This is a genomic window from Neisseria sicca, assembly GCF_014054945.1.
Classification (GTDB): Bacteria; Pseudomonadota; Gammaproteobacteria; order Burkholderiales; family Neisseriaceae; genus Neisseria; species Neisseria sicca.
This window is the reverse complement of record NZ_CP059566.1, coordinates 1,549,845-1,607,515: the sequence shown is the minus strand read 5'-3', so window position 1 is coordinate 1,607,515 and position 57,671 is coordinate 1,549,845. Positions and strand designations below refer to the sequence as shown.

The 57,671-nt window shown below is 52.0% G+C and carries 50 protein-coding genes (2 of these 50 cut by a window edge); 32 read left to right on the top strand and 18 right to left on the bottom strand.

Annotated elements, in window-relative coordinates; all coding sequences use genetic code 11:
- Positions 1-538, top strand: the 3' portion of a protein-coding gene (gene pip / locus H3L95_RS07770; protein WP_040668457.1) for a prolyl aminopeptidase. Its footprint begins 398 nt before the window's first position; 538 of the gene's 936 nt are visible here — the last part of the coding sequence; its start codon lies off the left edge, out of view; it ends in the stop codon at positions 536-538.
- Between the two features lie 24 nt (positions 539-562).
- Positions 563-1,096: a DUF4189 domain-containing protein gene (locus H3L95_RS07765; protein ID WP_003758197.1), complete on the top strand. Its 534-nt coding sequence runs from the start codon at positions 563-565 to the stop codon at positions 1,094-1,096.
- A 104-nt stretch (positions 1,097-1,200) separates the two neighbouring features.
- Here the strand turns inward: H3L95_RS07765 and H3L95_RS07760 are convergent, their stop codons facing one another.
- From H3L95_RS07760 to H3L95_RS07750, 3 genes are all read right to left on the bottom strand, one after another.
- The gene (locus tag H3L95_RS07760) at positions 1,201-2,004 is read right to left on the bottom strand and encodes a glycosyltransferase family 2 protein (RefSeq protein ID WP_003758199.1); all 804 of its coding nucleotides are present in this window, start codon (positions 2,002-2,004) and stop codon (positions 1,201-1,203) included.
- A gap of 103 nt (positions 2,005-2,107) precedes the next feature.
- Positions 2,108-3,301: an amino acid aminotransferase gene (locus tag H3L95_RS07755; RefSeq protein WP_003758200.1), complete on the bottom strand. Its 1,194-nt coding sequence runs from the start codon at positions 3,299-3,301 to the stop codon at positions 2,108-2,110.
- 105 nt (positions 3,302-3,406) lie between these two features.
- Entirely contained in the window at positions 3,407-3,817 is a 411-nt protein-coding gene (locus H3L95_RS07750; protein ID WP_003758204.1) for a YqaA family protein, read from the bottom strand.
- Positions 3,818-4,068: 251 nt separating this feature from the next.
- Between H3L95_RS07750 and H3L95_RS07745 the strand changes: the two genes are divergently transcribed.
- The 7 genes from H3L95_RS07745 (at position 4,069) to nagZ (ending at position 13,061) form a co-directional block, all read left to right on the top strand.
- Positions 4,069-5,292: a sugar MFS transporter gene (locus H3L95_RS07745; protein ID WP_003758206.1), complete on the top strand. Its 1,224-nt coding sequence runs from the start codon at positions 4,069-4,071 to the stop codon at positions 5,290-5,292.
- 230 nt (positions 5,293-5,522) lie between these two features.
- Entirely contained in the window at positions 5,523-6,155 is a 633-nt protein-coding gene (locus H3L95_RS07740; protein WP_040668459.1) for a serine aminopeptidase domain-containing protein, read from the top strand.
- 180 nt (positions 6,156-6,335) lie between these two features.
- Complete coding sequence (nhaC, locus tag H3L95_RS07735) at positions 6,336-7,724, top strand: Na+/H+ antiporter NhaC (protein ID WP_003758210.1); 1,389 nt, start codon at positions 6,336-6,338, stop codon at positions 7,722-7,724.
- A 112-nt stretch (positions 7,725-7,836) separates the two neighbouring features.
- Positions 7,837-8,469 carry an endonuclease III gene (gene nth / locus H3L95_RS07730; protein ID WP_003758214.1) on the top strand — a complete coding sequence of 211 codons (633 nt, stop codon included), beginning with the start codon at positions 7,837-7,839 and terminating at the stop codon, positions 8,467-8,469.
- Positions 8,470-8,639: 170 nt separating this feature from the next.
- Positions 8,640-10,193: a DegQ family serine endoprotease gene (locus H3L95_RS07725; RefSeq protein ID WP_003741735.1), complete on the top strand. Its 1,554-nt coding sequence runs from the start codon at positions 8,640-8,642 to the stop codon at positions 10,191-10,193.
- Positions 10,194-10,382: 189 nt separating this feature from the next.
- A complete protein-coding gene (locus H3L95_RS07720) occupies positions 10,383-11,903 on the top strand; it encodes a Na+/H+ antiporter NhaC family protein (protein ID WP_003758218.1) in 1,521 nt (506 codons plus the stop codon).
- Positions 11,904-11,972: 69 nt separating this feature from the next.
- Positions 11,973-13,061 carry a beta-N-acetylhexosaminidase gene (gene nagZ / locus H3L95_RS07715; protein WP_040668461.1) on the top strand — a complete coding sequence of 363 codons (1,089 nt, stop codon included), beginning with the start codon at positions 11,973-11,975 and terminating at the stop codon, positions 13,059-13,061.
- Positions 13,062-13,370: 309 nt separating this feature from the next.
- Here nagZ and gdhA read toward each other — a convergent pair whose 3' ends face one another.
- Positions 13,371-14,708, bottom strand: coding sequence for an NADP-specific glutamate dehydrogenase (gene gdhA / locus H3L95_RS07710; protein ID WP_040668462.1), 1,338 nt, complete (start codon positions 14,706-14,708; stop codon positions 13,371-13,373).
- A 547-nt stretch (positions 14,709-15,255) separates the two neighbouring features.
- Here gdhA and H3L95_RS07705 point away from each other — a divergent pair.
- The 3 genes from H3L95_RS07705 to H3L95_RS07695 all read left to right on the top strand — a co-directional run bounded on the left by H3L95_RS07705 (position 15,256) and on the right by H3L95_RS07695 (position 17,292).
- Positions 15,256-16,050: a thymidylate synthase gene (locus H3L95_RS07705; RefSeq protein ID WP_003758237.1), complete on the top strand. Its 795-nt coding sequence runs from the start codon at positions 15,256-15,258 to the stop codon at positions 16,048-16,050.
- A 91-nt stretch (positions 16,051-16,141) separates the two neighbouring features.
- A complete protein-coding gene (locus tag H3L95_RS07700; RefSeq protein ID WP_003744124.1) occupies positions 16,142-16,492 on the top strand; it encodes a helix-turn-helix domain-containing protein in 351 nt (116 codons plus the stop codon).
- Complete coding sequence (locus H3L95_RS07695) at positions 16,396-17,292, top strand: IS3 family transposase (protein ID WP_040668464.1); 897 nt, start codon at positions 16,396-16,398, stop codon at positions 17,290-17,292. The genes H3L95_RS07700 and H3L95_RS07695 overlap by 97 nt, the downstream gene beginning before the upstream one ends.
- Before the next feature lie 70 nt (positions 17,293-17,362).
- On the opposite strand, the gene lapB is transcribed toward H3L95_RS07695, so the two are convergent.
- Positions 17,363-18,532: a lipopolysaccharide assembly protein LapB gene (gene lapB, locus H3L95_RS07690; RefSeq protein ID WP_003761889.1), complete on the bottom strand. Its 1,170-nt coding sequence runs from the start codon at positions 18,530-18,532 to the stop codon at positions 17,363-17,365.
- 12 nt (positions 18,533-18,544) lie between these two features.
- On the bottom strand, positions 18,545-18,889 hold the full coding sequence (locus tag H3L95_RS07685) for a LapA family protein (protein WP_003761887.1): 345 nt from the start codon (positions 18,887-18,889) through the stop codon (positions 18,545-18,547).
- Positions 18,890-19,276: 387 nt separating this feature from the next.
- On the opposite strand from H3L95_RS07685, the gene ilvE reads away from it, so the two are divergent.
- The 15 genes from ilvE to H3L95_RS07610 all read left to right on the top strand — a co-directional run bounded on the left by ilvE (position 19,277) and on the right by H3L95_RS07610 (position 37,026).
- Positions 19,277-20,275, top strand: a complete 999-nt coding sequence (gene ilvE, locus H3L95_RS07680) for a branched-chain-amino-acid transaminase (RefSeq protein WP_003761882.1) — start codon at positions 19,277-19,279, stop codon at positions 20,273-20,275.
- Between the two features lie 717 nt (positions 20,276-20,992).
- Entirely contained in the window at positions 20,993-23,728 is a 2,736-nt protein-coding gene (locus H3L95_RS07675) for a right-handed parallel beta-helix repeat-containing protein (protein WP_003761878.1), read from the top strand.
- Between the two features lie 156 nt (positions 23,729-23,884).
- The gene (locus tag H3L95_RS07670; RefSeq protein ID WP_003761876.1) at positions 23,885-25,192 is read left to right on the top strand and encodes a hypothetical protein; all 1,308 of its coding nucleotides are present in this window, start codon (positions 23,885-23,887) and stop codon (positions 25,190-25,192) included.
- A gap of 126 nt (positions 25,193-25,318) precedes the next feature.
- Complete coding sequence (locus tag H3L95_RS07665; protein ID WP_003761873.1) at positions 25,319-25,993, top strand: site-2 protease family protein; 675 nt, start codon at positions 25,319-25,321, stop codon at positions 25,991-25,993.
- Positions 25,994-26,126: 133 nt separating this feature from the next.
- Entirely contained in the window at positions 26,127-27,131 is a 1,005-nt protein-coding gene (gene dusB, locus H3L95_RS07660; RefSeq protein ID WP_003761871.1) for a tRNA dihydrouridine synthase DusB, read from the top strand.
- 306 nt (positions 27,132-27,437) lie between these two features.
- Entirely contained in the window at positions 27,438-27,677 is a 240-nt protein-coding gene (locus H3L95_RS07655; RefSeq protein WP_003761869.1) for a Fis family transcriptional regulator, read from the top strand.
- A 31-nt stretch (positions 27,678-27,708) separates the two neighbouring features.
- Complete coding sequence (locus H3L95_RS07650) at positions 27,709-28,482, top strand: glutamine amidotransferase-related protein (RefSeq protein WP_003761868.1); 774 nt, start codon at positions 27,709-27,711, stop codon at positions 28,480-28,482.
- A 46-nt stretch (positions 28,483-28,528) separates the two neighbouring features.
- Positions 28,529-29,392, top strand: a complete 864-nt coding sequence (locus tag H3L95_RS07645) for a DMT family transporter (protein ID WP_003761865.1) — start codon at positions 28,529-28,531, stop codon at positions 29,390-29,392.
- Positions 29,393-29,492: 100 nt separating this feature from the next.
- Positions 29,493-30,314, top strand: a complete 822-nt coding sequence (locus tag H3L95_RS07640) for a hypothetical protein (protein ID WP_003761863.1) — start codon at positions 29,493-29,495, stop codon at positions 30,312-30,314.
- Positions 30,315-30,369: 55 nt separating this feature from the next.
- The gene (locus H3L95_RS07635) at positions 30,370-31,596 is read left to right on the top strand and encodes a chloride channel protein (RefSeq protein ID WP_003761861.1); all 1,227 of its coding nucleotides are present in this window, start codon (positions 30,370-30,372) and stop codon (positions 31,594-31,596) included.
- Positions 31,597-31,971: 375 nt separating this feature from the next.
- Positions 31,972-32,451: a hypothetical protein gene (locus H3L95_RS07630; RefSeq protein WP_003761855.1), complete on the top strand. Its 480-nt coding sequence runs from the start codon at positions 31,972-31,974 to the stop codon at positions 32,449-32,451.
- A gap of 112 nt (positions 32,452-32,563) precedes the next feature.
- Entirely contained in the window at positions 32,564-34,144 is a 1,581-nt protein-coding gene (purH, locus tag H3L95_RS07625) for a bifunctional phosphoribosylaminoimidazolecarboxamide formyltransferase/IMP cyclohydrolase (RefSeq protein WP_003761852.1), read from the top strand.
- Between the two features lie 266 nt (positions 34,145-34,410).
- Positions 34,411-35,124: a helix-turn-helix transcriptional regulator gene (locus H3L95_RS07620; protein WP_003761850.1), complete on the top strand. Its 714-nt coding sequence runs from the start codon at positions 34,411-34,413 to the stop codon at positions 35,122-35,124.
- Positions 35,125-35,242: 118 nt separating this feature from the next.
- Positions 35,243-35,836, top strand: coding sequence for a glutathione S-transferase family protein (locus tag H3L95_RS07615; RefSeq protein ID WP_040669194.1), 594 nt, complete (start codon positions 35,243-35,245; stop codon positions 35,834-35,836).
- A 536-nt stretch (positions 35,837-36,372) separates the two neighbouring features.
- Positions 36,373-37,026 carry a cysteine hydrolase family protein gene (locus H3L95_RS07610; protein ID WP_003761957.1) on the top strand — a complete coding sequence of 218 codons (654 nt, stop codon included), beginning with the start codon at positions 36,373-36,375 and terminating at the stop codon, positions 37,024-37,026.
- A 325-nt stretch (positions 37,027-37,351) separates the two neighbouring features.
- Here the strand turns inward: H3L95_RS07610 and H3L95_RS07605 are convergent, their stop codons facing one another.
- The 3 genes from H3L95_RS07605 to fnr form a co-directional block, all read right to left on the bottom strand.
- Complete coding sequence (locus H3L95_RS07605) at positions 37,352-38,944, bottom strand: L-lactate permease (protein WP_003761960.1); 1,593 nt, start codon at positions 38,942-38,944, stop codon at positions 37,352-37,354.
- A 455-nt stretch (positions 38,945-39,399) separates the two neighbouring features.
- Positions 39,400-40,473: an MBL fold metallo-hydrolase gene (locus H3L95_RS07600; protein WP_003761965.1), complete on the bottom strand. Its 1,074-nt coding sequence runs from the start codon at positions 40,471-40,473 to the stop codon at positions 39,400-39,402.
- 79 nt (positions 40,474-40,552) lie between these two features.
- Positions 40,553-41,287: a fumarate/nitrate reduction transcriptional regulator Fnr gene (fnr, locus tag H3L95_RS07595; RefSeq protein ID WP_009311137.1), complete on the bottom strand. Its 735-nt coding sequence runs from the start codon at positions 41,285-41,287 to the stop codon at positions 40,553-40,555.
- Between the two features lie 143 nt (positions 41,288-41,430).
- Here fnr and hemN point away from each other — a divergent pair, with 143 nt between their 5' ends.
- The 3 genes from hemN to H3L95_RS07580 all read left to right on the top strand — a co-directional run bounded on the left by hemN (position 41,431) and on the right by H3L95_RS07580 (position 43,946).
- Positions 41,431-42,852 (top strand): oxygen-independent coproporphyrinogen III oxidase, encoded by a 1,422-nt coding sequence (gene hemN / locus H3L95_RS07590; RefSeq protein ID WP_040669206.1) that lies wholly within the window; start codon positions 41,431-41,433, stop codon positions 42,850-42,852.
- Positions 42,853-43,138: 286 nt separating this feature from the next.
- Entirely contained in the window at positions 43,139-43,471 is a 333-nt protein-coding gene (locus H3L95_RS07585; protein WP_003761972.1) for a hypothetical protein, read from the top strand.
- A 211-nt stretch (positions 43,472-43,682) separates the two neighbouring features.
- A complete protein-coding gene (locus tag H3L95_RS07580) occupies positions 43,683-43,946 on the top strand; it encodes a DUF1289 domain-containing protein (protein WP_003761976.1) in 264 nt (87 codons plus the stop codon).
- A gap of 66 nt (positions 43,947-44,012) precedes the next feature.
- On the opposite strand, the gene H3L95_RS07575 is transcribed toward H3L95_RS07580, so the two are convergent.
- The 6 genes from H3L95_RS07575 to H3L95_RS07550 all read right to left on the bottom strand — a co-directional run bounded on the left by H3L95_RS07575 (position 44,013) and on the right by H3L95_RS07550 (position 52,323).
- The gene (locus tag H3L95_RS07575; protein ID WP_036492995.1) at positions 44,013-45,350 is read right to left on the bottom strand and encodes a sodium-dependent transporter; all 1,338 of its coding nucleotides are present in this window, start codon (positions 45,348-45,350) and stop codon (positions 44,013-44,015) included.
- A 365-nt stretch (positions 45,351-45,715) separates the two neighbouring features.
- A complete protein-coding gene (locus H3L95_RS07570) occupies positions 45,716-48,268 on the bottom strand; it encodes a right-handed parallel beta-helix repeat-containing protein (protein WP_040669209.1) in 2,553 nt (850 codons plus the stop codon).
- A gap of 195 nt (positions 48,269-48,463) precedes the next feature.
- Entirely contained in the window at positions 48,464-49,693 is a 1,230-nt protein-coding gene (locus tag H3L95_RS07565) for an MFS transporter (protein WP_003761984.1), read from the bottom strand.
- Between the two features lie 157 nt (positions 49,694-49,850).
- On the bottom strand, positions 49,851-50,477 hold the full coding sequence (locus tag H3L95_RS07560) for an alpha-ketoglutarate-dependent dioxygenase AlkB family protein (protein ID WP_003761987.1): 627 nt from the start codon (positions 50,475-50,477) through the stop codon (positions 49,851-49,853).
- Positions 50,467-51,300, bottom strand: a complete 834-nt coding sequence (locus tag H3L95_RS07555; RefSeq protein ID WP_003761989.1) for a bifunctional transcriptional activator/DNA repair enzyme AdaA — start codon at positions 51,298-51,300, stop codon at positions 50,467-50,469. The genes H3L95_RS07560 and H3L95_RS07555 overlap by 11 nt, the downstream gene beginning before the upstream one ends.
- A 175-nt stretch (positions 51,301-51,475) precedes the next feature.
- A protein-coding gene (locus H3L95_RS07550; protein ID WP_182096132.1) for an IS630 family transposase occupies positions 51,476-52,323 on the bottom strand; the annotation gives its coding sequence in 2 pieces (ribosomal slippage) (positions 51,476-52,008 and positions 52,008-52,323; 849 coding nt in all).
- A 51-nt stretch (positions 52,324-52,374) separates the two neighbouring features.
- Between H3L95_RS07550 and H3L95_RS07545 the strand changes: the two genes are divergently transcribed.
- Positions 52,375-53,136, top strand: a complete 762-nt coding sequence (locus H3L95_RS07545) for an SDR family oxidoreductase (protein ID WP_003755955.1) — start codon at positions 52,375-52,377, stop codon at positions 53,134-53,136.
- A gap of 15 nt (positions 53,137-53,151) precedes the next feature.
- Here H3L95_RS07545 and H3L95_RS07540 read toward each other — a convergent pair whose 3' ends face one another.
- From H3L95_RS07540 to H3L95_RS07530, 3 genes are all read right to left on the bottom strand, one after another.
- Positions 53,152-53,727, bottom strand: coding sequence for an NAD(P)H-dependent oxidoreductase (locus H3L95_RS07540; RefSeq protein WP_003755956.1), 576 nt, complete (start codon positions 53,725-53,727; stop codon positions 53,152-53,154).
- Positions 53,728-54,008: 281 nt separating this feature from the next.
- Positions 54,009-54,407 carry a hypothetical protein gene (locus H3L95_RS07535; protein ID WP_040667939.1) on the bottom strand — a complete coding sequence of 133 codons (399 nt, stop codon included), beginning with the start codon at positions 54,405-54,407 and terminating at the stop codon, positions 54,009-54,011.
- Between the two features lie 317 nt (positions 54,408-54,724).
- Positions 54,725-56,770, bottom strand: a complete 2,046-nt coding sequence (locus H3L95_RS07530; protein WP_003755960.1) for a TonB-dependent receptor — start codon at positions 56,768-56,770, stop codon at positions 54,725-54,727.
- Between the two features lie 394 nt (positions 56,771-57,164).
- On the opposite strand from H3L95_RS07530, the gene H3L95_RS07525 reads away from it, so the two are divergent.
- On the top strand, positions 57,165-57,671 hold the 5' portion of the coding sequence (locus H3L95_RS07525) for a TetR/AcrR family transcriptional regulator (RefSeq protein WP_040667940.1). 135 nt of this gene lie beyond the right edge of the window; the window shows 507 of its 642 coding nt (coding positions 1-507); the start codon lies at positions 57,165-57,167; its stop codon lies beyond the right edge, outside the window.

Sequence of the window (57,671 nt, the reverse complement as noted above, 5' to 3'; positions counted from 1 at the left end):
CCTGTGCCGCCCGTCCGAAATGGCGTGGCTGGACGAAGCAGGCGGCGTCAGCCAGATTTATCCCGCGCAATGGCAGAAATTCCTCGCGCCCGTCGCCGAAGAAAAACGCGGCGGCCTGATTGCGGCGTATCACGAAATGCTGTTCGGCGAAGACGAAGCAGGTCGTCTGAAAGCCGCCAAAGCCTGGGCGGATTGGGAAAGCTACCTGATCCGCTTCGAGCCGCAAGACGTCGATGAAGACGCTTACGAATCTCTCGCCATCGCCCGCTTGGAAAACCATTATTTCGTCAACGAAGGCTGGCTGAAGGGCGACAAAGCGATTTTGGCGAACACGGACAAAATCCGCCATATCCCGACCATCATCGTACAAGGCCGCTACGACTTATGCACCCCCATGCAAAGCGCGTGGGAACTGTCGCAGGCGCTCCCCGAAGCCGAACTGCGCGTGATTCAGGCGGGACACTCGTCGTTTGATCCGCCATTGGCGGCGGCGTTGGCGGAGGCGGTGGAAGATATGAGGGAACGCGCTGCGTGGTGAGACATGATTTGAAAGGACAAATTGATGAAAAAGCTGTTTTTAATCGCATTGGGCTTGGTAAGTTTTAATGTTTATGCCAATGGCTGTGGTGGAGAATACCAAGCTGCCACGGGAACCTGCCGTATCATAGACGGAAGCGGTCGGCAAATTTTATACAATGTGCCGCCTCCCAAATCAGGCAACAGCACCCCGCCTCCTAAAAAAATTATCTACTACGACGTGAAAGTTCCTTCTAAGTTTGGGGCTTTGGCTTTCAGTGAAAAATCAGGTCATATCGGTGGTTCATTAAATCAAAACTCAAAAGCCGAGGCACAAAATGCAGCCATTAAGCAATGTGAGAAGGGGAGTAGAAATGCCCCATGTAAAGCGATCAGTTGGGTCAGAAACGGCTGTATTGCCGCTGCTTCAGGCAAATTGAAAAACCAAACTAGAGTAATTGGAGGTGCGGCAGAACCCGGACTTGCAGAACAGGCTGCTATTACAAACTGCAAAAATGCAGGAATGACTGAATGCAAAGTTGTAATGCCCGAAGGCTGCTCCCTGCCACAATTGCAATAATCAAATCCAGCAAAAAGGTCGTCTGAAAACAAGATTTCAGACGACCTTTTTGCTTCAAGCAATGTAATGCAGCCGTTCAGGCGGGGTTTGGCGTTTATGTCTGCTTATTCGTACTCGGGGTAGAGCGGCATGGTGCCGGCTTCTTCGAAGGTCGAGTGTGCTTTGACTTCTTGCAGGCGGCGGCTGATGCGGCGGGTGACGGCTTCGGCTTCGTTTTGGTGGTCTATGGTCAGTCCGGGGACGGTTTTGCCGAAAAGTTCGGCATCGAGCAGACGCTCGGCGTGGATGCCGGGGCGGTAGTTGTGTCTGACGGCGGGGTCGCGTTCTTCAAAGAGGTAGCCGACGACGCTGTCGCGGGTCAGTGCGATGCCGAGTGCGGCATCTTCGCCGCCGAAGATTCGGAAGAGTTCGTCTTGCGGAAAGCCGCCGCAGGCGAGAAAGATGCTGCGGCGGAATACGGTGTTGCCGCCGACGGTCATTTGCAACCGTTCCCATGCGGTGGGGAATTGCGGGTGGTTGAGGTAGTGTTCGGGAAAGCCGACGGGACGCAATTTGAGGCGGACCAGGCTGAGGTAGGAGTAGGCTTCCAAGCCGAGGTAGGCGGCATTGAGGACGTTGTTTTCATAGACGTCGTCGGCGTCGAGAAAGGCGATAAAGTCGGCTTGGCTTTGCATGGCGCCCCAGTTGCGGGCTTTGGCGGCGCCGCCGTTTTCGAGCATGTATTCGCAACGGACTTTCGGATGGATGGCGGCGAGGTCGCTCATGATAAGGCGTGTGTCGTCGATGGAGGCGTCGTCAATCAGCCAGACGTTTTCGACGGCGGGTTGGGAGACGGCGCTCTCGACAGCCGCTTGAAGGGTGGCGGCGGAGTTGTAGCAGGGGATGATGACGTCTAGTGTGGGTCTCATAATGTGATGCTTTAAGGGGGTTGTTGTGTCAAAAGGTGGGGAAAGGTCGTCTGAAAACGGTATTTAGGTTTTCAGACGACCTTTGGGTATTGCCTGATGCGGATTACAACACTTTCACGATGCTTTCGCACAGGTAGTCGATGTTGTCATCGGTAATGCCGGCGACGTTAATGCGGCCGGAGCGCACGGCGTAGATGGCGAACTCGTTTTTCAGGCGGTCGACTTGTTCGGGCGTGAGGCCGCTGAAGGAGAACATGCCGTTTTGTTCGATGATGAAGTCGAAGTCTTGATTTGCGCCTTTGGCTTTGAGCAGTTCGACGAATTTTTGGCGCATGGCTTTGATGCGGCCGCGCATTTCGTCGAGTTCGGCAATCCATTGTGCTTTCAAATCTGCGTCTTTCAGCACCAAGGCGATGGTGTTCGCGCCGTGGGAGGCGGGATTGGAGTAGAGGGTGCGGATGATGGTTTTGACTTGGCTGTGGGCGCGGGCGGCGGTCGCTTCGTCTTCTGCGACTAAGGTAAACGCGCCGACGCGTTCGTTGTACATGCCGAAGTTTTTGGAATAGGAGCTGGCGATGAGCAATTCTTTGTTGTATTTCAAGAAGGTGCGCAAGCCGTATGCGTCTTCTTCGAGACCGTTGCCGAAGCCTTGGTAGGCGAAGTCAAACAGGGGCAGCCAGCCTTTTTCGGCGGAGAGTTTGGCGAGGGTTTCCCATTGTTCGGGCGTGGGGTCGATGCCGGTGGGGTTGTGGCAGCAGCCGTGCAAGAGGACGACGTCGCCTTTTTGCGCTTGGCCGAGGTCTTCAATCATGCCGTCCCAGTCTAAGCCGTGTTTGGCGGCGTCGTAGTAGCGGTAGGGCTTGTCTTGGATGCCGACGGCTTTGAAGATGGCGTTGTGGTTGGGCCATGTGGGGTTGGAAATCCAGACGGTTTGTGCGTTCAGCTGGCGTTTGGCGAACTCGGCGGCAATACGCAATGCGCCTGTGCCGCCGAGGCTTTGGGCGGTTTTGGCGCGGCGGCTGGCGACGATTTCGTGGTCTCTTCCAAAGAGGAGGATTTGGGTTTGCTCGTTGTAGTCGGCAACGCCGTCGATGGTGAGGTAGTTTTTGGTGGTTTCGCTCTCGAGCAGGCGTTTTTCGGCTTCTTTGACGGCTTTGACGATGGGGGTCGCGCCGGATGCGTCTTTATAAACGCCGATGCCGAGGTTGACTTTTTCGGGACGGGTTTCGGCTTTGAATGCTTCGCCCAAGCCTAAGATGGGGTCGGCGGGGGCGGCTTCGATGTGCTTGAAGAACATGATTTCTCGCTTTGCAAAAAAATGAAGGGACGGGATATTTCCTTTGGGATTTTACGCTGTTTCAGGTCGTCTGAAAATGAATGCGGCAGGTTTTGCGCAAATGGTTTACATCATGCCTTTGATGCCGGCGAGGATGATGCCGTAGCGCAGGATTTTTCCGGTCAGGAGCATGAGTGCGGAGGTGTAGGGGTTGAGCCTGAGCCAGCCTGCGGCAATGGGCAGCGCGTCGCCGATGACGGGCAGCCAGGCAAACAAAAGGGGCAGGGTACCCCAGCGTCGGAGCAGGCGCAGGGTCTTTTCAGACGACCTTTTCTTGGACGGAATCAGCCGCCCCATCCAATAGGAAACCATGCTGCCCAAGCCGTTTGCCAGTCCGGCGCACAACCATGCGCCGTATGCCTGTTCGGGATAGGTGTAGATAAACGCGGCGAAGGCGGCTTCGGATGTGCCGGGCAGGATGGTGGCGGAGGTAAAGGCGGAGGCGGCAAGTCCGAGATAGGCGTAAATGAGGGGCATGGCGGATAAGTTTGCGTCAGGTCAAGGGTCGTCTGAAATAAGATTTTAAGTCGTTTGCGGGTAGGTTAATTGTAAAATTCAGACGGATTCTGTCTATAAAAATGCGTTATCGGACAGAATCTTGCTGAAACTCTATGTAGTCGGCGCATTTCCAGTGTTTGCAAGAATGGCAAAAGCCAGTATGATTCGGCCCGTTATTAACGGATATTAACTGTTTGTACGGTCAATTCCAATAAATCGAAAGGCAAATCATGTCTACGCCATCACAGCAAAACCATAACCCCGCGCTGGTCGTCCTGACCACGCTCTTCTTCATGATGGGTTTCATCACCTGCATGAACGACATCTTGATTCCGCATCTGAAAGACATTTTCAAGCTGACCAATGTTCAGGCGATGCTGATTCAGTTCTGCTTCTTTACCGCCTATGCCATCATGTCGATTCCGATGGGTCATCTCGTCGGTAAAATCGGCTATAAAAACGGCGTCATCGGCGGCTTTTTGCTGACCGCCGTCGGATGCTTGTTGTTTTATCCCGCCGCAGAAAGCCTATCTTACCCGACTTTCTTGGGCGCGCTTTTCATTCTTGCTTCAGGCGTCACCCTGTTGCAGGTTGCGGGTAATCCGTATGTGACCCTGCTGGCGAAACCGGGCAAAGAGTCAGTGACATTGACTTTGGTGCAGGCATTCAATTCATTGGGTACGACGATTGCTCCGAAAATCGGTTCATATCTCATTTTTGCCGATGCGGCTCAGAAAGCCAGCAAAGCCGAGCAAATCACCTCCGTCCAAATCCCTTATTTGGGTTTGGCGGGATTGTTGATCCTCCTCGCCGTCTTCGTGAAAATGATCCGCCTGCCCGATGCGCGCAAAATTGCCGTTGAGGAAAGCGAACACAATCACGACGGCAAAAGCAGCGTGTGGCAATACAAACACCTTATTCTCGGTGTGGTCGGCATTTTCTGCTACGTTGGTGCGGAAGTATCCATCGGCTCTTTCATGGTCAATATTTTGGGCTTTCTGAAAGGATTGAATCATGCCAAAGCTGCAGACATGCTGGCGTTATACTGGGGCGGTGCCATGGTCGGACGCTTCCTCGGTTCGGCGGTGATGGCTCGAGTCGCGCCGAACCGTTACCTTGCCTTTAATGCCTCAGTTGCCACTGCCTTGCTCGTCATTGCCATCATGGTTGGTAAAGGCAATGCCGACATCGCCATGTGGGCGTTGATTGCCATCGGCTTTTTCAACTCCATTATGTTCCCGACCATCTTCTCGCTGGCAACCAAAAACCTTGGCAAATTTACCAATTCTGCTTCAGGTATTCTTTGTACCGCCATTGTTGGTGGCGCGCTGATTCCTGTCTTGCAAGGTAAGATTGCTGATGATTTCGGTATGATGATTTCTTATGTTGCACCTGCCGTGTGCTACCTCTACATCGTCTTCTTTGCCCTCAAAGGTTATAAAGCCGACGAGTAAGCGTTGACTGAACAAAAGGTCGTCTGAAAACTTGGAAATCAGGTTTTCAGACGACCTTTTTTCGTTGGGACGGACTTTTAAACCTGATCCGCTCAAACCAAGGTCGTCTGAAAATACGGCAACAGATTTTAACCGGAGCTTAAGCCCGTTTTCAAAAGACAAAACGCGTCCGCAATACGGTCTGACTGACTTATGGCATAATGCTGGCGGCAAAAATACAGGAGGTCTTCATGTCGAAAATCATCTTATTACACGGACTGCACATGCACTCTTGGGTGATGAAACCTTTAGCGGATATGCTGGAAAAGCAAGGCTTTGACGTTGCCCTGTTCGGTTATTACAGCGTCTGGCACACCATGCAGCAGCACACGCAGGCGTTGGCGGAATTTGTTGAAAAACACGATACAGGCGAGCCTCTGCATTTTGCCGGACACAGTCTGGGCGGGCTGGTGTTGCGCCATTTTGCCGCCGCACATCCCGAAAAAATTACCGGCCGCATCGTTACCTTCGGCACGCCCCACCAAGGCAGCCGGGCGGCGCAAAGGGTGTTCCGGCTTGGATTGAAGACCCCCGTACTCGGCGGTGCTTATCGCGATGCACTCGACGGCGGCACGCCCGATTTGCCCGAACATATCGAATTGGGCAGCATCGCCGGCAACAAACCGCTCGGGCTGGGGCGCGTATTGGGTTTGCACGGCGAACACGACGGTACGGTTTTGGTCAGCGAAACCCGCTGCCCGAATATGCGCGACCACGTTATCTTGCCCGTCAGCCACAGCGGTATGCTGTTTAAACACATTACCGCCGAGCAGACCGCAACATTTTTGCGTGAGGGGCGGTTTAATCATGATAAAAAGAAATAATACGGCTTTATTTTGAAAATAAGGATATTTTGTTTCAAAAAATCAAATTTAAAACCATATCGCATCAACTAAAATCCGTTATTACATTCATAAAAAATCACGGGGTCGTCTGAAAAGCGGTTTTTCAGACGACCCCGTGTGCTAAACTTCGTTAAATACACACAAAACAGGCAAAGCAATATGTTTGCATTCAAATCACTGCTCGATATGCCGCGCAAAGAGGCGCTTGCCGTCGTTGCGGCGTTAATCGGGGCGATGGGTTACACCATCATTTCGCTGGGCTGGCTGCCCCATATGTCCATCATTGCCGCCATTACCGTCCTGATCCTTTACGGTCTCGCGCGCGGGTTGAAATATAACGACATGCAAAAAGGCATGGTCGGCGCGGTGGGGCAGGGCATGGGCGCGATTTACCTGTTTTTCTTCATCGGGCTGATGGTCAGCGCGCTGATGATGAGCGGCGCGATTCCGACGCTGATGTATTACGGTTTCGGGCTGATTTCCCCCACTTATTTCTATTTTTCCGCCTTTGCGCTCTGTTCCGTCATCGGCGTGTCCATCGGCAGCAGTTTGACCACTTGCGCCACCGTCGGCGTTGCCTTTATGGGCATGGCGGCGGCGTTTCATGCCGATTTGGCGATGACGGCGGGTGCGATTGTTTCCGGCGCGTTCTTCGGCGACAAAATGTCCCCGCTCTCCGATACTACGGGCATTTCGGCTTCTATTGTCGGCATTGATTTGTTCGAACACATCAAAAACATGATGTACACCACCATTCCCGCGTGGCTCATCAGCGCAGCATTGATGCTGTGGCTCTTGCCCAATGTTGCCGCCCACGATTTGAACAGCGTCGAATCCTTCCGCAGCCAGCTCGAAGCGACGGGCTTGGTGCACGGCTATTCGCTGATTCCGTTTGCGCTGTTGGTCGTGTTGGCGCTGTTGCGCATTAACGCCGTTGTTGCCATGTTGTTCACCATCCTCGCCGCGCTTGCGGTAACTTATTTCCACAGCACGCCCGACTTGAACCAGCTCGGCGCATGGTTTTACGGCGGCTACAAACTCGAAGGCGAAGCGTTTCAAGACATCGCCAAACTCATTTCGCGCGGCGGTTTGGAAAGCATGTTCTTCACGCAAACCATCGTGATTCTCGGCATGAGTTTGGGCGGATTATTGTTTACGCTCGGCGTGATTCCGTCGCTGCTGGACGCCATCCGCGCGTTCCTGACTACCGCCGGACGTGCCACCTTCAGCGTTGCCGCCACGTCGGTCGGCGTCAATTTCCTCATCGGCGAACAATATTTGAGTATTTTGCTTTCCGGCGAAACCTTCAAACCCGTGTACGACAAACTCGGTCTGCATTCGCGCAACCTTTCGCGCACGCTGGAAGACGCGGGTACGGTCATCAACCCGCTCGTTCCGTGGAGCGTCTGCGGCGTGTTCATCAGCCACGCCCTCGGCGTGCCCGTTTGGGAATACCTGCCTTACGCCTTCTTCTGCTATCTGAGCCTGATTTTGACGCTGCTGTTCGGCTGGACAGGTCTGACGTTGAGCAAGAAAGAAACCGCGTAAAGCGGCGGGATAGAAAGGTCGTCTGAAAACCTTCGGCATCGGTTTTCAGACGACCTTTTGCGTTATAATCGGGCAAACGATAAAGACACACACCAATCCTACCCGTACCCCCATGAACAAACAGATCCGCCAAGAAATTTTCGAGCGTTTCCGCGCTGCCAATCCCCATCCGACCACCGAGCTTCATTTCAATTCACCCTTCGAGCTTTTGATTGCCGTTTTGCTGTCGGCGCAGGCGACCGACGTGGGCGTGAATAAGGCGACGGCAAAGCTGTTTCCGGTTGCCAATACGCCGCAGGCGATGTTGGATTTGGGTTTGGACGGCGTGATGGAATACACGAAAACCATCGGGCTTTATAAAACCAAGTCCAAACACATCATGCAGACTTGCCGCATCCTGCTGGAAAAATACAACGGCGAAGTGCCGGAAGACCGCGAGGCTTTGGAATCGTTGCCGGGCGTGGGTCGCAAGACGGCAAACGTGGTGTTGAACACGGCGTTCGGCCATCCCGTCATGGCGGTCGATACGCACATCTTCAGGGTGTCCAACCGTACCAAAATCGCGCCGGGCAAGGATGTGCGCGAGGTGGAAGACAAGCTGATGCGCTTTGTGCCGAAAGAGTTTTTGATGGATGCGCATCATTGGCTGATTCTGCACGGACGCTACACCTGCAAGGCGCAGAAGCCGCAATGCGGGAAGTGCATCATTAATGATTTGTGTGAGTATGGCGCGAAGTTGATGTAAACATTGATAAATTGTAAACAATCAACAAAACAACCTTTCTATCAGGTTAAAATTTCTGACGGCATTTTTTTATTTAAAATGAAATGCTTGAAAAAATATGGGCAAAAGGTAAAATTCGACCTTATCGGGTTGGAAAATGAGAAAAGTTTCAGACGACCCCGGTTTTTAAGATGCAAGAACACAATCCGTTATTCGGAAAAGGAAACGCGGTGCGCGAAAAAATGAACAAATACAGATACTTTGCTTTGGTAACGGCTTCTGCGCTGGCCTTGGGCGGCTGTGACAAAATCAGCGGCTTCTTCGGCGGCGACAGTAAAAGCGAAGAATTCGTACAAAGAATAGAACCTTCCAAAGATGACGGCAGCGTCGGTATGCTGCTGCCCGATTTCGCACAATTGGTGCAAAACGAAGGTCAGGCGGTGGTCAATATTCAAGCCTCCCCCGCAGGGCGTGCCGCAGGCAGCGGGCAGTCTGAAGAGCAGGGCATGGACTTGAGCCAGTTCCCTGACAACGACCCGTTTTACGAGTTTTTCAAACGCCTTGTCCCGAATATGCCCGATATGCCGGAAGACCAGTCTGCCGACGAGGATTTGAACTTCGGCTCCGGCTTCATCATCAGTAAAGACGGCTATATCCTGACCAATACCCACGTCGTCGCCGGCATGGGCAATATCAAAGTCCTGCTCAACGACAAACGCGAATACACCGCCAAGCTAATCGGATCGGATACGCAATCCGATGTCGCGCTGCTGAAGATTGACGCTTCGGAAGAGTTGCCCGTCGTCAAAATCGGCAATCCGAAAGATTTGAAACCGGGCGAATGGGTTGCCGCCATCGGTGCGCCGTTCGGCTTTGACAACAGCGTTACTTCGGGCATCGTGTCCGCCAAAGGACGCAGCCTGCCGAACGAAAGCTATACGCCTTTCATCCAAACCGACGTTGCCATCAATCCGGGTAACTCTGGCGGTCCGCTGTTTAACCTGAAAGGTCAGGTGGTCGGCATCAACTCCCAAATTTACAGCCGCAGCGGCGGATTTATGGGCATTTCCTTCGCGATTCCGATTGATGTGGCGATGAACGTTGCCGAGCAGTTGAAAACCAGCGGTAAGGTTCAGCGCGGTCAGTTGGGCGTGATTATTCAGGAAGTGTCTTACGATCTGGCGAAATCATTCGGCTTGGACAAAGCCAGCGGCGCGTTGATTGCCAAAGTGATGCCGAACAGCCCTGCCATGCAGGCAGGATTGCAAGTGGGCGACATCGTCCGCAGCGTCAACGGCGAAGAAGTGCGCGTGTCCAGCGATTTGCCGGTCATGGTCGGCTCGATGCTGCCGGGTAAGGAAGTTTCGCTGGAAGTATGGCGCAAAGGCGAGAAAATCAATGTGAAAGTCAAACTCGGCAGCATGGCGGAGCAGAACGAAACGTCTTCACGCGCTACCGAGCAGCCGCAGCAGGCAAATCCGGCAGACGGCTTTACCGTCGATAATACGGGACTGACCCTGCGCGTCGATGAAGGTGCAGGCAAAAGCCGCCTGATTGTTTCCCGCGTCAGCGGCGCGGCGGAACGTGCTGGACTCAAACGCGGCGACGAAATCCTCGCCGTCAGCCAAATCAGCGTCAACGACGAATCAAGCTTCCGCAGCGCGTTGGCAGGTGCGGGCAAAAATGTGCCGCTGCTGGTTCAGCGCGACGGCAATACGCTTTTCCTCGCCCTGACCCTGCAATAAGGTGCAACGCAAGCGCCATTCAATGATAGAATACCCGCCATCCTAAGGTGGCGGGTATTTTGTAATTTTAGCAACTGATTGATTTGTTTGTTTTTTGATGGTTTTGCTCTTTTGGCTTTGTCAACAATCGCATTCAAAGGTCGTCTGAAAACGTTCCGCTCCGATTGACTTCCTATTAATAAAAATATTATGCACCTGATTGATTATTCACATTCGTTTTTATCCGTCGTACCGCCGTTTTTGGCATTGGCGCTTGCCGTCATCACCCGCCGTGTATTGCTGTCTTTGGGCATCGGTATCTTGGTCGGCGTTGCCTTTTTGGTCGGCGGCAGCCCGATTGACGGACTGACACACCTGAAAGACATGGTGGTCGGACTGGCTTGGGCAGACGGCGATTGGTCGCTGGGAAAACCTAAAATCCTGATTTTCTTATTGTTGCTCGGTATTTTCACTTCTCTTTTAACCTTTTCGGGCAGCAATCAGGCGTTTGCCGATTGGGCGAAGCAACACATCAAAGGGCGGCGCGGCGCAAAAATGCTGACTGCCTGCCTCGTATTCGTTACCTTTATCGACGACTATTTCCACAGTCTCGCCGTCGGCGCGATTGCCCGTCCCGTTACCGACAAATTCAAAGTTTCCCGCGCCAAACTGGCGTATATCCTTGACTCTACCGCTGCGCCGATGTGCGTACTGATGCCGGTTTCAAGCTGGGGCGCATCGATTATCGCCACGCTGGCAGGTCTGCTCGTTACCTACCACATCACCGGATACACGCCGATGGGTGTGTTCGTCGCCATGAGCCTGATGAATTATTACGCTCTGTTCGCCCTGATCATGGTGTTTGTCGTCGCTTGGTTTTCTTTCGACATCGGCTCGATGGCGCGCCTTGAAAAAGCGGCATTGCAGGAAACCCACGACGAATCCGCTGGCTCGGACGGCCCCAAAGGCAGGGTTTACGCGCTGATTATCCCTGTTTTGGTGTTGATCGCATCCACCGTTTCCGCCATGATTTACACAGGCGCGCAGGCAAGCGAAACTTTCACTATTTTGGGCGCGTTTGAAAATACCGATGTAAACACTTCGCTGGTGTTCGGCGGTACTTGCGGCGTACTCGCCGTCGTCCTTTGCACGCTCGGCACCATCAAGGCCGCCGACTATCCCAAAGCCGTCCGTCAGGGCATATCTTCGATGTTCGGCGCGATTACCATCCTGATTCTTGCCTGGCTCATCAGCACCGTCGTCAGCGAAATGCACACCGGCGACTACCTCTCCACGCTGGTTGCAGACAACATCCATCCCGGCTTCCTGCCCGTCATCCTCTTCCTGCTTGCCAGCGTGATGGCGTTCGCCACAGGCACAAGCTGGGGCACGTTCGGCATTATGCTGCCGATTGCCGCCGCGATGGCGGTTAAAGTCGATGCATCGTTGGTTATCCCGTGTATGTCCGCCGTGATGGCTGGCGCGGTGTGCGGCGACCACTGTTCGCCCATATCCGACACCACCATCCTGTCTTCCACCGGCGCGCATTGCAACCATATCGACCACGTTACATCGCAACTGCCTTACGCCCTGACCGTCGCAGGCGCGGCAGCGGCAGGCTACCTCGTGTTGGGCATGACGCAATCGGCTTGGCTGGGCTTTTTCGCCACCGGCGTTGTCATGACCGCACTCATCTTCATATTGAAAGACAAAAAAGGCAAAGCTGCCTGACGTGTTTTCCCGTTTTCAGACGACCTTTGGTACTTTAAGGTCGTCTGAAACATTTTAAGGAACCCAAAAATGAACGCTCCCCATTCCATCCCGCGCGGTCCCGTCATGGCAGACGTCGCTGCCTATTGTCTGACCGAAGAAGAAAAACAACGCCTGCTCGACCCGTCTATCGGCGGTGTCATCTTGTTCCGCCGCAACTTCCAAAACGTCGGGCAGCTCAAAGCCCTGGTTCAAGAAATCAAAGCACTGCGCACGCCCGAACTCATCATCGCCGTCGATCACGAAGGCGGCAGGGTGCAACGCTTCATCGAAGGCTTCACCCGACTGCCCGCCATGAACACCTTAGGGCAGATTTGGGATACCGAAGGCGAAGCCGCCGCCAAAGAAAAAGCTGAGCAGGTCGGCTGGGTATTGGCGACGGAACTGACCGCCTGCGGCATAGACCTCTCCTTTACGCCCGTCCTCGACCTCGATTGGGGGGCATGCCCCGTCATCGGCAACCGCAGTTTCCACCGCAACGCCGACACCGTAACCCAGCTCGCCCTTGCCCTGCAAAAAGGTCTGAACCGGGGCGGCATGAAATCCTGCGGCAAACATTTCCCCGGACACGGATTCGTCGAAGGCGACAGCCATTTGGTGCAACCCGAAGACACGCGCAGCCTTGCCGAACTCGAAGCCGCCGACATGATTCCGTTCCGCGCCTTAAGCGGCGCAGGCATGGCGGCGGTTATGCCCGCCCACGTCGTTTATCCGCAAATTGACGGCAAGCCCGCCGGTTTCTCCGAAAAATGGCTCAAACAAATCCTGCGTCAAGACATTGGATTTAAAGGCGTTATCTTTTCAGACGACCTCACGATGGAAGGCGCGGGCGCAGCGGGCGGCATCAAAGAACGTGCAAACGCTTCCTTTACGGCAGGCTGCGACATCGTCCTCGTCTGCAACCGTCCCGACCTCGTGGACGAACTGCGCGACGGCTTCCAAATCCCCGCCAATCCCGATTTGGCAAACCGCTGGCAATACATGGCGAACACACTGGGCAAAGAAGCCGCCCAAGCCGTGATGCAAACGCCCGCTTTCCAAGCCGCCCAAGCCATGACCGCGCAACTTGCCACGCCTAAAGACACAGCAGGCGGCGTGAAAGTCGGCGAACCGTTTTAAAGGCGTTTGATTTAGAAAACATGAAAGAAGGTCGTCTGAAAACCTTGAATTAAGGTTTTCAGACGACCTTTTGTCCGTTTATAGTGGATTAACTTTAAACCAGTACGGCGTTGCCTCGCCTTGTCCTGATTTAAATTTAATCCACTATAAAAAACGAGGCAGGTTTGAAATCATACTAAGGTGCGCTTTATTGTGTGTCTGCCTTTGAAGCGCTATAAGCAGTTCCGAACAGTAAAAAAGGTCGTCTGAAAACCTTGAATCAAGGTTTTCAGACGACCTTTCCACAGCCTAAAGTCAGGACAATGAGACTTACACAATGCCTTGCGCCAGCATCGCATCGGCGACTTTGACGAAACCGGCGATGTTCGCGCCGTTGACGTAGTTGGGTTTACCGTTTTCAGTGCCGTATTTCAGGCAGGATTCGTGGATGCTTTGCATGATGTCGAACAGGCGTTGGTCGACTTCTTCGCGGCTCCAAGCCAGACGGATGGCGTTTTGGCTCATTTCCAAGCCTGAAGTTGCCACGCCGCCGGCGTTGGAGGCTTTGCCCGGTGCATACAGGATGCCCGCTTTGACGAACTGATCGACCGCACCCAAAGTAGAAGGCATGTTCGCACCTTCGGCAACGACGTAGCAGCCGTTTGCCAGCAGGGTTTTGGCGGCTTCTTCATCCAATTCGTTTTGGGTCGCGCAGGGCAGGGCGACTTCGGCGGCAACGCCCCACGGTTTTTGGTTTTCAAAGTATTTCAAACCTTGTTCTTTGGCATAGGTGGAAACACGTTCGCGGCGGACTTCTTTCAGCTCGATAAGCGCGGCGAGTTGGTCTTCGGTCATGCCGCTGTCGGGGAAGAGGACGAAGCCGTTGGAGTCGGAAACGGTCAGCACTTTCGCGCCCAGCTGGATGGCTTTTTCGGCGGCGTATTGTGCGACGTTGCCGGAGCCGGAAATCAGCACGCGTTTGCCTTCAATCGAATCGCCGCGTGTTTGCAGCATGGATTGGGCGAAGTACACGGTACCGTAGCCGGTCGCTTCCGGACGGATAAGGCTGCCGCCCCATTCGAGGCCTTTGCCGGTCAGGACGGAGGCAAATTCGTTGCGGATTTTTTTGTATTGACCGAAGAGGAAGCCGATTTCGCGGCCGCCTACGCCGATGTCGCCAGCAGGTACGTCGGTGTTCGGACCGATGTGGCGGTAGAGTTCGTTCATAAAGGCTTGGCAGAAACGCATCACTTCGGCGTCGGATTTGCCTTTGGGGTCGAAGTCGGAACCGCCTTTACCGCCGCCCATAGGCAGGGTGGTCAGGGCGTTTTTGAATACTTGTTCAAAGGCGAGGAATTTCAATACGCCCAAATCGACGGTCGGGTGGAAACGCAAGCCGCCTTTGTAAGGGCCGATGGCGGAACTCATTTGAATACGGTAGCCGCGGTTGACTTGGACTTGTCCTTTGTCGTCCACCCAAGTGACGCGGAACATAATGACGCGTTCAGGTTCGACGATGCGTTCAAGCAGGTTTTGTTGGGTGTATTTCGGATTTTTTGCCAAAAACGGGCCCAAGCTCATGAATACTTCTTCAACCGCTTGGTGAAACGGCTCTTGATTGGGGTTACGTTGTTTGAGGTTGGCAAACAAGGCGTTCAAATCGGTCATTTTATGCTCCCTGTGGATTAGATTGGAAAGGATGATGAATTTGTGGAAAGCAATATAAACCTAATTTTTTTGCCTGCCAAGCAGTTTTGATGAAAATTGTTGACATTATTTTTTTGAGAATTTTATTATTTGATATATATATCCAATAAAATACAAAAATATTTTTGAAAATTTCATCATTTTAAAATAAGTTGGTTATATATTCTAAGTAATTTAACTAGAAATTTGAAACGAGAGAGTGTAAAAAATTCGATTCAGCGCAAATTTTCATGTGAAAACGGTCAATATTGTCAACAATTTTACGAAAATTACCCTTGAAAAACAGGATTAGGAAAGAAAATAACACCTTAAACAACGAATTTTGTTTCAGATAGAAAAACGTGTTTCAGGACAATCCATAACGGATAATGCAAAGGTCGTCTGAACCCCGTTTCCAGTTTTCAGACGACCTTGATTATGTAATCTTCCAGCAAATTGCCATAGCCATATAATTGTTATACTATGCCCCCAAATCATCTCCAATGACACACACCCTTAAAGGACACCAATGAAAGCCTACCTCGATTTAATGCGTCACGTTTTCGAAAACGGTACCGATAAATCCGACCGTACCGGTACAGGCACTCGTTCGGTGTTCGGCTATCAAATGCGCTTCGATTTGAGTCAAGGCTTTCCGCTGCTGACCACCAAAAAGCTGCACTTACGCTCGATTATCCATGAGCTGCTTTGGTTTCTCAAAGGCGATACCAACATCAAATATTTGAAAGATAACAATGTTTCCATTTGGGACGAATGGGCGGACGAAAATGGCGACTTGGGGCCTGTGTACGGCTACCAATGGCGCAGTTGGCCTGCACCCGACGGCCGCCATATCGACCAAATTGCCAACGTCGTGGAGCAAATCAAGAAAAACCCCGATTCCCGCCGCCTGATTGTGTCGGCATGGAATCCCGCGCTGGTGGATGAAATGGCATTGCCGCCCTGCCATGCGCTGTTTCAGTTTTACGTTGCCAACGGCAAATTGTCCTGCCAGCTTTACCAACGCAGCGCGGACATTTTCCTCGGTGTACCGTTCAACATTGCCAGTTACGCGCTGTTGACCATGATGGTCGCCCAAGTCTGCGGGTTGGAGGCGGGCGAATTTATCCATACTTTGGGCGATGCGCATCTGTACAGCAACCATTTCGAACAGGCAAAACTGCAATTGAGTCGCGCCCCCCGCACGCTGCCGGTGATGAAAATCAATCCGGAAGTCAAAGACTTGTTTGCATTCAAGTTTGAAGATTTCGAGTTGGAAGGCTACGACCCGCATCCGCACATCAAGGCCGCCGTGGCGGTGTAGGGCAGGGAATAGCTAAAAGGTCGTCTGAAACTTTTTGAACTGCACCCCAAAAGTTGGACATCCCCTCCAACTCACAAGGTGCAGTTTTTTTATGAGCAAATATACATTACACTTCAAATACCAAGCCGTACTCCACTACCTGCATATACGCAGCCAACAGCGTACCGCAGACCACTACGGCATTTCCCGAACCCACCTGAGACGATGGATACGCGCCTATCAAGAAGGCGGTATCGGCGCACTCGAACATCCCCAATCCAAAACCATGCCCCAACACCGCAAAAACCCCTTCATCGCAGATAAACCCGACCAAGAAAAAACGCAGGCAGAGCTTATCGAAGAGTTGTGCTATATGCGCGCAGAGGTCGCCTACCTAAAGGAGTTAAAAGCCCTCAGCCAAAAGCGGACCGCAAAGGACAAAGCCAAACCGTCCAAACACTGAGGGCGCAACACCCGCTCAAATACCTGCTGCACATCGCAAACCTGCCCAAAAGCAGCTTTTACTACCACCACCAAGACCGACCCAATCCCGACGAAGCCGACAAAGCCCTCCTTGTCGAAACCTACCGGCGGCATAAAGGACGCTACGGACAAAGGCGCATTGCCGCCGCATTAGATTGGAACCGCAAAAAAGTGGCGCGGTTGATGAAGCAGTTGGAACTGAAAGCCCTCATACGGGTGAAAAAAGCCTACCGCCATCCCGCCATGGGCGAAATATCGGAAAACCTCCTCAAACGCCGGTTCAAAGCCCGAAAGCCCAACGAAAAATGGCTGACCGACGTTACCGAACTCAAAGGGAAGGACGGCAAACTGTACCTATCGCCGATATTGGACTTGTTCAACCGGGAAATCGTCGCCTACGCCATGAGCCGCAGAGCCGACAGCGAAATGGTGAAGGAAATGCTCGAAAAAGCCGCCCCCCGTCTGACTGCTAAAGGAACGATGCTTCATTCGGACCAAGGTGTGCTGTACCGTACGGCGGGGTATAGGGAATTGCTTGCGGAGCATTCCATGGTTCAAAGCATGTCGCGAAAGGCGAACTGTTGGGACAATGCGCCGATGGAGAGCTTCTTTGCGGTGTTGAAGACGGAGTGTTTCTATAACGCAGGTGAATTGACGGTAGATGAATTGATGAAGCAGATAGATGACTATATGGATTACTACAACCGGGAGCGTTGCAGTTTGAAATTGAAAAAGCTGAGTCCTGTCGCATACAGAACCCAGCTTGCACAGAGCGCCTGAATAGGCTTTTATGAGTGTCCAAGATTTTGGGGCCAGTTCATTTTTCAGACGACCTTTTTGTTGGTTTGCTTCACACTTCGATTTTATTGGGCGTGAAGGTTTCCCATTTGTTGCAGGCAGGGCAGTGCCAGAAGAAGACTTGGGATTTGAAGTGGCAGTTGCGGCAGCGGTACATGACGCTGCGTTGGAGTTGGCGACCGATGACGGAACGCATCATGTCGGCGTCGGCTTTCCACGCGGGATTCATGTCGCTGATTTTCAAACCGAGCAGGCGGTATACGCCGTTGAGGTCGGGTTTTTGACGCACGAGGTCGATGGCAAGTTGGGCGGCTTCGCTTTCGCCTTTGAGCAGCAGGGCTTTTTCGTAAATGACGTTGATGAGGTCTAAATCGGGAAAGGTCTGCATGTAGCCGATGAGCCGGTTCAGCCCTTCTTCCTGTTTGCCTTGGGCGGCGTAGGCTTCGTAGAGTTTTTCGCCGACCATGCTCAGGTAGGCATGGTTTTGCTGTTCGATGGCGCCGTATGCCTCGACAGCGGCGGGGAAATTGCCCTGTTTGGTTTCGATGTCGCCCAAAATCATGTTGGCGCGGGCGCATTTTTTGTTGGCGTCCAAGGCTTTTTGGACGTTGTAACGGGCGGCGTCAAGATTGGATTTGAACAGCGCGGTTTGGGCAAGTTCGCAATAAAACTGTGCAATTTCAAATTGGTAGGTCTGCTCGTCGTGGCTGAGGAGCTGCGCGGTTTCGATGGCTTTTTCCCAGTCGCGGTCTTGCTGGTAGATGCTGAGCAGGTGCTGACGGGCTTCGCGTGCCATGTTGCCTTCCTGTAAGCCGATGAAGATTTGTTCAGCGCGGTCAACCAAGCCTGCGCTTTGGTAGTTTTGCGCGAGTTCGAACAACACCCGCGCGCGTTTTTCGTTGACGGTATCGGGCGAGTCGAGCAGGGCTTGGTGCATATTGATGGCTTTGTCGTTTTCGCCGCGCTGACGGTAGAGTTTGCCCAAAGTCAGGTTGAGGTCGTAAGACTGCGGCTGCTGGTCGATGACTTCCGCCAGTTCGCGGGCGGCACGGCCGCTGTTGCGGTCAACCAATGCGTCCAGACTTTTGTAAAAGCCGGCAGGCACGCTTTTCGCCTGTTTCAACACGGTTTTCATGTCGATACGGGCGGCAAACCAGCCCATGGCGAAAAAGACAGGCAAAAGGGTAATGGGCAGGAGGATGACCCACAATTCGTTGTCCATGTGATTCCTTTTTTAAGGCTTGGGCGTTTGTACGGGTTGTTTGGCAGGGGCAGTCGTTTGCGGTGCGGGTTGCTGCGGTACGGGGGCGGCAAGGTCTTTTTCGCTCAAATGCGCGTGTTTTTTGACTTCGGCACGCAGGCGGTTGTTTTCGCTGCGCAGCGCCAAAAGTCTGCCGAACAGGGCGAACATGCCGAACGCGATGCCGATGACAAATGCGCCGAAGAGGACGACAATCAGCGGTAAATCGGCTTTCTGACCGGGCAGGTAGTGGAAGGCAACGCTGTCGGTATTGATGACGGCGAGCAGTAAAAACAATAATAAAATGATGACTTTGATAATGGTGTAAATCAGTTTCATGGATGTCTCCGGCGGTATGCCTGTCGGAAAGTTTTGAAAAGGTCGTCTGAAAATTCAATAGGCGGTCGATAGGGATTCCGTTTTCGAACCCGTTTGCCGCAGATGCGGCTTAGTTTAAACGATTTGGATTGTTTCGGATAGGATGTGCGGCAGTTTTCAGACGACCTTAGGCTTCATTATATATATGTAGTACACAGTAGGCATGATTGCGGACAATTCGTATGCGTATCGGAATGGATGGTTTTCCGTATTTCGTTATCAGGCAAGGGCTTGGGCGAAAGCTGTTTGCGAAACAAGTATTCGGACTTGTCAAAACCATCCGTACAGGCGTATCTTTCAACTTTTAATATCTAAACAGAACCAAACAGAATAAGAAAGGCAATCACCATGAGCAGACCCGTACCCGCCGTGTTCGGCAGCGTCTTCCACGCCCAAATGCCCGTTATCGCCCACAAGGACGGCAAATGGCAGCCGACCGAATGGCAAACTTCCTTAGACCTCACCCTCGCGCCCGGCGCGCACGCCCTGCATTACGGCAGCGAATGCTTTGAAGGTTTAAAAGCCTTCCGTCAGGCAAACGGCAAAATCGTCTTGTTCCGCCCGACGGCAAACATCGCCCGTATGCAGCAAAGCGCAGATATTTTGCACCTGCCGCGCCCCGAAACCGAAGCCTATCTGAATGCCCTGATCGAATTGGTCAAACGCGCCGCCGACGAAATTCCCGATGCGCCTGCCGCGTTGTATCTGCGTCCGACGCTCATCGGTACCGACCCCGTTATCGGCAAAGCCGGTTCACCGTCCGAAACCGCTCTGCTCTATATCCTCGCGTCTCCGGTCGGCGATTATTTCAAAGCCGGTTCGCCCGTGAAAATTTTGGTTGAAACCGAGCACATCCGCTGCGCACCGCACATGGGCCGCGTCAAATGCGGCGGCAACTACGCCTCCGCCATGCCTTGGGTGCTGAAGGCAAAAGCCGAACACGGTGCAAACCAAGTCCTGTTTTGCCCGAACGGCGACGTACAGGAAACCGGCGCGTCCAACTTTATCCTGATTAAAGGCAACGAAATCATCACCAAACCGTTGACCGACGAATTCCTCCACGGCGTAACCCGCGATTCTGTGCTGACCGTCGCCAAAGACTTGGGCTACACCGTCAGCGAACGCAATTTCACCGTGGACGAACTCAAAGCCGCAGTCGAAAAGGGCGCGGAAGCGATTCTGACCGGCACCGCCGCCGTCATCTCGCCCGTAACCTCTTTTGTCATCGACGGCAAAGAAATCGAAGTGAAGAGCCAAGAACGCGGCTACGCTTTGCGCAAAGCCTTGACCGACATCCAATACGGTTTGGCGGAAGACAAACATGGCTGGTTGGTTGAAGTGTGCTGATTTGATTTCGTATTAATAGAACAGATCCAAAGGTCGTCTGAAAGAAAATTTCTTTTCAGACGACCTTTTTATTTTGTAAACAGATTTTGTCGTGCCATTTGTAAAAAAATATCCCGATGTTTGGTGTGTTGTTGTGAAAAACAGTCACTATTTGAACTAAAAAATAAAAAAATTTTTCTATTTTTCAAATAATTAAAAAATTTTAATATTTGCTAAGTTATGAAAATGTAATTATACCAATTCAATATGCTAGAATCATTTCATTACTTGTTTGGTATATTTAGTTGCTGAAAAATGTTGAAAAAAGGGACTTAAATCGACATCGCAGTGAACTAAATAGATACTCTAGAACTCTGATAGACTTAGGTTTTCGTTTTTTAATGTAAAGCAGTGTTTAATATATTAATGTGACATCACAAGATGACTGTTCCAAAGAGAGAGCTTTGGAATGACTTTTACAAGATCATGAAAAGTCGTCTGAATGTTATAGGGATATTTAAGTGCGGTTTTATGTTTAAAAGGCGGAAGGATTAAAAAAAGAGCGTCAGGTTTTGAGGTTTTAGAATGAGTAATAATCGTTACAGCTATTTAAATGACGATGGAAATGATTTCAAATCATTCAAACGACATATAAAAATTGCTGAAAAAGGGTAGGAAAGCATTGCTTTCGTTGCTTCAGACGCAAGTCTGCGGCTTTTAAACTAGGGAAAATATATTATGTCAACTAAAACCACGTACTCTTTCTTCAATCTCGGACAAACAAGAGTTCACACTAAAAGTCAAACTTCTCAATCTAATCATGCAGTTGCCGCAAGCCAAGATCATGCCAGCCATGCTCCTTCTGCATTGAACAAATTGATTTACGACCATTCTTTTGGCGGTCTGAATCTGGCAGCAGCCCTCCCTAAACAATTGAGGGGACAGGATAAAATTTTTGGTCTGCAACATACGCCCTCTGCCGATACTGCCGCAGTCAATACTTCAAAAAATACCAAACCGGCGCCGGTTGCCGACCGCAGTAAATTAACCAGCAAAGAAATGGCCATCATGTCTCAGGTTCTCCGTGCTGATGTTGTTGCACGCAAACAGGCAGAAGCCCAAGCAGCCAAAGAGCAGGTCATGGCAAAATACCAAGCTGCTAGACAGACAGCGGTTGCCGCCGCCGCTGCAAGACATGCAGAAGCTATGGAAAAGGCAAAAGCCGCCGCTGCAGTACGTCAAGCCGAAGCCTTGGAAAAAGCCAAAGCAGCATCGGCTGCAAGACAGGCTGAAGCATTAGAAAAATCAAAAGCCGCACATGCAGCCAAACAAGCGGAAATTGCCGCTAAAACCAAAGCAATCCTGGCTGAAAAACAGGCTGCCGAGAAAGCGCAACATACTGAAAATGATGTTGCACACCATCATCAAACCAACGGTAAAGCGGCGTATTCAGCACCAGCGGTAACGGTTGCCCACAAACATGAAGACAATCAGGCTGGTGACAATAAAGAAACGGTTCGACACAATACTTCAAAATCCAATGAAGCCCATACTGCCAGACAGGCTGAACATCAAGCCAATCATCAAGATGAAGTAAAAGAAGAGGAGGTTTCCAACTACACCGTTCATCAATCAAAAGAATTTGGCAGATACATCGACGTTAATGATTTTGGCGCAGATCCGACTGGGAAAAAAGACAGCTTGGCAGCCATAAAAGCGGCATTGACTGCGGCACACAAAGAAAAAGCCATGCTGTTCATGGACGGTACTTACTATATTTCCGATCAAATTGTCATCAATGGCAATAATTCAGGGGTCAAAGGTATTTTTGGTTCGGGCATGGGTAAAACGCTGATCACCTTTGATAAAGCGCAGGTCGGCGTGTTCAACCCCAATACCAATCACGATGATATTCGCGCATTTGCCGGTATTTTGGTGGATGGACAAAGCCATAAAACGATTGCGAATCTTTCTGTTAAATATACCAATCCGGACTTTTACCGGAAGGGCTTGAGCTACTTCGGAAAAGTCAGCGGCATTTTGGTCAACGATGCCGACCATACTTTAATCAGCAAAGTCGAGGTATCCGGAGTCAACCGTGCCGGTGTGATGTTTACATCGACTGATGCATTGGTTCGGGAAGCAGGTAAGAGCCAAACTTACAAAGCGCGCGTTCAAAGTGGTGAGATCAACGAACAATATGACCATCTGCCTTTGGGTGAGAACAACCGTATTGTCGACTCCTATCTGCACCACAACCGTGTTGCCGGCGCGATGGTCGGATATCAAAAGAACTTTGTCGGCGAAGGCAATAGATTGGAGTGGAACGGCCACGAAGCTGATGGCGGTACAGGTTATGGCATGACTGCCATGGCAGGCAGCTACAACTACGGCATTACTTTCCGCAACAATACGACCGACCATAACTACCGTAAAGGTTTGGATGTGCATGATGGCACCGGTATCGTTATCGAAAACAACGTCTTAAACGGCGACCGTCTGTATGGTATCGCTGCCTACAACCGCCAATTTTCTATGGATAACGTGAAAATTAAAGACAACGTTATTACGCAAGACCCGAATTTCCGTCTTTATATGGATGATGATTTAGGTAGGTATTACCACATGTATTCCGGTATCCAAGTGCAAACCAATACCCAATTGCGCGATTTGCATACGGCGGATAAAGGTTATTACGACATCAGCGGCAATACCATTAAAAATTTGGCAGTGTACCAAAACCACATCCAAACTTATGGCATCGAATTCCGTAACCATGAAAACAAAATGGATTACACGCTGAATATTACCGACAACAAAATCGACGGTGAGTCCACCAAATACCTGATGGCAGTGATTAACAACACATATGATCATGTCAGCAAACACGACGGTATCGGTACGGGCACCATCAATATCAGCGACAATACTGCCAATATCGGAAAAATTGCACCAGGAGCCGTGCCGTTCTATTTTGAAGAACACCGCTCGGATGTCCCCCTGCATGGTTCGATAACGTTAAACAATAACAATATTACCGTTCGCGAAGAGTCGGCCGGTTATCGTGAATTCGCCTATATGCGTACCAATGCCAAAGAGTACAACGTGACCAACAATACGTTGTCCCTCCACGGCAAGCTGAACGATGCCATTGTGGATGTCAACAGTACCGGTGACGGCGTAGGAAAAGCCACGCTGAATGTTGCCAACAATACCCTGCATACCGACATCAAAGGCAAACTGTATGCGACTTGGTTGAAACATGAGGCAGATATCGATACCTTTGCCGGCAGTAATACCCATAATGGCGACCAATTGAAAGATGTGAATACAACCGGTAAGGATATCGCGCTTTCCGACGTATTGGGTCATGTGCATAACAAAGTTGAAGCAATCCACGATACTGTTTATGCCAACCACCCGAAATATCCGACCATGATTGATGATCAGACTTACCATAACGGCATTTTGTAATGGTATTTAAAAGGTCGTCTGAAACGGTAAATTGCCGTTTCAGACGACCTTTCAGCGTTTTTAGAAACCGAACAATACAATGATGTTGTCACATTAAATTATTTGTGTTAAAAGTCATTTACATTCCCATTGGATTGTTTTTTTAAGGAACAGTAAATGAAAAAGACGTTTTGTCTAGTATTGGCGGCGGCATTTGGTTTGAGCGCATGCAGCAGCCTTGAAAACAAATCTGCCCATGAAATGATGGCAATTTCCCTTGATCGCGTCTATACGGATGATTACAGCTATAACATTGATAGCGAAGTGAAGTTTCATACTTCCACTGCCGAAGCAGGAGTAGCGCCGGAAAGCGAGAAGAAAGCCCGTTTGGAAGAAACAAAGAAGGATCAAGCCGAACTTGACAAACAAGTCAAAGAATTGAACGAAGACGGAATCGAACTTTCGGAAGAAGATCAGACCAAGCTGAAAGAAGCCTTGCTGGACACCGATAATGATAAATGGTTCCCTGAAATGATCGATAAATGGCAAGAATATCCGGTTGTCGGACGTTATTTGGAAGGCGTGCGTTTGAAATCGCATGTCGCAATCGACTTGCCTGCCAAAAAAGCCGAGTGGATTCCTGCTATCTCGATTAACCATCGTAATGAGCAATTGAATATCCAATCTCCCATGCTGATTGATGGTGAAAATCTCAGTCTGACTATTGACCAGCCATTGCTCAGTTCGATGATTATGAGCATCTTTACGAGCGAAGAGATCCGTAAGCGTTTGGCTGAAGAGCAACCTATCAGCATACAGCTTAAAGATGAAGAGATGGTCAAAGGCATTCCTTTGCGTCATGCCGCAAAGGCGGTATTCAAAGCCTATATTGAAGCCAGCAAAGCCGCTCCTGCTGAGGCATACCGCCTTGAAAATATGGATGAATTCGGTAAGCAAAACAAAGCAAAATACCGCATCCATTACACCCATAAAGACGAATATGACCCGCTCTTTATCAACGCTTTCGCTAAAGAATTCAAAAAAGAATTTGATGCTCTGAAGAAAAAACCGGAGGAAGGCTCTACGGCTGAAGGCTACGAGAAAGTTGAAAAATTCTTTGGCGAGTTTATAGACAGTACAAAAGAGAAAGGCCTTTCAATGCACTCCGGCTTTGAAAAGATGGTCGGCATGCCTCTCTATTATGACTACTATCTGAATGGAAAAGGCAGATTGTTGGCAACGCGTATTTATACGCAGGTCAACAGCAAAAGCAACACTCAGGCGTTGAACATCGTTATGGAAAGTATTTACCACAATTACGGCAAACCCGTATTCAAGTTTAAGCCTGCAAGCGAAAAAGTCATCGACATAAAAGAGTTGACAGTACCTATCATATCTAGATTATTGTTGCCATCGGGTTATGACCCAGAGGCAGAAACTGATTCCGAAGAAAATACTGAAGAACATTCAGCAACTGAAGAATAATCATCTGCCGACAGGCCGCCGAGATTCTCGAGCGGCCTGCTTATTGCAAATTTGACAGTGTTTACCTACGATGCGCCCTTGGTGCATTTCGTCTGAGTTTTTCAGACGACCTTTTTAAGGAAAACTATGTTTGGAAACTTTGATTTCAGTTATGTGCTGCTTGCTATCCCACCGGTGATGCTTTCCTTGGTCATGCGTGAGATTGCACGCGGTTATGTTGCATATCGCTGTGGCGACCCCACCGCATTACAATTCGGACGGTTGACATTAAATCCGATGGCGCATATCGATTTGATAGGAACAATCATCGTACCTGCGTTGAGCCTGGCGTTAACACCGTTTGTTTACGGCTGGGTACGCCCCATACCGATTAATGCCCGCAATTTTAAGAATGTGCGCAGCGCGCGGAGATGGATTGCCGTTGCCGGTCCGGTAACCAATCTGATTCTGGTGTATTTCTGGGCGATGCTCTCGTTTTTAGGTGGCGCTGTCCCTGAGGCGTATGTTGACCCATTAACGATCATGACCCAGTTTGGTATGACAATCAATATAGTTTTGATCGTCATTAATCTGCTTCCGATTTTGCCGCTCGATGGTGGCGTCATTCTTGACTCTTTCCTCAATGCAAAATGGTCTATGAAGTTTCGTCAAATCGAACCTTATGGAACATGGATTGTTTTGGCTTTGCTTCTTACGGGCGCGTTGTCGGGTTTGATTGACTTATTTTCTCTGATGATAGGGAGTTCAGTCTCTATCTTTACCGCATTGATTTTGGCAGGTATAGCCGACTTAGTAAAATAGCAAGGTAAATGGAAAACAAAGGTCGTCTGAACTTTTTCAGACGACCTTTTTTCCTATCCGTCAAAGTAAATCCCATTGGAAACCCTGCTTAAAAATTGTACAATGGCAGCCCTTTCCATACGGCGGTTTGACCATGCGCATCGGCGGCTACATTATCGACAATCCTATTGCACTCGCCCCGATGGCGGGCATTACGGACAAACCGTTCCGCCGACTTTGCCGAGATTTTGGCGCGGGTTGGGCGGTGTGCGAAATGCTGACCAGCGACCCGACGCTTAGAAATACCAAAAAGACCCTGCGCCGCAGCGATTTTGTTGATGAAGGCGGTATCGTTGCCGTCCAGATTGCCGGCAGCGATCCGCAGCAGATGGCGGATGCCGCGCGTTACAACGTCAGCCTCGGGGCGCAGGTTATCGACATCAACATGGGCTGTCCCGCCAAAAAAGTCTGCAACGTTCAAGCCGGCAGCGCGCTAATGCAAAACGAGCCGCTGGTTGCCGCCATTCTCGAAGCCGTCGTCCGCGCGGTGGACGTTCCCGTTACCCTCAAAACCCGTTTGGGCTGGCATGACGATCATAAAAACCTGCCTGCTATCGCCCGCATTGCCGAAGATTGCGGCATTGCCGCCCTTGCCGTCCACGGACGCACACGCACGCAAATGTACAAAGGCGAAGCAACTTACGATCTGATTGCCGAAACCAAAGGTCGTCTGAACATCCCCGTCTGGGTCAACGGCGACATCACTTCGCCGCAAAAAGCCGCCGCCGTCCTCAAACAAACCGCCGCCGACGGCATCATGATAGGGCGCGGCGCACAAGGCAGGCCGTGGCTCTTCCGCGATTTGAAACATTATGCCGAACACGGCGTTTTGCCGCCTGTCTTGAGCTTGGCAGAATGCAACGACACCATTTTGAACCACATCCGCGCCATGCACGCGTTTTATGGCGAAGTCGCCGGCGTACGCATCGCCCGCAAACACATAGGCTGGTACATCGACGAAATGCCCGACGGCGAGCAGACACGCCGGGACATCAACTGCTTGGACAGCGCTGCGGCACAATACGATACCCTAGCTGCCTATCTTGAGGCGCTTTCGGAAAAAACCGACCGCTGGATGTGTGCATATCGTGAAGGGTAGGGCGTTTCAGACGACCTTTTGTGTTTGGAAAGCGGATAAGCCATCGTGAATTATTAAGCAAACCCCGTACCGTCATTCCCGCGCAGGCGGGAATCCCGGCTTTGATTTTTCCGAAATGTTCAGAAATTGCCGCAGCTTCAAATTACCGGGTTCCGCCTGCGCGGGAATGGCGGCAATATCAGGTCGTCTGAAAACACAGTTTTATCGAAATAAAAAACAATCTATTTAATTCAAACTCAACAAACGTCGTCTGAACCCCGTTTCAGACGACCTGTCATCTTTAAAAACAACGAAGGAGGATATGTTATGAAACAACCCATCCCCGATATTGCGCAATGCGTTGAGCAGAATTTGCAACAGTATTTCAAAGACTTGAACGGTACGGAGCCTTGCGGTGTGTACGATATGGTGTTGCACCAAGTGGAAAAGCCGATGCTTGCGTGCGTGATGGAACAATGCGGCGGCAATCAGTCCAAAGCGGCGGTGATTTTGGGGTTGAACCGCAATACGCTGCGTAAGAAACTGTTGCAGCACGGTTTGCTGTAAATATCGGTCTTGTTGCAAAGGGAGAAAACTGATGAAGCAGGAACTTCGCCATGACGGCGGTACGCGGGGAAAAACGTTGAACGTCCATTTCATCCTGCACGAGGATTTTGAAGTGCCGGGCGCGTATTGGGATTGGGCGCGGTCGCGCGGGCATCGTACGGCGTCGACTAAGGTTTATGAGTCGGAAGCGTTGCCCGAAAACGCGGACGGTATCGATTTTCTGATTGTCATGGGCGGGCCGCAGTCGCCCGATGAAGACAGGCAGGCTTTTCCGTATTACGACCCTGAAGCCGAGCTGCGCCTGATGCGTCAGGCGGTGGCGGCGGACAAGTACATTGTCGGCGTGTGCTTGGGCGCGCAGCTTTTGTCCGTCGCCTACGGCGCACGGCACGGGCGCAGCCCGCACCGCGAAATCGGCGTGTATCCGGTCGAGTTGACGCAGGAAGGTTTGAACGACCCGCATACCGCCTTGCTGGGCGCGTCTTTCCTTGCGGGGCATTGGCACGGAGATATGCCCGGACTGACGGATGGGGCGGCAGTATTGGCGGCGAGCAAAGGCTGTCCGCGCCAGATTGTCCGCTTCTCACCCAAGCATTATGCGTTTCAGGCGCATTTGGAATTTGACCGCGCCGCCGTCGGCCTCTTGATTGCTGCCGACGGGCGCGAAAACTTGGCGGCGCAAAGCAGGACGCAGGCTTATGTGCAGCATCCTGATGAAATCGAGCGTTTCGATTTTACGCAGATGAACGCGAAACTCTTTGCCTTTTTGGATTCGCTGACCGAACCGGGGCAGGGTGGGGCGTGATGTCCCGCCTTTCATCAGTGCATCCTTTTATCCGACGACTTGAGCCATGATTTACCAAATACTCTCCTTATTGATTTGGGGCAGCTCGTTTATCGCCGCCAAATATACTTACGAGATGCTTGATGCCGCGCTGATGGTCGAGGCGCGGCTGTTGATTGCCGCGTTGATGGTGCTGCCTTCCTGTTACCGCCATTTCGGCAAGATTCCGCGCCGCGAGTGGAAGCCTTTGTTGTGTATCGCCTTTATTAACTACGTCGTGGTGTTGCTGCTTCAGTTTATCGGTTTGAAATACACGTCCGCCGCCAGCGCGATTACCATGGTCGGGCTGGAACCCTTGTTAGTAGTGTTTGTCGGCCATTTCGTTTTTAACGATAAAGCCAAGATTTACCACTGGATTTGCGGGGCAGCGGCGTTTGCCGGCATCGGGATGATGGTGCTGGGCGGTGCGGAAGAGGGCGGCGCGGTCGATTGGTTCGGCTGTTTGCTGATTCTGCTTGCGGGATTCGGTTTCGCCGGCGTGATACGGCCGAGCCAGCAGATGATTGCCCGCATCGGTGCGCCCGCATTTACTTCTGCTTCCATGGCGGCGGCGGCGGTGTTGTGCCTGCCGTTTTCGCTGGTGTTGGCTCAGAGCTATGAAGTCCACTGGTCGTGGGGCGGCGTGCTGTCGGTTTTGTATTTGGGGGTGGGATGCAGTTGGCTTGCCTATCTCTTATGGAACAAGGGCATGAACAAAGTTCCTGCCAATGTCTCCGGCCTCTTGATTTCGCTCGAACCCGTCGTCGGCGTCATCATGGCGGTATGGATTCTGGGCGAACATTTGTCCGCCGTGTCCGCTTTGGGCGTGTTCATCGTCATCGCCGCGACGTTTGTCGCAGGATGGCTGTCGAACAGAGGAAAGAATGCGTAAGGGGTCGTCTGAAAACGTCTAAATCAGGTTTTCAGACGACCTGAGAAGGTACGCGAGTATCTTGTTTTAATGTGGTTTTAAAAATATCAGGAGATTTTCGATGAAATATATGATTGCCCTGTTGCTTGCCGCTAGCCCCGTTTTGGCATCGGCTGCGCCCAATAACGACAAAGCTGCCGTCCAAGCAGCTATTGCCCAGTATTACAACCGACCGCTTGCGGCGCACAACTGTCAGCTTACTGAGCCGCCGAAAGACAGTGAGACAGCATCTGACAATATTATGTATTGTATGAAACCCGTTGCCGACCATAGCGTAACGCGCAACGGTAAAGCCACGCGCTATGTGTTGTACACGGGTTTTGCCTACGATATGAAGCTCAAAGTCAAACGGGACGCGCATGCTTCTTCGGGTCTGGCGGAATTGTTTGTTTTGGAAAAAACAGACGGAAAGTGGGCAATCAAACAACATGGAAGCGATGAAATCGGCGCATGGGGGGATGTGCCGGAGAATAAGGATTGGCGGTTTGTCCAAATGGGTGAGCAAAACTGGGGCTACACTGTCGAATCAGGCTATACGGGTCAGGGCGAAACGACGACCGGAGAAAATTTCCTGTTTACTGATAACAGCAACCGTGTCCGTAACAGCTTCATTAGCAACGGTAGAGATAATGGCGCACATTATGGCAATTGTGATGAATACAAAGGGCGGGAAAAACGCGATTGTGAAAACAGCTATGCCAGCATCGATGCGAAAATTACCTTGGACAAAAGCCGTCCTTCAGTCTCAGGCGTTTGGGCATTAAGCGCAACGGTGCAGGGGGTGGATGGCAAAAAACGTTATAAAAATCAGAAATATGCGATTCCTTACGAAGGCAAGACACACGTTGCGCCGAAAAGCTATCCGCTCAATATTAAATATTGAGGCCGTTTGATTTTTTAACGAAACCGCCGAACCCTGTCTCAAAAACAAAATCCCCATGAAACATACGCACAAACTTTGGATAGCCCTCATCCTTACCGGCATCGTCGGTGGCATGGTCGGCATTGCCTTGACGGAGCTTATGCACTTTATCCAGCACACGGCTTACAGTTACGGCACGGGCGGCGGGCATGTTTCCTTTCGGGAAGGCGTGGTTCAAACATCGTCTGAACGCCGCATCCTCGTATTGATTTTGTGCGGCGTCGCGGTAGGGTTCGGCTGGTGGTCGCTCAAACGTTTCGGCAGGCCGCAAATCGAAATCAAGGCAGCCTTGAAGCAGCCCTTGCAGGGGCTGCCGTTTTTCACCACCGTTTCCCATGCGCTGCTGCAAATCATTACCGTCGGACTCGGTTCCCCGCTCGGACGCGAAGTTGCCCCGCGTGAAATGACCGCCGCGTTTGCATCCGTCGGCGGCAGGCGTTTGGGTCTGGGCGAAGACGACACGCGCCTGCTGCTCGCCTGCGCGTCAGGTGCAGGTTTGGCGGCGGTCTATAACGTCCCGCTCGCCTCCACGCTCTTCATCCTCGAAGCCATGTTGGGCATTTGGACGCAACAGGCAGTAGTCGCCGCATTGCTGACTTCCGTCACCGCCACCGCCGTCGCCCGCATCGGCTTGGGCGACGTGCAGCAATACCATCCCGTCTATCTCGATGTGAACATCCCGCTGCTGTGGTTTGCCGCCGCCATCGGCCCCGTTTTGGGCGCAACGGCGGTATGGTTTCAGCGCAGTGCCAAAAAATTTCCCTTCCTCAAGCGCAACGACCCGAAAATCATTCCTTTGGCGATTGCATTATTCGCCCTTATCGGCATCGTTTCCGTTTGGTTTCCCGAAATACTGGGCAACGGCAAGGCGGGCAACCAGCTTACGTTCGGCGGCATGACCGACTGGCGGTACAGCTTGGAAATGACCGCCGTCAAATGGTTCGTCGTCCTGCTCGCACTCGCCGCAGGCGCATACGGCGGGCTGATTACCCCGTCCATGATGCTCGGCAGCACCATCGCCTTCGCCGCCGCAGCCGCGTGGAACACCTTCTTTCCCGCCATGTCGTCTGAAAGTGCCGCCGTCATCGGCGCGGCGGCATTTCTCGGCGTTTCCCTCAAAATGCCCCTGACCGCCATAGTCTTCATCCTTGAACTCACCTACGCCCCCGCCGCTCTGCTGATGCCTTTGTGCATCACGATGGCGGGTGCAGTGGCAACGGCAAGGAAAATGGGGTTTGAATAAGCAGGGTGGGGAAAAGGGTCGTCTGAAAACCGTCGGCGCGGGTTTTGTCCGAGCTGTCAGCCGCAGGACGGGCATATCTGAATCGTTAGCCTTATGCAGGCAATAATGACGGAAGGGAACGGCAGAAAGGTCGTCTGAAAATCAATTCAGACGACCTTTTTTCTAGAAAAATTGTCAACAATATTTCCAGAAAACTGCTGCCAAAAACCCGAAACTAGGGGATAATACCGCCCTGAAAATTCATCCCATAATGTTTTGCCAAGATTGAAGACGTATTCTGTCAAACTGACCGCCAGTGTCTTCAAACTTGCATAAGGCAGTTGGAAAACTAAGAAAGTAGCTTATTCACTCCCGAGTTTATAGAAAGAAACTGTTATGCAAAAAAAACACCTGATTTTTCTTCTTGCTGCCTTTGCTGCTGCGCCTGTGTTGGCAAAACCTATTGTTGTTCAAGAAGCGCAACTGCTCGGTAAATGGCAGTGCGTTGCCAATGATAAAACTCCGATGACGTTTATTTTTGGCAGTGGGCAAAAAGTAAGCGTGATTGTGGATATGAATTTTCCTTCACCTGATGATGAAACCTTAGTTTATCGGAATTTTGCAGATGGTACTTGGACGTTGGACGGAGGAAAAATTGGTTTGAATATTAAAATCACCGATGTTCAAAGACAACATAGTACAGCTAAAATTCGCACCATTCTGTGGCGTAAAGTGGATAAGGAAATGTTTGCCCAGATGAGAAACGACATTGGTAAATCAGATAAATCGCAAATGCAGGTTAAAAAAATCGGGAATGACAGCCTAAGCGTCCGTATGCAGGGTGATAGACAAGATATGGCTTGCCGCAAGGTATAAATTTATTGAATTGCCCAAGAGAACGCCATCGGAGCTAAACATCTCATCAAATTTTGTTTCATTTTTGCGCTAGCAGCGTGTATCGATTAAACCTTCAAAAAAAGGAATCCCCATGCCTTCCATCAAACGCGCCCTGATCAGCCTGTCCGACAAGACAGGCGCAGTCGAATTTGCCCAAACCCTGCACAAACTCGGTGTCGAAATCCTCTCTACCGGCGGCACGGCGAAACTGCTTGCCGATGCGGGCGTTCCCGTGATTGAAGTCGCCGACTATACCGGTTTTCCCGAAATGCTCGATGGCCGCGTGAAAACGCTGCATCCGAAAATCCACGGCGGTATTTTGGGGCGGCGCGATTTGGGCGAACACGTCGCCAAGATGGAAGAGCACGGCATCGGCAACATCGACCTCGTTTGCGTCAACCTTTACCCCTTCGCCGCCACCATCGCCAAACCAAACTGCACGCTGGAAGACGCGATTGAAAACATCGACATCGGCGGCCCTACCATGGTGCGCTCCGCCGCGAAAAACTGGAAACACGTCGCCATCGTTACCGACACCGCCGACTTCCCCGCCATTGCCGCCGAAATGGAAGCCAACGGCGGCGCGTTGAGCGACAAAACCCGCTTCAATCTGTCGCGCAAAGCGTTCAGCCACACTGCCCAATACGACGGTATGATTTCCAACTACCTGACCTCGCTTTCAGACGACGTCTTGAGCGGCACGCCCGAAGTCGGCGAGTTCCCAAGCCAGTTCAATCAAAGCTGGATTAAAGTGCAAGACATGCGCTACGGTGAAAACCCGCACCAGCGCGCCGCGTTCTACCGCGATGTGTATCCCGCCGCAGGCAGCCTCGCCGCCTACAAACAGCTGCAAGGTAAGGAATTGTCGTACAACAACATCGCCGATGCCGATGCTGCTTGGGAAGCCGTCAAATCCTTCGATGCGCCCGCCTGCGTGATTGTGAAACACGCCAATCCGTGCGGCGTTGCCGTTGCAGCCGATACATTGACCGCCTACAAACTCGCCTACGCCACCGACACCACCAGCGCGTTCGGCGGCATCATCGCCTTCAACCGCGAAGTGGACGGCGCAACCGTGAAACAGATTACCGACAACCAATTTATGGAAGTCTTGATGGCGCCGAAGTTCACCGCCGAAGCCCTCGAAATCGCCGCCGCCAAGAAAAACGTGCGCGTATTAGAAGTGCCGCTTGAGGCAGGCGCGAACCGCTTCGAACTCAAACGCGTCGGCGGCGGACTGTTGGTACAAACGCCCGACATCCACCGCCTCAGCCGCGCCGATTTGAAAGTCGTCTCCAAACGCCAACCGACCGAGCAGGAGTGGAACGATTTGCTGTTTGTTTGGAACGTCGCCAAATACGTCAAATCCAACGCCATCGTGTTCGGTAAAGGCGGTCAAACCTACGGCATCGGCGCAGGCCAAATGAGCCGCGTGGACAGCACCCGCATCGCCGCCCGCAAAGCGCAGGACGCAGGTTTGGACTTAAACGGCGCATGCGCCGCCTCCGATGCCTTCTTCCCCTTCCGCGACGGCGTGGACGTCATCGCCGAACAGGGCATCAAAGCCATCATCCACCCCGCAGGCTCGATGCGCGATCAGGAAGTCTTCGACGCGGCAGACGAACACGGTATTGCGATGGTGGTAACGGGTATTCGCCATTTTAGGCATTGATTCAAGTTTGATTGAAGCAAAGGTCGTCTGAAAACTATTTTCAGACGACCTTTCGTGCAATTGCCATGACTCCTTAACCGCTTGGTAGTAAACGAAATCGAATCGGAACCCTTGCCCATTCAAGCCCGAACCCGCTACTCTTCCGCTTCCCATGACGGCCATGCCTGATGCAGCAATGCGTAGGCAATCAGGCTGCCCGGTTATCCGCATATTTCAGAAATCAAACAAACTGCCCCCTTCCTCAAAGGAAATCAAGGAGACCCACCATGCCCAACCGTACCGACCGCCTGCTCAAACTCTTGCAGCTTTTGCGCACCAGCCGCCATCCGAAAAGCGCGCGGCTGCTGGCGCAGGAGCTGTGCATCAGCGTGCGCTCGGTATACCGCGACATCGACACGCTGCGCCATCAGGGCGCAGTGATAGACGGAGAAGCGGGCGTGGGCTTTGTGTTGCAGCAGGATTGCAACCTGCCGCCGCTGATGTTCAGCGAAAACGAGCTCGAAGCACTGATGCTAGGTATGCGCTGGGCGGCAGCGCATGCTGATGGCGAAATGGCGGAGGCGGCACGCTCGGTGTTGGGTAAAGTGCACGCAGTGCTGCCCGCGCGCTTGGCGGAGCAGGCAGAAGCCCATGCGGTGTATCCGATTAACTGCGCGACGACGTTCGGACACGACGAAGAACACGTTCTGGCGCAGGTGCGGCAGGCTTTGCGGCAGGAGCAGACACTCAGTTTCAGCTACACCGATGTGCAAGGGCAGGCCAGCCGACGCACGGTGTGGCCGGTGGCGTTGGGCTATTGGGACAACGTGCGGCTTCTGGCGGCTTGGTGCACCTTGCGGCAGGCATTCCGCCATTTTCGTTGCGACCGCATCGCTCAAATTCAAACCGGCGCAGCCTATCCCATGCCGCACCGCCTGCTGCTGCAACGCTGGCGGCAGCATGAAGGGCTGGATTTGAGCGCGTTTGATTTGAGCCACTAGTGCGATGCGGTTTGACCAAGACCATGCTGCTGACAGAAACTGACACAGCCATGAGGTATCCTGACTGGGTTTTAGACAGCCTGCAAACACCTCACCCACAATTGGACAAGGAAACATCATGAGCAAAATCACCCTCTATACTGCAAATCCTTCACGCGGCACCAATGTACGCTGGATGCTGACCGAATGCGGCGCGGATTACGACAACGTGGTGCTGGATTACCCGCAGCTCAAAGAGGCGGACTATCTAGCCATCAACCCGATGGGCAAAGTACCTGCTATCAAACATGCTGGGCAAGTGATTACCGAATTGCCCGCCATTCTCACCTATCTGGCCGAGCTTTTCCCCGAAAAACGGCTGATCTCGGCTGCGGGTACTCCGGAGCGCGGGCAATACTACCGCTGGCTGTCGTTTGGTTCTCAGCTCGAATACGCTATTCTCGACCGCTGGCGTCAGGTGCCGCAGAGCGAGGAATGGCGCCGTTCCCTCGGCTACGGCGATTTCGATACCGCGCTGCATACCCTGCAAACCCTGCTGTCCGACGGCCGCGAATACGCCGTGGGACAATATTTTAGCGCACTCGATATATACTTGACCGCTCTCTTGAGCTGGGGCATGTTCCGCGCCCAAGTGCTGCCGAACGCTGAACCGTTTGCCGGCTATATGCAGCGGCATTTGCAACGGGAAGCGGCGAAGGCGACGTTGAAATAAGGTGCTGCGCAAAAAAAGGCTACCTGAATCTTCAGGTAGCCTTTTTTTGTAGAAATTCCTAGGGACTGTGTTGCACGTTTTATTTGTTTGGGGCTGTGGCGGTTGGTATGGCAAGGTTTTTGTACCGTTTATTTTTGCCATTGGGGAGAAAAATCAGCTTGCGATAGGGATATTGCCAACAATTTTTCGCTTTCTAGAGGCATATTTTTCTTTTAAACAACAGTTTTATTCATGGTGTCCCGTATTTTGAAAATACAGGGGAATCATGGAATTAATAAAAAATTAATGAATAAAAATAATCGCTTAAAAATGATAATTGATTAGAGTGTTAACCTTAAATACAACAAAAATTATATTTACTGCGAGTATTGTTACAAATCTTAAAATATTTACTAGCTATACAACGATTATCCTGATATTATACCGTTCATCATAAATACACCGATTATCGTTAAATTAAACCATTTGTCTGGTCAGTGATTGAACGGAGCAATCCTGATTCTGTTTGCAGAATTAAATATAGAGAGCCATATCTTATGACTACCGTTGCAATCGACATCCAACCGCAATTTCGCTTTACCTGTATGGCTGCTAATGCAACCCATTTTTTGTTGCGTCCGGAAAATATGGTTAATGAACTTAACCGCCAGGCAGCGTTGGCAGATAAAAGGGTTTTAATTGAGAATGTGAGCATTGATCCGGAGAGCATTTGTGCGACCGTCGTCAATCGCAACGGTGTCATGTTTGGTCGACCGTCCGGCTTTTTCAGCCAATGCGCCGGAGGTTGTCGCGGAACGCATTTGCTCCAAGGTTTGCCCTCTCCGGCAGATTACGATCATACGCTCGAATTAAGCGGTAAACATGTTCACGGTGCTTGTTTTCATGAAGCCAATGAGGCAAACAGCACAGGCCTGTTGGAATGGCTGCACGAACAAAAAGCCGATACTGTCATTATTGGCGGATTGGCCATCGAAGAAACTGTCGCCAATACGGCCAAGCAATTGTCTTGGTACAGCGATAATCTTCATATTATTGTCAATCTCGGTGCCTGCCACGGCTACGCGCCTGAAAGCACCATCGAGACTATCTACCAAATGCGGAAAATGGGCATCACTGTTGCTTCGAATGCCGAAGCCATTCCAGAGCTGATGCGTCGTTTCTCCGGCATAAACCAGGTTAAAGTGTCGTAATCTCTTGCTATTACTCCCAGCTGCAAGAGTTTCTTAGGGTCGCCTTTTGGCGGCCCGTTTTTTTATCTGCATTTTTTATAGCGGATTAGCTTTAAACCAGTACGGCGTTGCCTCGCCTTAGCTCAAAGAGAACGATTCTCTAAGGTGCTGAAACACCAAGTGAATCGGTTCCGTACTATCTGTACTGTCTGCGGCTTCGTCGCCTTGTCCTGATTTAAAGTTAATCCACTATATGATGGTAGGGAAGGGGAGTATTGACTAACTGTTTGCTTCATAAAAAAGGTCGTCTGAACATTTTCAGACGACCTTTTGCGTTACAAGGTTCTTACCTTAGAGGGAAGAAAATAATTGCTATGGCGACAGCAATTACACCGTAAATCGCCATGGGGATGACGGTTTTCTTGATAATCGCACCTTCAGCGTTTTTTACGTCCAGTACGGTACATACGGCGATGATGTTGTTGATGCAGACCATGTTGCCCATTGCGCCACCGACGGATTGCAGGGCGAGGATGAGGGTCACGGACAGGCCGGTATCAAGGGCGATTTGTTGCTGAATCGGGCCGAATGTCAGGTTGGATACGGTGTTCGAACCGGAGAAGAATGCACCGATAGCGCCAAGGTAAGGGGAGAAGTAAACCCAGTGTTCGCCTGCCATCGCGGCAAATTCTTTACCGATGATTTTCACCATGGAGTCGTCGCCGCCGACCATCATCAGTTGAACCATAATCAGCGCGCCCATCAAGGCAAGCAGCGGTTTTTTGGTTTGGTTGAACGTTGCAGCGTAGAAAGCCCAGGCGTCTTTGAATTTGGTTTTATAAAGCAGGATACAAATCCAAACGGTAAAGACAAACGGAATCCATGCAGGAACGTAGAGGGTTTGGTAAGACGCGCTGACGCCTTGTCCGAAAATGTTGCCGAAGGTAATGGTCAAAGAGTCGCTGACGGTGATTTTGCTCAAATCAAACGGCAGTTGGAAGCTGAACCATTCTTCTTTGCTGGTCAGCAGGCCTTTGATGCCGAGCTGTTTGATACGGGTAACCACCAGCATGCCGATAAGCATACCCAGAGGGGCAAGTGCTTTGGCGACTTGTGCGAAAGGTACTTTTTCGGCATTCGGGTCTTTCGGATGGTCTTTGCTCAAGCCCCAGCCGTGGTTGGCGGCGAATACTGATACCATCAGGCCGATTGCGCCGGCAACGAGTGATGGGAATTCTTCGTTGACCATCGCCAATGCAACATAAGGAATGGTACAAGAGAAAACGGCGATGCCGATGAAGCCTAAGTTTTTACGGATTTCAGACCAAGGCACGATGAAGCTCAAGCCGATGACGGGAATGACGAAACCTGCGAAGAAGTGCATCACACCAGTTTGTCTGCCGATGGCAAGGATGTTTTCGGCACTCAGGTTTAATGGTGCGAAACCGAACCAAGTCGGCGTACCGACCGCGCCGAAAGATACCGGCACGGAGTTCATAACCAGCGTAAAAATCGCCACTTTCAACGGGTTGAAACCCAGGCTCATCAGAATCGGGGCGGCAATCGCAGCAGGCGTACCGAAGCCGGATGCCCCCTCAATCATAAAGGCGAACGACCAGCCGATAATCATCAGCTGCGCCACAGGATTCGGGCTGATGGTCGCCAGCCATTTGCGGATAATATCGATACAGCCGGTGGTTTCCATCATACGGTTGAACATGATCGCACCGAAAATCACGGTAATCGGCGTCAATGTGGAAACCAGGCCGGACGCTGCGGTTGCGTTGAGCAGCATAGCGTCGTCTTTGAAATAAAACAGCTTGATGGCGTAAATCAGCGCGGCGGTAATCGGCAGCGCGATGTAGGAAGGCATACTGTTTTTCTTAACCATCAGCCAAATCAGCAGGATGATGGGAAAAATGCTGAGGAATAGTGCCATGGTGAATCCTTAAATCGGCGTTGTTTATCAATTTTTATCATGATGTCGGATGAGGGAGAGATACCGAACCTTAATCTGAGAGTAATTATCAAATAAATTGGTAATACCAATTCAAAAGAATGCCGCATACTTTACGTAATACGATGTAATCGGTCAAGTGATTTATACGCGAACCGCGCGTTGCAAAATAAGGTTTTCGGCTGAGGGGAAATTAGTTTTTTATTATCAGAATATTGCAAAACGGATAAACGGGAGAAGGAGAGAAGTGTTGGAAATGCTGCAACAGGTAAATTCAAAAAAGGTCGTCTGAAAACAGCTTCCGCTTCGTCGGTATAGTGGATTAAATTTAAATCAGGACAAGGCGAGGAAACGCCGTACTGGTTTAAAGTTAATCCACTATATTTATGACTTGATGGACCTTGCTGTATTTGTTTTCAGACGACCCCTTGGCAGCTTTATTGTAAAGGTTCGGCAAACCAGTCTTGCGTGGCGGTATCGGCATCGAAGACTTGCCCCATCAGCGGGGTCAGCGGATTCACGCCCAAGCTGCGTGCCAGCGGGATGCTTTGGAGCAGGGGTTCGTTCCAAGCGTGCAATGCCATGGCGTAGGCGCCCCAGTGGATAGGCATGAAGCGTTTTGGGGCAAGCTGCGCGGCATAGCGGGCGGTTTGTTCGGGGAAGAGGTGGTTGTTGGGCCAATGTTCGCTGTATTGCCCGTTTTCGATGAACGCGATATCGAACCCGTTGAATTTTTCGGCGATTTTGTCGAAATGGCTGCCTTGTGCCGAGTCGCCGTGAAAATAGAATTTTTCGCTGCCGTGTTCGATGGCAAAGCTGGACCACAGGGCTTGGTTGTGGTCGGTCAGGGTTCGGGATGAATCGTGGCGGGCAGGTAGTGCGGTGTAGCGGATGCCGTTGCGTTCGGTGCTTTGCCACCAATCGAGTTCGGTAATGCGCTCTTGCGGCACGCCCCATTTTTTCAGCAGTACGCCCATACCGAGTGAGACGATGAAATGGCTGTTGCCTTTTGAATTGAGTGCCTGCACGCTGTCTTTTTCGAGGTGGTCGTAGTGGCTGTGTGAAATCAAGATGACATCGACGGGCGGCAGTTCGTCGATTTCTGCGGGGGCAGGCTGGAAGCGTTTCATGGTGATGGGGATGGGGGAGACGGAATTGCCGAAAACGGGATCGGTAATGACGGTTTGTCCGCCGATCCGCATCAATAGGGTGGAATGTCCGAACCAGACGAAGCGGCTTTTTCCTTCGGGTGCGGTAAGGAAGGTTTGCCAATCGGGCTTGACGGTAGGCAGAGGTTTGGGCGGGCGCGTTGCCTGCGGGTCGGTCAGGATTTTCCAAAATGCGCCGGTCAGGCCGGTCGGTTTCTGCTGCGGTTCGGGGTTGAAGAAGGTTTGCGTTTTCGGGTCGTAATGGTCGCTTGCGGGGTAAACGGGATGTTGGTCGGGATAGAGCCAGTAGGCGAGCAGGGCGCAGACAGCGGTCAAGGCAATGAGTTTTTTCTTGTGTTTCATAATTGGATTTTATGAAGAAGGTCGTCTGAAAATTTTTCAGACGACCTTGGGTTTTGTTTGAAAATGGTCTCGGTATCCATCAGATGGCGTGCGAACAGCCGGACACCATTTTTTTGAGGGCTTGCGAGTCGAGGATTTTGATGTGTTTGTGTTCGACCGAAATCAAGCCTTCGTGGTGGAACTTGGACAGCGTGCGGCTGACGGTTTCGAGTTTCAGTCCCAGATAGCTGCCGATTTCTTCGCGCGACATCCGCAGGATGAAATCGTTGGCGGCAAATCCGCGCGAGTAAAGGCGTTGGGACAGGTTAAGCAAAAACGCTGCCAGACGTTCTTCGGCGCGCATATTGCCCAAAAGCAGCATCACGCCTTGGTCGCGCACGATTTCGCGGCTCATCAATCTGAAAAAATGGCTTCTCAGGCTGGGGATGTTGTGTCCCAGCTCTTCGATGTGGGTGAAGGGCAGCTCACACACTTCGCTGTCTTCCAAAGCCACCGCGTCGCAGCTGTGGACATGGGAACAAATGCCGTCCATACCGATGAGTTCGCCGGACATAAAAAAGCCGGTAACCTGATCGCGACCGTCCTGACTGGCAACCGTGGTTTTGAAAAAACCGGCACGGATGGCAAACAGCGACGCGAAAGGCTCACCGGTGCGGAACAGATATTCACCCTTCTTCAAGCGGCGGCTCTGTCGGATGACCGCGTCCAATTGTGCAAACTCATTGGGCAAAAGCCCGACAGGCAGGCAGAGTTCACGCAGCGAACAGGAAGAACACAGGGTTTTCATCTGATGCATAGCATTGTGTGTGGTCATAAAACACCCTTAAAATTAAGGTTTTTATCCTGTCATGATTACGTAAGTTATTGACACATATCAAGACAGGTTTATCATACTGTGGCATTCTACCAAACTATCCGAAAATTGCCTAACATCATTACTCTAATCACGCACACGCCATGAAAGTAATACCGATACAAAATAATCACAATAGAAACAATGACAAGCCTGAGTTCGATCGCGAACTCATCGCCAGCCTTCCTTCCAGTGGTCCGCGCTACACTTCCTACCCCACAGCCGACCGTTTTCATGACGGATTTCGCGAAGCCGAATATATCAATGCCTTGAATCAGCGCGGTATGGGGGCTTTGAACAAGCCCCTTTCGCTTTATATCCACATCCCCTTCTGCAACACCATTTGTTACTACTGCGGCTGCAATAAAATCATCACCAAAGACAAAAGCCGCGCCGATGCCTACATCGAATACCTTGAAAAAGAAATGGAGCTGCTCGCCCCGCATCTGGGCGGACGGCATCAGCTCGCGCAACTGCACTTCGGCGGCGGTACGCCGACTTTCTTGAGCGACGACCAAATCGAACGCGTATTCCGCATGATACGCAAACATTTCCAACTTATCCCCGGCGGCGAATACTCCATCGAAATCGACCCGCGCAAAGTCAGCCGCGAAACCGTCCTCATGCTCGGCAAGCTCGGTTTCAACCGCATGAGCGTCGGTATTCAGGACTTTGACCCCAAAGTGCAGGCAGCAGTCAACCGCATCCAAAGCTACGACGAAACCAAAGAAGTCATCGATGCCGCCCGTGAAGCTGGGTTCAAATCCGTCAGTGTCGATTTGATTTACGGTCTGCCGCACCAAACCGCCGAAAGCATCAAAACCACCATTGATACTGTATTGTCGCTCGATCCCGACCGTCTCGCCCTTTATCACTACGCCCATCTGCCGCATATCTTCAAGCCGCAACGCCGCATCGATACCGAAGCCGTTCCCGGCAGCGAAGAAAAACTCGATATGCTGCAATACTGCGTTCAAACCCTGACAGAACGCGGCTACGTCTTCATCGGTATGGACCACTTCGCCAAACCCGATGACGAACTTTCCATCGCCCTCAAAGAAGGCTTCCTCCAGCGCAACTTCCAAGGCTACTCGACCTACGCGGACTGCGATTTAGTTGCCATCGGCGTATCCTCCATCGGCAAGATCGGCAGCACCTACTCCCAAAACGAACGCGACATCGATGCCTACTATGCTGCCCTCGATGCCCGACACCTGCCCATCATGCGCGGCTACCAGCTCAATCAGGACGACCTTTTGCGCCGCAATATCATCCAAGATTTGATGTGCCGCTTCGCCTTGGATTACCGAATCTACGAAAGCGTGTTCGGTATCCCGTTCGACCGCTATTTCAAAGACGAACTTGCCGACTTGGAACAACTCGCCTCCCTCGGACTCGTCCGCCTGAAACCGCACGGACTGACCGTTACCCCCAAAGGCCGCTTCCTGATACGCAATATCGCCATGGTGTTCGACTACCACCTGCGCCATAGGGAAACCAAAGCCCAATATTCGCAAACGGTGTAAAGAGGAATAGCAAAGGTCGTCTGAAAATTTTCAGACGACCTTTGTTTTTATTTTCAAGACTTTCGGGTAACATCAAATCATATAGTGGATTAAATTTAAATCAGGACAAGGCGACGAAGCCGCAGACAGTACAGATAGTACGGAACCGATTCACTTGGTGCTTCAGCACCTTAAAGAATCGTTCTCTTTGAGCTAAGGCGAGGCAACGCCGTACTGGTTTAAAGTTAATCCACTATATTTGCCGGTTTGCCGTGATTCAAAGTCAATTTGTTCCAGATACGCCCATATGATTACCGAACAGCAAAACGATATCCTCAGCATCAATCAAGTGCAGCTTCTCCTTGCTGAAAAACGCACGGCACTCGCTGTCATGCGCACGGGTATTGCTGTTTTTGCGCTGCCGTTGTCTATTTTCAGCGCGCTGATTGCGACATCGAAATGGTATGAGGTTGTCGATGTCTGGCCCTTGCTCGCGTTGGTCAGCCTGATGAACATCAGCTTGATTGTTTTCTCGGTCTATCTGATAACCCGATCGCTCCGTAGAATGCACCAATACGACCGAATGATTGCCGATATCAAATACAACAATCAGTCTTTGCGTAAACTGCTTGAGTCATAAAATCCAGACGGTTGGGGTAGGGCATAGGTCGTCTGAAAATCAAATTGATTTGTTCTTAAAACGGGCTATAGTAAAATTCTTACGCGTTCTGCTGTTTATTGTCTTACGTCTTATATAGAAACCCTACGAGATATATGTCGTGTTTGGACGGAAACGGACGCAGTCGGATTTTTGGTTCGCTCCGACCTCTTTTCACAAACGTTTTTAAAATATGGAACAACCTGATTTTTTTCCCATCCCCAGCCCCTGTATCGGCGTCTGTGAAGCCAATGCCAAAGGCTATTGCAAAGGCTGTCTGCGCAGCCGTGAAGAAAGGCTTTATTGGCAAAAAATGACCGATGATCAAAAGCATCAGGTCATGCGTCTTCTCAGTATGAGGAAAACCAAAATCCGCAACCGCCAGCTCGATGCCATGGCAGCGCCAGAAGTCGGTGTGGAGGCGCAAAGCGGGTTTTTGTTTGAGGATGAGGGATAAGGTGATGAAATATAAAAAGGACGGGTTTGCTTCCGTCCTTTTTTATTTGTCGAAAATAGTGGCAAATCAAATGATTTGAAGAGAATTGATGAAGACCACGATAATGGCAATCGGAGCGATGTAGCGCAACGCGCCCAGCCACAGATATAGAAGCGTTTTCGGTACGGTACTGCCCATGCCGGCATGGGTCAAAACGGACTGCCTGTCTTGAATCCAGCCGGTAAAGATGGAGATGCTTAATGCGCATAGCGGCATAATGATGGCAGTAATAATGTAGTCCCATAAATCAAAAATAGATTTATTGAAAATAAGCACATCGCTCCATACGCCGAAGGATAGGGCAGAAGGGATGCCGACGATAAAGATGGCAATGCCGATGGCCCAAGTGTGACGGCTGCGTTTGCGTTCATCTTGGCGGATGGTTGCCGCAATGACGGTTTCCAGCATAGAAAACGCTGAAGTCAGCGTGGCAAAGACAACCAACATCATGAACACGGCAAACAGATAGTTGCCGGACGGAATTTTCATGAATACGGCAGGCAAGACCACGAAAATCAGGCCGGGACCTTGGCTGGGCGTGGCGCCCAATGCGAATACCGCCGGAAAGATGACCAGGCCTGCCAGCAGCGATACCAGCAGGTTCATCCACATAATGATATTGCCCGAGCGGAACATATCCTGATCTTTACCCAAATACGAGGCGTAGGTGATCATTGCCGATACGCCGATACTCAGCGCAAAGAAAGCCTGACCCAGCGCGGTCAGCATCGTTTCCGATTTGATTTTCGACCAATCCGGTTTCAATAAAAAACTGACGCCTTCCATCGCGCCGGGCAAGGTCAGCGAGCGGATGGCCAAAACGATAAACAAAATAAACAATGCAGGCATCAGATAGCGGTTTGCTTTTTCAATGCCGTCAGAGATTCCGCCTTTGACCACCCAAATGGTAATCAGCATGAACAGCCCTTGATAAAGAATCGAACTTGTCGGGTTGGAAATTGTTTTTTCGAATAGGGCGCCAAAATCAACATTCGGGGCAATTTCGCCGGTGAAGCTGTGTACGACATAATTCAAAACCCAGCCGCCGACTACGCTGTAAAACGACAATAAAATGAAGCACGCCGCCACACCGATCCTGCCGACCCAAGGCCAAAGTGAACCGGGACGCAGGGTTTTGAACGAATCGATGGCGTTTTTACCGCCTGTGCGCCCGATATAAAACTCGGCAAGCTGTACCGGCAACGCCACGATAATCGTGAAGATGACAAACAGAAGGACAAAAATTGCCCCGCCGTTCGTACCGGCGGTATAAGGGAATTTCCAAATCGCACCCAAACCGATGGCAGAGCCTGCCGCGGCAAGGACGAAACCGATTTTGGAAGACCAAGAGGATGAATGACTCATAGCGGGATATGTTGAGAAATAAAATTGGCTGAATTGTAACAAAGCGTAGTCGGGGATAATACTGGATGGCGGACGCGGTGGAAAATAACGCATGGATGGTGCGTAGAACGATAAGCTTTTGGCGTGAATTTTTTAAATGGCTATGATTTGAGAAATGATTTAAATTAAAATGTGTAAAAAAAGATATTTTGTGCCAAAAATTGAGAGAGGTCGTCTGAAAGCCGGTTCAGACGACCTCTTGTTTGTGCGGACAGCGTGAACATTTCAGCCTGACTTCTCCATACAGTTACAGCAGCCTAATATCCTGCGGGGTTGGCGTGGAAGTCAGAACCAAACCACGCCGGTTCTGAATTTTCATCAGGCCGCTATAAAATTGCCGGCTGCGTTACGGCATCGTAGTGCTGTACGTTTGCCGTATCGGAACTGTAACTAAAGCTGCCGACTCCGCTGTTGACCGTTTCAAACCCGCCAGTTTGACCGCTTGCCGACAGTTTGTCCAGCAGGGTTTCTACGGTAAATGTCCCTTCGTCCAATCGGAATTCTCCGACAGAAGCAGTGTTGCTGCCTTTGAGATATTGGTTGTCGATGGTGATTTTGCCGCCTGAGTTAGCAATGGTGATTTCCCAATCGATTGCCCCGCTTGCGTCGGTGCTTGCATGGATATGCAAATCTTTGACGGCGATGCCTTGTCCGAATTGGAGGGCGTTGTTGCCGTGATTGTCGGAAATGGTGTCGTGTCCCTCTCCGAAGCAGAAGACATAGGTATCATTCCCTGCGCCGCCATACAGGATATCGTCGTCTAAACCGCCAAACAGTAAGTCGTCGCCGGAGCCGCCATACAGCACGTCTTTGCCCGACTCGCCATAAAAGACATCGTTGTTTTCGCCGCCGAACAACGTATCATTGCCCGCCCCGCCATTGAGATGGTCGTCTCCGCCGTTGCCGAAAATCACATCGTTTCCCGAGTCTCCATTGACGGTATCTCTGCCGTCGCCGCCTCGGACGATATCGTTGCCATCGCCGCCACTGATGAAGTTGGTTCCACCGCTGACGAATACGGTATCGTTGCCGTTGCCGGCATAAATGCTGTCATCGCCGCTTTTGCCGTCAATATGGTCTATGCCGTCTGTGCCTTTGATGCTGTCGCTGCCTGCCGTGCCTGTAATATAGGTCACGTTGACGGATTTGAAGCCGGCGGTTTCGTTGGCGTAATAATAATTTTGATCGGGAATATTGCTGAGTTCCTGACGGGTAATGGAGGTAACTTTTTCCGGATGATCAACGGCGGATGGGTCAGAAACCGCCGCATTTCCGATGATGTTGTTGCCGGATAGGGCGATGCCTTTGCCGTTTGAAATCGGCAATGTCTGAGTAATGACTGTGTCGGACAGGTTGTCGGCGATGATGTTGTTTTCGACTTTGACGTTTTTGATTGCGCCATGCTCTTCTTCAAAGTCGATAGAGCCTTTTTCGCGTCCGTATGTGTCGGTTCGGGTACCGTTGCCGATTAACAGATTGTCCCGAACCGAAATACCTTTTTTGTTCAGGTCAAAATTGTGTCCTTGGAAAACGGTGTTGAGGCGTATGCCCGACCATGCGGCATTGTCGCGAATCAGGTTGCCGGCTACTTCATGTCCGGCGCCGCCGAAGATGCCGATACCTGCCGCGCGCCAGCCAAGTTCGACGGTGTTGTTCAGAAAACGGTTGTTTTCGGCTACTTTGGATTCTGTTTGGTCTGCAATGCTCGACCATGTCGCCAGGCCGTCGTCGCCGTTGCCTCGGATGTTGGAATTGATGACGGTCGAATGGCTGGTTCCCTGCGCAAAATTAATGCCGTCTGCGAGATTGTTCCGGATGAGGGCATTGGAGACGGTCAGCCCGTCTGTGTAGTGCAGTGGGTGTTCATTGTCCACTTTGGCGTAATCGCCGGTCCAGATGCCTACTTCAAAATGCTCAATGGTGATGTCGTGGATGGACGAGCCTTTGCCCAAAGTGCCGGAAATGCCTTTGTAGTTGGCTTGTTGGTGGAAACGGGATGTCAAATTTGAATCCATCGACAGATTACCGAAATCAATATTGTTGCTGCCATGTTCAAACACGATGCCGCCGCCTTTTTTCACTGTGCCGTTTTCAAAAACGGGCGGTTCCTCGCTCGTGAAATGCAGTTTGGTATGCCACCTGCCGGCGCCGCCGATGCTGATTCCTTTAGGGGCATAGATGTGGAGCTGGTGGTCGAAATCAAACTGCCCTTCGGGAATGTAAACGGATTTTCCGGAGGTTTTTGCCGATTCGATTGCCTCCGTCAGGGCTTTCGAATCATCGATTCCGTCGTTTGCTTTTGCGCCGAAATCGGTAATGCTGACGCTGTTTGCGGGCTGTTTGATCGCGGCAGGGGTTTTTTCCAATTCAACGAAGTCGATACCGACCGGGGTGTTGCCTGATTGGTTGACGATGGTAACGGTGTCGCCGCTTTGAATGGATGTATTTTTCAACAGCGTACCCGCTTCGTCGAACTGGAAGCGGGCGACACGGTCGGCAGCAGGCGTATCGTGGATTTTGATGTCTTCGCCTTTGTGGTGTTCATAATTTTCCAAATACTGCCAGTTGTGTTTTGATGATAAATCGAGGTTGGCTACGGGTTTGCCGTTTACTTGGATTTCAACTTTGCCGGTTGCCCCGTCGGGAACGGTATAGCGGAGGGTGGCGGCATCCGCATCCGCCTTTGCTGTAAACGAAACGGCGGCATTGACCGGCAGGTCAACGTAAGACTGTTTGCTGGCTTCGTGGGCAGTGGAGTGTATGGAAGAGGCTTTTTTGACTGTTGCACCTGTTGAGAGTGTGCCCTGGTCGGCTTCATAAGTCGTGTATGCGGCTTTGGCACCGTAGCGGGAAGGGTCGTAGGTAACAGTTTCTGACATTAATATGTTCCTTTTGAAATGGTCTGCCATTTTGAACGGTAAAACATAATAGGCAATGCAACCGCTGAAAAGTTCTATGTCGATTTAAAAGGAAACGTCGTCTGAAAGTGGGGATCGCTCAGAAGGGTTGTAGATGATGTGTCCTGTTTTTATTCGGGAAACCGTTGGCACTTCAAATACGAAGGTACGGAGTTTTCATGACGGCTCGTCTGAATCAAACAGGCTTCGGCACGCATACAGCAGCCCGCCCACCAATACGGCTAGGCCCACCGCCGCCCAATACGCATCGGCATAGCCGACCGACTTTGCCAGCCGCAGGGCGGCGAAACCGGCCGCGTAACTGCCGAGCAGAACCACGGAAAATTGCAGGCTGCTGTCGAGTGCGGCGGTGGCGCGGTCGGATTTGTCCATTACCAACGCCAGTATCACCGGCAGCAGCAGCGTGTAGCTCAGGCTCAGGGCGATGATTTGCGCGGGAGGCAGCCAAGGGTGGACACGGGCGAGCGCGTCGATGGCGGTCATGGACGCCAAAAGCGGCAGTTGCAGCGCGTAGAGCAGGAACACGAGTTTGCGGCGCGGATAATTGCGCGAAAACCAGCCCGACAGCGGCGTCACAATCAGGCAGGCAACAGGAATGCCCACCGCCAGAATCCCGCCCGTCTGCTTCGGAGTGAAGCCCAAATCCGCCAGCTTGGGCACAAAAGTCGCCGCCGCAAACGCATACGGTGCGGCAACGGTAAACAGCAGCACCAGCCACCGCCAGCCCGTTTCAGGCCGCCGCCAAAAGGAGACCAGCCGTGCCGCCAACGCCGTCAAACCGCCTTGCGCCGTCGGGCTTTCCGGCTCGCGGTAGCACAAGAGTTGCAGCAGCATCAGCAGGGTGAATGCCAGCATAAATCCCGCCGCCGTCTGCCCGTATTCCTGATACAGCCACAACACCAGCGCGCCGCCGATCATCTTGCCGCCGCGCGCCGCCATCGTCTGAATCACGCCGCCGAAGCCGCGTTCGCGGTGCGGCAGGACGATGCACGACAAGCCCAGCATCGCGCAGCCGTATACCGCCGACATGGCCGAGAGCAAAACGCAGCAGGCCAGAAGCAGCGGGAAGTTCTGCGTGATGTCGGTACAGGCCATCAGCCCGAACACCACCGAAAGCCCCAGCGTCGCCGCCAGCAGCCAGCCGCGAAACCGCCCGAACCGCCCCGCCGGCCGCCGCTCCATCAGCGCGGCAAACAACACCTTCGCCGCTTCGATACCGCCGATTAAATGTATCCAGCTCAATTGGTTCAGGCTGTAACCGTGGTTTTTCAAAATAGCGACCAGCGCGACCAGATAAAAACCGGTCAGCGTGAATTTGTAGGTGCTGCCGCCGATAAGCAGCAGCCAGTCGCGCGGGGCAGGGGATGTCGGGGTTTGTTGGGACATGGATGACTCCCTATTGCGAGTGTACGGGAATGATGTGGGTGCGGTAGGTCGTCTGAAAAACGTTTCAGACGACCTACGGCTTTTCTGTTTTACATTTTCAAGCAGTTTTTCAGACGACTTTCGGGGGCTGTCTGAAATGGAAAAAAGCAGCCCCTTTTTATCCTTTCATCACCCGAAACGTCAGATTAATCCGCGGCTCTTGGATACGGGTGCTTTTCAGGATGGTGTGCAGCCAGTGTTTCTGCGTTTCGCCGTGCATGACGATGAGCTGACCGTGTTCCAGCCACATTTCGCGTTTTTCCTTGCTTTCTTTGTGTTTGAAGGCGAATTTGCGCGTTGCGCCGAGGCTGAGGGAGGCGATGGCGCTGTCTTTGACCAGCCCCTGCCCTTCGTCGCTGTGCCACGCCATGCCTTCGTTGCCGTTGTTGTAGCGGTTGAGCAGGCAGGAGTTGAAGTGGGTGGGGCAGATGTCGGCGATGGCGGCTTCCACGCGGTTTTTGAGTTCGGGCAAGACGCCATCCCACGGCAGGGCGATGCGGTTTGCGCCGGAATAACCGTAGTTGTAGGACGTGTCGCCGTACCACGCGACTTCGCGGGCGGTGATGATGTGTTTGCCGTATATCACGGCTTCGTCGTGCCGCCAGGGAATATCGCGCTGCAAAATTTCAAAATAACGGTCGGCTTCGGCGATGGTGAAAATCCGTCCGAAATTGCTGACGATGCCGTCGTAGGGCAGCAGGTTGGCGTGCGGGTTGGCGGTTTCTGGGAAGAGGTCAAGCGTCATCAGCGTCTCCCAATTCGTGCGCCAATATCGCCATTTTGCGCCCGCGTTGCCAGCGGTAGCCGCCGATGATGCCGTTTTCGCGGATAACGCGGTGGCAGGGGATGAGTAATGCAACGGGATTCTGCCCGATGGCCGTCCCAACGGCTCGCGCGGCGTTGGGCGAACCGACGGCCTGCGCCACTGTGCCGTAGCTTTGCAGGCTGCCTGCGGGAATATCGAGCAAGGCCTGCCATACTTTGAGCTGGAAGGGTGTGCCTTTGATGTGCAGGGTAATGCGGCCGTGCCGGGTGCGGAAGATGTCAGCGACCTGGCGGTGGAATGCGGTTTCCCGTTCGGTTAGGCGGGCGTTCGGATATTCGGCGCGCAATTCGTCCAGTGCGGCGGAGGGGTCGTCTGAAAAACGCATGAAGCAGATGCCTTTGTCTGTTGCCGCTGCCAACAGGTCGCCGAAGGGGCCGGGAATCAGGCTGTAATGGATTTGCAGGCCTGCTCCGCCGTTTTTGTATTCACCCGGAGTCATTTTTTCGATGCCGACAAATAAGTCGTGCAGCCGCCCCGTGCCGCTCAGTCCGCCGCTGTGCGCCGCTTCCGCCACGCTTTCGCTGTTTTTCAGGGCTTCTTTGGCACGGCTGATACTGATGTGTTGCAGCATTTTTTTCGGGCTGATGCCCGCCCATGCGGAAAATTCGCGCTGCAAATGCTCGGGGCTGACATGAACCACTGCCGCCACCTGAGCCAAATCGGGCTGCTCGGCGGCATGGTCGTAAAGGTATTCGATGGCGCGGGCAATGCGGAGGAATTGGCGGGTTTGATTTAAGTTCATAAATTATCCTGTCGTTGTATGGGATAGGATAGCCTGAAAGCCGACAAGAAACGACCCGATTATTGATGGAAAAATTGTTTGTCTGTCTGAAATTCATCAATAATCGGGTCGTCTTTATATCGCGACTTCCTTAAACTTGCATCGTCTTTAACCGCACATGTAAGGAAAGTTATAGTCAATTAAAATCAAAATAGGACAGCAGCGCATCGTCAAATCGGGCGTAATCAGACAATACGGTTCGCAGATACCGCTTAATATTCGCCCACACCTTTTCAATCGGGTTGAGCTCAGGTGAATAAGGTGCAAGAGGCAATACCTTATGTCCTAATTTTTCCGCCATTTCCCGTAAGACACCCATACGGTGAAATCGTGCATTATCTAAAATAATCACCGATTTTTGAGTCAATGCGGGCAGTAGGCATTGCTGAAACCACGCTTCAAAAAAGACTCCGGTCATCGTATTTTGATAAACCATCGGAGCAATCAGCCGGTTGCCGACTTGTGCGGACACCAGAGATAAGCGTCGGTATCTTTTTCCACTTATCTGCGCTTTCACTATTTGCCCTTTCGGGCTGCGGGCATAGGGGCGGAACAGGTAGCGGTCAAATCCTGTTTCATCCAAATAAACACGTTGGTAGTCGGAAAATTCGGCCAGCTGTGTCAAATAATGCGTTACTTTGGCCGGATCTTGTTCTTTGTAAGTGGTGGTCTTTTTTTGCGCGTCATCCCCATCTGTTTGAGTGCATAGCAAACGGTGGCTGCCGTACAATCAAAATGTTTGGCGATTTCATGCAGATAGGCATCCGGATGTTGCCCAACATATTGAGCCAGTTTTTGCCTATCCAATTTGACGGCATTTAGACCGGTAACTTGATGTTTTAGGCTGCCTGTTTGTTTTTTAAGGCGAATCCACAGGTAAAGCGTGTTTCTTGACAGGTTAAACGTTGCTGCGGTTTGGCTGATGTTTTTGCATTGTTCGTAATAGTTTAAAGCTTTGTTTCTTAAGTCCGCAGAGTATGCCATGGTTAGACCTTCAAAGTTGAGTATTGTACCATTTTGTTTTTAATTGACTATATGTCAAACCTGTTGAATTTGAAAAATAAAACCGCCGCCGTTATCGGCGCGTCGTCGGGTATCGGTCGCGCGGTTGTGCTGTTGCTGGCGGAGCACGGCGCAAACGTTGTCTTATGCGCCCGCCGTACCGACAAACTGGAGGAAACCGCAGCCCTGATTCGCTCGCGCGGCGGACGAGCTGTTGCTGTTGCAGGCGACGCGGTGCTGCCTGAAACGCATGAAGCCGTCGTCCGCACGGCGGAACGCGAGTTCGGTGGCCTAGATATTGCCGTCAACAATGCAGGCATTATCGGTGCATACAAACCCTTGGCCGACATCTCGCCCGACGAATGGCGCGATACGTTGGACGGTAACCTAACCGCTGCCTTTCTTGGCGCGCGCAGCCAAATTCCCCTTATGCTCGCACGCGGTGGTGGCGCGATTGTGTTCACGTCCAGCTTTGTCGGCACCAGTTGCGCCCTGCCTAACAAAACCGCCTACGGCTGCGCCAAAGCCGCACTTGCCGCTCTGGCAAAAGGCATTACCGCCGACTATGCAGCCCAAGGTATCCGCGCCAATGCCTTGCTTCCCGGCGGTACGGATACGGAAATGATGACTACCGACCCGCAGCAGCGGGCATGGGCGGAAGGGCTGCATGCGGTCAAACGCATCGCCCGACCCGAAGAAATTGCCGCCGCGATTTTGTTCCTCGTCAGCCCGATGGGCAGTTTTGTAACGGGTGCGACCTTGTTTGCCGACGGTGGAAATTCGGCGGTGAAGTAATAGACCGTCTGAAGATTAAACGCTTCGGCTCAAATCTGCCAAAAACGCCTGCCGCTGTTCGTCGGTGGATTTGTCCATATTGCCGAAGTTGAGCCAACGGCGTTTGGCGATACCGATGCCTTTGAGCGTGTGCCCCACCATCGCTTTGCCGATGCCGTTGCCGCCAAACCATTTCAGATACCATGTGGGGGCGGTGGACGTGCTGATGACCAGTGCTTCTTTGATGTGGGATAGGTTGCCTTTCAAGCCTGTGGCAGTCGGGACGTAGGCGAATGTTTTCAGGAAAACTTTGTCTTCAAACCCTTTGACGATGGCGGGCATATCCGCCCACCAGATCGGAAAGATAAAAATCAGGCGGTTGGTGGTTTTCAAGAGTTCCTGATAATGCAAAACCAGCGGGTCAAGGGCTTTGCCTTGGTTGAACAGGGCAAGCTCTTCTTTGGTGTAGGCGGGGTTGAAACCGTCTGCGTATAAGTCGATCAGTCGGTATTTTTCGCCCTTTTCGTCCAACAGTTGCTGCACGCGTCGCAAAATGCCGTAATTGAAGCTTTGATCGTACGGGTGGGCATAAATGATTGTGGTAAATGACATTTTTGTACTCCTGAAAGTCAGTTGCCGAGTGTTCCCATGCTATCAAACGAATGTCGGTTTGCTCAAATCCGTATCGGGCAGGCAAGGCCGGATGATATAGTGGATTAACTTTAAACCAGTACGGCGTTGCCTCGCCTTAGCTCAAAGAGAACGATTCTCTAAGGTGCTGAAGCACCAAGTGAATCGGTTCCGTACTATCTGTACTGTCTGCGGCTTCGTCGCCTTGTCCTGATTTAAATTTAATCCACTATAAAGCCGCTGCCGGAGTACGGATTCTGTTTTCAGACGACCTTCAACGCTTCTTCCGCCTTTTGCAGGGCGGTTTGCTCGTCGGCTTCGACGATGTAGTTCACGCCCAGCGCGGGAGCGAGTTTGGACGATTGTTCGAGGAAGAACGCCAGTTGCGCCGCATCGGGTTCGATGAGGAGCATGGCGGCGCAGCGTTCGGCGAGTTGCGGCCGGTGTGCCTTTATCCATTCGATGTAGGTTTTGCGGTCGGCAATGCGCTGTTCGTCGCTCACCTGCCGCCGCATAGGGGTGCAGACGGTGGCGAAGCGGCAGTTTTGGTTTAACAGGGTTTCGAATTCGGCCAGCCAGTCGGCGAAGTCGGCGACGTGGGTCAGGTCGGTCAGATAGATGGTGCCTTCGGGCAGGGTTTTGACGGGGGTGAAGTAGTGCATGGGATTCCTTTGGGTGTTTTGGGGGTTGGGCGCAGGTTGGATATTGTTGATGATTAGACTTCTTGTGCCGTCATTCCCGCGCAGGCGGGAATCCAGACCCATCCGCACAGAAACTTATCGGATAAAGAAGTGTCTTCGAGTCTCCATTCTGGATTCCCGCCTGCGCGGGGGTAGCGAAGCGGACTTGCGTAAGCTAATGACGGCAGTCGGTTGTTACGGCCGTTTCAGACGACCTTCGTTATTCCAGTAACCGTAGGTATAGGGCATTGATGCCCGACCTACGTTTTTTCAGACGACCTCTATCATTTCAGCACCGCCTAAAACTTCCATTCCGCGCTCACGCCGACGCTTCTGGGGCGTTGGTAGAGCGCGTCTTGGCGGTCGGCGCTGGAAATGAATATGGGTCGGCGGCGGTTGAGCACGTTGTCGGCGTAGAGTGAGACGCGGCCTTGTTTGAAGTTGTAGGCGGTGTAGAGGTTGACTTGGTTGTACGCGCCGATTTTGCCTGATTCGGCATTGTCGGCGGCGGAGTAGTAGCCGCCGTAGAAGCGTACGTCGCCGCCGGCTTCCCAACCTTTGTCGTTCAGGTATTTCACGCCGATGTTGGCGGTGTATTTGGGCGCGCGGCCGAGTTTGTTGCCTTCGATGCCGCTGTCGGGATAGCTTTTGATTTTGGTGTTGAGCAGCCCCAGTCCGGTGGTGAGTTTCAGGCTGTCGGTCGCCTGCCAGTCGGCGGCGAGTTCTGCGCCGTAGGTGTGGACTTTTTTGGCGTTGCGGATGACGACGGAGTTGGTGCCGAGATAGAAGGGGAGCTGCATGTCGCGGTAGTGGTTCAGGAACAGGTTGCCGGAGAGTTGCAGGCGGCGGTCTGCGCTGCGCCAGCGGGTGTACCACTCGTAGTTGTTCACATATTCGGGTTCATAAGTGTAGGTTACGACGGGGCGGCCGAAGGTAATGCCCGCGCCGCCGGGGTTGTAGCCGCGCGCGGCTTTGATGCCGCTGACCCATTGGTCGGTGGGTTTGAAAGCGATGTCGATTTTGGGCAGGAACACGGTCTGGCCTTTGTCTAAATCAAGGTGCAGCGCGCCGCTGCCGCCGCTTCGTTTGTGCGTTTCTTTTTCAAGGCGGGCGGCGGCCGTGATGTCCCATTTTTCGCTGGGGCTGTATGTGGTTTCGGCAAACAGGGCGCGCACGCTGTTGCGGTCGTCAAAGGTGTTGCGGCCGCCGACGCTGCGGATATCTACCCATTCGTCTTGTTTGCTGCGGAAGTAGTGCAGTCCGGCAAGGCCTTTCAGACGGCCTTTGTTGGAAAAATGCAATACCGGCTCCCATTGCAGTTCGCGGCCTTTGAGTTCGGCGGGCACGCCTTGCGGGCTGACGGTCATCGGCAGGTGCAGCCGCTCGTTGTGGTAGCGGCCGTAAACCAGTTTGTTTTCCAGTTTCAGATAGTCGTTAAGCTGCCACGATACGTCCCAGATGCCCGATGTCGAGCCGGTTACGAACACGGGCTTTTCTTTTAAAAAACGGCGGCTGGCGGTGTTGCCCATGATTTCGTTTTGCGGCGCGCGCGAACGGATGTGGTTCAGTGTCAGGCGACTGTAAAAATCGGGATGGTTTTCGGGCGTGAGCAGGAGTTTGAAGCGCACGTTGGTGTTTTCCACGCGGCGCGGGTTGCCGGTCGGTTCGTAGGACACGAACGGTTCGTAGCTTTCGCGCTGCTGCCGCTCCGCGCTCAGGCGGAAGGCAAGGTTGTTTTTTACAATCGGGCCGGACACGACGCCGGCGACATTGCGTGTTTTCTGGTTGCCCAAACCCAAGCGCAGCGCGCCTTCCCATTCGTCGGTCGGGTCTTTGGAGCGCATCACCACAGCGCCAGCCACCGCGTTCTGTCCGCGCACATGGCTTTGCGGCCCGCGCAAGACTTCCACCTGCTGCATGTCCCATAGCGACTGCGTGCCGAAGGCGAATTCATTGTAAGTGGCGGAGCGGCCGTCTATGGACAGGTTCAGGCGCGGCCGCGTGCCCGCGAAAAACGCCACCGCGCCGACGGCAGGGCCGGAGCCGTCCACGCCGCGCACGGTCGGCAAATCGTTGCCGCTGCCCAAGTCCACCGTGTTCACGGTTTGTTTGAGCAGGTCGGTCGCGGCAAGGTTGTGGCCGCTGCGGTCGATGTTCGGCGTGGTGAAAACGCGGTTGGACGTGTCGGTTTCAAAGCCGCTGCGGTTGGTGCGTTCGCCGGTTACGACGACTTCTTCCAACTGCACCTGTTCCGCATCTTGCGCCGCATCGGCGGCATGAATCCATTCGGAGGCAAAGGCGGCGGCAAGCAGCAGCGGCAGGCGGCGGAGGGTAGGTTTCTGCATTTCCTTATCCTTTCAGACGGCATACGTCGGGGCGGATTGAACATCAGACAATCCAACCGCTCCGTCAGTATGCAAATATTTGTTGTTTACACATTTACATAAAACAAACTATTAATGTAAAGTATAAGAAACAAAAAACAGGAATGCAAGTGTTTATCATTCACTTTACTTCCTCCCTTTTTATAGTGAACCATCAAAAACAATTCCCTCTCTCGTTCGGCGGGAGAAGGTTGGGGGAGGGGGCGGTCTTTATGAATTTGGCTTGCTAAGCATCCGACAGCCCTCATCCGTAGGACGGAGCGGAGGATAAGGAAAGAGGCCGTCTGAAACGCCGCCATATTGCCATTGCCGCCGTGGGGAAATATGATGGGTATCCGACTTGCGGATAACTTTAATGAACCTCCTTTATGAACAAAATCAAAACCTTCCTACCGTCATGACCGCCAGCAAACAACAAACCATCGCCGACACCGCCCGCCGCCTGTTCCGCGAACACGGTTTTTCCGCCGTATCCGTGGGCGGAATCTGCGCCGAGGCCGCCGTCAGCCGCGTTACCTTTTACAAATATTACAGCGGTAAAAACGCGCTCTTGCAGGAAATCGTTACCAAACAGAAAAACCGCGTCCGTGCCGAATTTGAAAATCTGCTTGCACGGCAATGCAGCCTGCGCGAAGCCGCCGAAGCCGTTTTTGCTCTGCAACGGCGGTCGTTCGACGAGCTTTATTCCGCCGCCTTCCTGCGCGACATCGAAGAGAATACCGATTTGGAGCTGGAACGGTTTTTCCATGAATTGAACGAAGAAAAATACGCCTTTATGCGCGGTTTCTTCCATACCCTGCAACAACGCCGCCTGATTCAGCCCGATTTGCCGGTGGAACTCATTGACCTGTTCATCCGTCAG

What these genes read in the sequence shown, in the direction of transcription:
- H3L95_RS07765 (WP_003758197.1), top strand. Translation starts at nt 563, where the DNA reads ATGAAAAAGCTGTTTTTAATCGCATTGGGCTTGGTAAGTTTTAATGTT.
- H3L95_RS07760 (WP_003758199.1), bottom strand. Translation starts at nt 2,004, where the DNA reads ATGAGACCCACACTAGACGTCATCATCCCCTGCTACAACTCCGCCGCC.
- H3L95_RS07755 (WP_003758200.1), bottom strand. Translation starts at nt 3,301, where the DNA reads ATGTTCTTCAAGCACATCGAAGCCGCCCCCGCCGACCCCATCTTAGGC.
- H3L95_RS07750 (WP_003758204.1), bottom strand. Translation starts at nt 3,817, where the DNA reads ATGCCCCTCATTTACGCCTATCTCGGACTTGCCGCCTCCGCCTTTACC.
- H3L95_RS07745 (WP_003758206.1), top strand. Translation starts at nt 4,069, where the DNA reads ATGTCTACGCCATCACAGCAAAACCATAACCCCGCGCTGGTCGTCCTG.
- H3L95_RS07740 (WP_040668459.1), top strand. Translation starts at nt 5,523, where the DNA reads ATGTCGAAAATCATCTTATTACACGGACTGCACATGCACTCTTGGGTG.
- nhaC (WP_003758210.1), top strand. Translation starts at nt 6,336, where the DNA reads ATGTTTGCATTCAAATCACTGCTCGATATGCCGCGCAAAGAGGCGCTT.
- nth (WP_003758214.1), top strand. Translation starts at nt 7,837, where the DNA reads ATGAACAAACAGATCCGCCAAGAAATTTTCGAGCGTTTCCGCGCTGCC.
- H3L95_RS07725 (WP_003741735.1), top strand. Translation starts at nt 8,640, where the DNA reads ATGCAAGAACACAATCCGTTATTCGGAAAAGGAAACGCGGTGCGCGAA.
- H3L95_RS07720 (WP_003758218.1), top strand. Translation starts at nt 10,383, where the DNA reads ATGCACCTGATTGATTATTCACATTCGTTTTTATCCGTCGTACCGCCG.
- nagZ (WP_040668461.1), top strand. Translation starts at nt 11,973, where the DNA reads ATGAACGCTCCCCATTCCATCCCGCGCGGTCCCGTCATGGCAGACGTC.
- gdhA (WP_040668462.1), bottom strand. Translation starts at nt 14,708, where the DNA reads ATGACCGATTTGAACGCCTTGTTTGCCAACCTCAAACAACGTAACCCC.
- H3L95_RS07705 (WP_003758237.1), top strand. Translation starts at nt 15,256, where the DNA reads ATGAAAGCCTACCTCGATTTAATGCGTCACGTTTTCGAAAACGGTACC.
- H3L95_RS07700 (WP_003744124.1), top strand. Translation starts at nt 16,142, where the DNA reads ATGAGCAAATATACATTACACTTCAAATACCAAGCCGTACTCCACTAC.
- lapB (WP_003761889.1), bottom strand. Translation starts at nt 18,532, where the DNA reads ATGGACAACGAATTGTGGGTCATCCTCCTGCCCATTACCCTTTTGCCT.
- H3L95_RS07685 (WP_003761887.1), bottom strand. Translation starts at nt 18,889, where the DNA reads ATGAAACTGATTTACACCATTATCAAAGTCATCATTTTATTATTGTTT.
- ilvE (WP_003761882.1), top strand. Translation starts at nt 19,277, where the DNA reads ATGAGCAGACCCGTACCCGCCGTGTTCGGCAGCGTCTTCCACGCCCAA.
- H3L95_RS07675 (WP_003761878.1), top strand. Translation starts at nt 20,993, where the DNA reads ATGTCAACTAAAACCACGTACTCTTTCTTCAATCTCGGACAAACAAGA.
- H3L95_RS07670 (WP_003761876.1), top strand. Translation starts at nt 23,885, where the DNA reads ATGAAAAAGACGTTTTGTCTAGTATTGGCGGCGGCATTTGGTTTGAGC.
- H3L95_RS07665 (WP_003761873.1), top strand. Translation starts at nt 25,319, where the DNA reads ATGTTTGGAAACTTTGATTTCAGTTATGTGCTGCTTGCTATCCCACCG.
- dusB (WP_003761871.1), top strand. Translation starts at nt 26,127, where the DNA reads ATGCGCATCGGCGGCTACATTATCGACAATCCTATTGCACTCGCCCCG.
- H3L95_RS07655 (WP_003761869.1), top strand. Translation starts at nt 27,438, where the DNA reads ATGAAACAACCCATCCCCGATATTGCGCAATGCGTTGAGCAGAATTTG.
- H3L95_RS07650 (WP_003761868.1), top strand. Translation starts at nt 27,709, where the DNA reads ATGAAGCAGGAACTTCGCCATGACGGCGGTACGCGGGGAAAAACGTTG.
- H3L95_RS07645 (WP_003761865.1), top strand. Translation starts at nt 28,529, where the DNA reads ATGATTTACCAAATACTCTCCTTATTGATTTGGGGCAGCTCGTTTATC.
- H3L95_RS07640 (WP_003761863.1), top strand. Translation starts at nt 29,493, where the DNA reads ATGAAATATATGATTGCCCTGTTGCTTGCCGCTAGCCCCGTTTTGGCA.
- H3L95_RS07635 (WP_003761861.1), top strand. Translation starts at nt 30,370, where the DNA reads ATGAAACATACGCACAAACTTTGGATAGCCCTCATCCTTACCGGCATC.
- H3L95_RS07630 (WP_003761855.1), top strand. Translation starts at nt 31,972, where the DNA reads ATGCAAAAAAAACACCTGATTTTTCTTCTTGCTGCCTTTGCTGCTGCG.
- purH (WP_003761852.1), top strand. Translation starts at nt 32,564, where the DNA reads ATGCCTTCCATCAAACGCGCCCTGATCAGCCTGTCCGACAAGACAGGC.
- H3L95_RS07620 (WP_003761850.1), top strand. Translation starts at nt 34,411, where the DNA reads ATGCCCAACCGTACCGACCGCCTGCTCAAACTCTTGCAGCTTTTGCGC.
- H3L95_RS07615 (WP_040669194.1), top strand. Translation starts at nt 35,243, where the DNA reads ATGAGCAAAATCACCCTCTATACTGCAAATCCTTCACGCGGCACCAAT.
- H3L95_RS07610 (WP_003761957.1), top strand. Translation starts at nt 36,373, where the DNA reads ATGACTACCGTTGCAATCGACATCCAACCGCAATTTCGCTTTACCTGT.
- H3L95_RS07605 (WP_003761960.1), bottom strand. Translation starts at nt 38,944, where the DNA reads ATGGCACTATTCCTCAGCATTTTTCCCATCATCCTGCTGATTTGGCTG.
- H3L95_RS07600 (WP_003761965.1), bottom strand. Translation starts at nt 40,473, where the DNA reads ATGAAACACAAGAAAAAACTCATTGCCTTGACCGCTGTCTGCGCCCTG.
- fnr (WP_009311137.1), bottom strand. Translation starts at nt 41,287, where the DNA reads ATGACCACACACAATGCTATGCATCAGATGAAAACCCTGTGTTCTTCC.
- hemN (WP_040669206.1), top strand. Translation starts at nt 41,431, where the DNA reads ATGAAAGTAATACCGATACAAAATAATCACAATAGAAACAATGACAAG.
- H3L95_RS07585 (WP_003761972.1), top strand. Translation starts at nt 43,139, where the DNA reads ATGATTACCGAACAGCAAAACGATATCCTCAGCATCAATCAAGTGCAG.
- H3L95_RS07580 (WP_003761976.1), top strand. Translation starts at nt 43,683, where the DNA reads ATGGAACAACCTGATTTTTTTCCCATCCCCAGCCCCTGTATCGGCGTC.
- H3L95_RS07575 (WP_036492995.1), bottom strand. Translation starts at nt 45,350, where the DNA reads ATGAGTCATTCATCCTCTTGGTCTTCCAAAATCGGTTTCGTCCTTGCC.
- H3L95_RS07570 (WP_040669209.1), bottom strand. Translation starts at nt 48,268, where the DNA reads ATGTCAGAAACTGTTACCTACGACCCTTCCCGCTACGGTGCCAAAGCC.
- H3L95_RS07565 (WP_003761984.1), bottom strand. Translation starts at nt 49,693, where the DNA reads ATGTCCCAACAAACCCCGACATCCCCTGCCCCGCGCGACTGGCTGCTG.
- H3L95_RS07560 (WP_003761987.1), bottom strand. Translation starts at nt 50,477, where the DNA reads ATGACGCTTGACCTCTTCCCAGAAACCGCCAACCCGCACGCCAACCTG.
- H3L95_RS07555 (WP_003761989.1), bottom strand. Translation starts at nt 51,300, where the DNA reads ATGAACTTAAATCAAACCCGCCAATTCCTCCGCATTGCCCGCGCCATC.
- H3L95_RS07545 (WP_003755955.1), top strand. Translation starts at nt 52,375, where the DNA reads ATGTCAAACCTGTTGAATTTGAAAAATAAAACCGCCGCCGTTATCGGC.
- H3L95_RS07540 (WP_003755956.1), bottom strand. Translation starts at nt 53,727, where the DNA reads ATGTCATTTACCACAATCATTTATGCCCACCCGTACGATCAAAGCTTC.
- H3L95_RS07535 (WP_040667939.1), bottom strand. Translation starts at nt 54,407, where the DNA reads ATGCACTACTTCACCCCCGTCAAAACCCTGCCCGAAGGCACCATCTAT.
- H3L95_RS07530 (WP_003755960.1), bottom strand. Translation starts at nt 56,770, where the DNA reads ATGCAGAAACCTACCCTCCGCCGCCTGCCGCTGCTGCTTGCCGCCGCC.